This is a genomic window from Mesorhizobium sp. B2-4-14 (genome assembly GCF_006442155.1).
Taxonomy (GTDB): domain Bacteria; phylum Pseudomonadota; class Alphaproteobacteria; order Rhizobiales; family Rhizobiaceae; genus Mesorhizobium.
Window position 1 is genome coordinate 230686 of sequence record NZ_VFVA01000002.1, and the last position, 56386, is coordinate 287071.

Sequence of the window (56386 nt, forward strand, 5' to 3'; positions counted from 1 at the left end):
GTTCGGCCAACGGTCCCGACAATGCCTTGTCCTCGACCATGCGCGCCGCCGCCTTGAGGCCGCGCGCGCAGGCGTCCATGCCGCCAATATGAGCGATCAGCAGGTCCTGCGGCTCGAGCGACTGGCGACGCAGCTTGGCGTCGAAATTGGTGCCGCCGGTCTTGAAGCCGCCGCCTTGCAGAACCTGGTAGTAGGCAAGCGCCATCTCCGGCACGTTGTTGGGGAACTGGTCGGTGTCCCAGCCGGACTGGTAGTCGTTGCGGTTCATGTCGATCGAGCCGAAAATGCCGAGCGCGTTGGCCAGCGCCAGTTCGTGCTCGAAGGAATGGCCGGCAAGGATGGCATGGCCTTGCTCGATATTGACCTTGACCTCCTTCTCCAGGCCGAAGCGCTTGAGGAAGCCATAGACGGTCGCGACATCGTAATCATACTGATGTTTTGTCGGCTCCTGCGGCTTCGGCTCGATCAGGATGGTGCCCTTGAAGCCGATCTTGTGCTTGTAGTCGACAACGAGGTTGAGGAAGCGGCCGGCCTGTTCCTGCTCGCGGGCAAGGTCGGTGTTGAGCAGCGTCTCATAGCCTTCGCGGCCGCCCCACAGCACATAATTCTCGCCCTTCAGCCGCTTGGTGATGTCGATGCAGCTTTTCACCGTCGCGGCCGCATAGGCAAACACATCCGGATCGGGATTGGTGGCGGCACCAGACATGAAGCGGCGGTTGGAAAACAGGTTCGCCGTACCCCACAAGAGCTTGACGCCAGTCTGCTTCATCTTGGTGGCGAAATAATCGGCGATCTCATCCAGGCGGGCGGCGCTCTCGGAAAAATCCTTGCCCTCCGGCCGCACATCGGCGTCGTGGAAGCAGAAATAGGGGGTGCCGAGCAGCGAGAACATCTCGAAGGCGACGTCCGCCTTCAGTTTTGCCAATTCCATCGTGTCGATGCCGCCGGCCTTGGGGAACCAGGGGCGATCGAAGGTCTGGCCGCCGAACGGATCGCCGCCCGGCCAGGCGAAGGAATGCCAATAGGCGACGGCAAAGCGCAGATGATCCTCCAGCCGCTTGCCGGCCACCATTTCGTCCGGGTTGTAGAACCGGTAGGCCAGCGGATTGGTCGAATCCGGTCCCTCATATTTGATCTTCTGGATGTTGCCGAAAAATCCGCTGCTCATAATTCCTGTCCTCTCTCGAATAGTTCGCCCTGATTACCTCAGGCGTAATTGGTTTCGGTCCTGGGCTGGTCGAAAGGGCTGGTGTCAAAACCGTCAGACAAAGGAGACAGACCATGACCGACCTCAACAGAATAGCCGAGGGCTACATCACCGCCTGGAATGAAAGCGACGCCGGCCGCCGCGCCGAATTGCTCAAGGCGACCTTCACCGAAGATGTCAGCTATCGCGATCCGATCATGCAGGGCGACGGCCATGACGGCGTCGCGGCCCTGATCGACGGGGTGCAGCATCGTTTTGCCGGCTTCCGGTTCTCGCTGAAGGGCATGCCGGACGGCTATGCCGACAAGATCCGCTTCTCCTGGAACCTTGGCCCCGAAGGCACGGACTCCGTCGTCGAGGGTACCGATATCGGCGTCATCGAGAACGGTCGGCTGAGGAGCGTTACCGGCTTCCTCGACAAGGTGCCGGCGCAGTGAGGAAAGTCCGCGAATGTGCGGTGGAACGCACCAATCGCCAAGATGGGCGCTGCCCCTCATCGCCCTGCCGGGCACTTCTCCCCGTATAGTGACGGGGAGAAGGGGACTGTCCCCAACTCCGGCACCCTTCTTGAAACAATGGCGATTGGCGAAATCGGCGATGCTAGCGCCCCTCTCCCCGTCTCTATACGGGGAGAGGATGCCGGCAGGCAGGTGAGGGGCAGCGCCAGCGTGCGGAAAAGAATGGTTGGGTGGGCGCCAGCTCACGCGGTTACGGCCTTGATTGCCGGATAGAGCGCGCGGTAGCGGTGATAGGCATCCGCGTAAGCGCCGCCGAGAGCGGCATCCGGCTCGATCGTGGCATCTGTCCTCGGCGCGGAGCAAACGGCCAGCGGATCGGCGCCGGTCGCGGCGATCAATCCAAGCCTGGCGGCGCCGAAGGCGGCGCCGAAATCACCGTCAGCGGGGATATCGACCGGCATCTGCAGCGCGGTGGCAATCGCCTTCAGCCAGTAGCGCGAGCGCGACCCGCCGCCGATCGCCGTCACCCGCGTCAGCGTGGTGCCAGCTTTCTTCAGGGCTTCGAGGCTGTCGCGGAAGGCAAAGGTGACGCCTTCGAGCACCGCCTGCGTCAGTACGGCGCGGCTGGATTCATGGGCCAGCCCGGTGAAGGAACCACGAATGGCGGAATCATTGTGCGGCGTGCGCTCGCCCGAGAGATAGGGCAGGAAGGACACGCCGCTCGGCGCCTTCAGGGCATCGCCGAGTTCCGATGTCAACTCGCCCGCCCCTTTGCCGGTAATTTCCGACAACCAGTTGAGTGAATCGGTCGCTGACAGGATGACGCCCATCTGATGCCAGGTGTTTGGCAGGGCATGGCAGAAGGTATGGACCGCGCTTGCCGGGTTCGGCAGATAGGATGCGTTGGCGGCGAACAGCACGCCCGACGTGCCGAGCGAGACGAAAGCATGGCCGGCACCGACCGTGCCCATGCCGCAAGCGGAAGCAGCATTGTCGCCGGCGCCTCCGGCAATGGGGATGCCAGCCTCCACGCCCCATTTCGATGCGAGTTCGGCGCGCAACGCGCCGGCCTTTCCGGTGCCCTCGACAAGAGACGGCATGTGCTTCTCGTCAAGAGAGGTGGCCGCGAGCAGGTCCGCGGACCAGCGGCGCTTGCCGACATCGAGCCAGGAGGTACCGGCAGAATCCGACATTTCCGAAATATGTTCGCCAGTGAGCCAAAGCCGCAGGAAATCCTTTGGCAGCAACACCTTCGCCACCTTGGCAAAGACGGCGGGCTCGTTGTTTTTCACCCAGGCGAGTTTCGGCGCGGTGAAGCCAGGGAAAACGATGTTGCCGGTGAGCTGGCGGAAGCGCGGATCGGCGTCGAGCGCTGCCGCCTCGACATGGCTGCGCGTGTCATTCCACAGGATGCAGGGGCGCAGCACCTTGTCGGCCGCATCGAGCAAGGTCGCGCCATGCATCTGGCCCGACAGGCCGATGCCCTTCGCCGCCGCCAATTGCTTAGGGTGGGATGCCTTGAGTTCGGCAATCGCGTTTTCGCAGGCGCGTATCCAGTGCGACGGGTCCTGCTCGGACCAGCCGGGATGCGGCCGCGAGACGTCAAGTGAACCATGGCCGGAGCCGATGACGGTCTGTCCGGCATCGATCAGCAGCGCCTTGACGCCCGACGTGCCCAGATCGATGCCGAGAAACATGTTTTCCTCCCACCATTATTTTTTTCGGAACTCGAAAAAACCCCGGCCGAGCCAGTTTCTAAGGCAAGATCCGCTCCGGGTCAATTCTCTGACAAATCGGCCGCGCGCCGCGAAAACAACGCCGCCAGCGGACTGTCCGGCCGCGCCATCGAACGCTCGGCCGTGAGCGCCGTGGCGAGCGCGCCGTCACCGGCCCTTAGCGCCGCTTCGATCAGCGTCAGGTCGATGACGTCGCGCTGCGCATGGCTGCCGCCGAAACGGTCGGCGATCGCCCGGATCGGCCGGATCAGGCCTATGGCCTCAGGGTAATTGCCTTCGCCGAACGCCTTGATTCCCAGCGTAAAGGGGTGGCCGACATCCCGGGTGAACGTGGCATTGTCGTCATTACCGGCCATGGCCTCGCGCTGCGCCTCGAGCAGGGTCCGGGCCGGCGCGTCGAGCCCGGCGCCTACAAAGGCCATCATCGCATGCGCGTCGTTGAAGGCGTAGTTGGCGGCGCCGGCCTTGGGAGCCCAATTGGCGGCCAGCGCTGCCCAGCGGTCACCGACATCGGCGCCGCCGAGATAAAGCCGCCACAGGATCGCCGAGGCATCGACCATGTTGAGCGCCAGCATCGATCGCGCGCCGTAGATAGGACCGTCATAGAGCGCCAGCACCTCATCGGTATCGCCGAGGTCATAGTGGAACAGCGCCAGGTGCCACCAATTGTGCACCTTGAGGAAGCTCTCCCTTGTCCATGCTTCCGGATTGGCGCGCATCCAGGCGATGCCATCCCTTTGCCGGCTTTGCATTTCCATGACATGCGCCACGGCGTGCTGCGCCCAGCCGTCGCGCGGCTCGATCTCGACCGCCGTGCGGCCGAGCTTTTCGGCCCGTATGTACTCGCCCATCTCCTCCAGCCCGAAGGCCTGCATGCCGAGAATGGCATGGTAACCCGGCATGTCGCTTTGCCATGACGGCAAGGCGCGCGCGATGCGATCACGCAGCATACGGGCGTTGCCGGTGAAGAAGTCGATCTGGTGCCCGACCTGCAGCGCCACCGCGTCGAGCGGGAAGTCGATGGCGATGTCATCAAGAATGCCCGCGGCCTCGTGCCAGCGCCCGTTGGCGAGGCGGCCGAGGGCCGAGACATGCGCCTGCTCGCGCTTTGTCGCGGCAAGTGGCAGCGCCGCCTCATGGCAGGCCCTTGCCACCGCCATCGCCTCGCGCTCGAGGCCAAAGAGATAGCCCTTGAAGACATGCGCCATCACAAAACCGGGATCCTGCGCGATGGCGCGGTCGACGGCAGCCACCGGATCGCCGATAAAGCATTGCAATTGGCGCACCGCCTGGCTGTAGAGCGTGAACCCCGCTTCCGTCGCGCCTGAAAATGCCAGGCCGAATGCATCCTTGACTGGCATGCCTCGTCTTCCAAGAGCCGTATAAGGTCCGATCCTAGAGCATGATCAGCGGCCACGCCAAGCCCAGCGTCGCGGCAGGCGGTCACCCGGTTGCTCGAACCTCTAATTGCCCGAACGCATCGCCATCGTGGCGATGCCGGCGCCGACCAGCAGCGTGCCGCCGGTGCGGTTGAAGATGCGGATCGCCTTGGGATTGCGCACAACGGCACGTGCCCGCGAAGCGACCAGCGCGTAGCCGAACGCATTGGTGAAGGCCAGCGCCAGGAAGGTCGTCTCGAAGGTCAGCATCTGAGGCCAGAAGTCGGCATGCCGGTCGAGGAACTGCGGCAGGAAGGCGACGAAAAAGGTGATGCTTTTCGGATTGAGCGCGGTGACTAGCCAGGCATGCGCCATCATCCTCGCGGAGGAAACCGCATCGCTTCGAGGCTCGGCCTTGAGCGCGCCGCCGGCGCGGAACAGTTTCACGCCGAGATAGATCAGATAGCCGGCGCCGATCAGCTTCAGGATGGTGAAGACACCAGCCGAAGCGGCCAGCAGGGCGCCAATGCCCAGCATCGACAAGGTCATGGCGGTGAAGTCACCCAGCGCCACGCCAACGGCCATCGGCAGGGCGGTGCGCCAACCCTGGCCCAGCGCATAGGACACGACCAGCAGGATGGTCGGGCCCGGAATGATGAGAAGGATCGTCGACGCGGCGGCGAAAGCGGCCCAGTTTTCGAAGGACATGTCTGTCTCCCTTGGGTTAAGGAAAAGGATAAATCCTGAGCCCTGGGAGAATGTAAAGAGGCCTGGTTTTTGTTTTACGCAAAATACGGGCGCAAAAGACCGCCATGCAGTTTTCCTGGAAATTGCCACACCATCAATTGCGCCAACGGCAGGTCGGCGTCAGCTCGCGACGCCCAGCCTGCTCACCATGTCGGCCAGGCTGACATTGGCACCGAGAACCATAGCCGCGACAATGGCAGCGGCAAAAAGCTTGATGTCGGTTTTTAACGTCTTGCACATGGAGGTCCCTCGCCGATCGTCCGATGCTTAGGAAAGGCCGGCGCCGGCATTATGACCTCGCCTGGGTGTTTTTATGCAGGAACGCCCGGTCGGCCGCCGCCGGGTGTGGCCGGACGCCGCCAGGCGGCGCGCAAATGCAGGCGGTGCAAGGCATTCACGCTTTATCAACCATGAATGACGAAAATGCCTGACATTGGCCGGACCGTGCTTCCCGCCGACAGCGTAGGGTTGGGTATATGCGTGAGTTGCCGCAAGGTCCGACGCCATCACAAAACGGCGACGCGATCGAAACCGATATTCTTCTCTCCCGCCGCGCCATTTTGTCTGGCGCAGGCGCATTGGCTTTGCTCGGCGTCGCCGGATGCTCGACGTCGGGCGGCGATCTGCCGGCACTTCAACTCGACGACACGGTCACCGGCTCGGTGCGGCCGATCCGCCCCGCGATCAGCGTCGACAAGAACATCACCAGCCCCGACGTCATGTATGCCGGTTTGACCGATGGCGGCTTCAACGTGCCTGAGGTGCCTTACCTGAAGGTCGAGCCGGAATTCCGCCGCCAGATCGTCGTCGATCCTACCGGCGAGGCACCCGGCACCATCGTCGTGCGCCTGCAGGAGCGCAAGCTCTATCTCGTCCAGACTGGCGGCGACGCCATCCGCTACGGCGTCGGCATCGGCAAGGACGGTTTTCGCTGGTCGGGCCGCGCCAACATCCAGTACGGCCGGGAATGGCCGACCTGGACGCCGCCGCCCGAAATGATCGCCCGCAAGCCTGAACTGGTGAAATGGCAGGGCGGCCAGCCCGGCGGCCTCACCAATCCGCTCGGCGCCCGCGCGCTCTACATCTACCAGAACGGCAAGGATACGGGCTACCGCATCCACGGCTCGCCCGAGTGGTGGAGCATCGGCCAGGCGATGTCGTCGGGCTGCGTGCGCCTGATCAACCAGGACATCATCGACCTCTACAGCCGCGTTTCGAAGAAGAACCCGGTCGTCGTCGTCTGATCGTTTCAGGCGGCCGGCGGCGGCCTTCTGTTCTGGTTTGAGCATGATCTTTTCCGAAAACCGATCCCTATTTTTCGGGATCATGCTCCGGACTCTGCCGTTGCGCGACGCCGCAAGACAGGCGAAGGTGGCCTGAAAACCATCGCCTGGAGCCGGGTGATTTCAGGTCCATTCGACCTGGAATCTGAATCTGTCTCCAAATTCAGAAAATAGAACATGATGTCGTCCGAAAACTGCTTCACACTTTTCGGCATCGTGCTCTAGGCTCTAGGGAGAGATCAAGCATGGCCGGAACCTTCGTCATCGCGCAGGGCGGCGGCCCGACCGCCGTCATCAACCAGACGGTTGTGGGCGCCACGCTGGAGATCCGCAAAAGGCACCCCGGCGCCAAGGTGCTGGGCTCCATCCACGGTGTGCGCGGCATCCGAGACGGCAATTATGTCGACCTCTCCGCCATCCCGGAGGACCGGCTGCGGCTGATTGCCGGAACGCCAAGCGCGGCGCTGGGCTCGACGCGCGACAAGCCGGATGCCGCCTATTGCGAGGTCATCCTCAAGGGCCTGCAGAAGGCCGGCGCCGACGCCTTCATCTATATCGGCGGCAACGACACGTCGGGCACGCAACAGATCCTGACCGACGCCGGCGGCGGCAAGATCGCCTTTGTCCATGCGCCCAAGACCATCGACAATGATCTCGAGGCGAACGACCATACGCCGGGCTTCATCTCGGCGGCCGAATTCGTTGCCGGCGCCTTCCTGTCCGTGGACCTCGATTTTCGCGCCCTGCCCGGCATCTATGTCGGCATCGTCATGGGCCGGCATGCCGGTTTCCTGACCGCGGCGGCCGCGGCCTGGCAGCTTGATCCCGACAGCGGCCCGCACCTTGTCTACGTGCCGGAGCGGGCGTTCTCGGCGGCCGGCTTCATCGACGATGTGCGCGCCACGCTCGACCGCCACAAGCGCTGCATCGTCGCCGTGTCGGAAGGCGTCAGCACCGCCGACGGCAAGGCATTGGTCGAAAGCCTGGTGCCCCCGGAGAAACTGGAACGGGACCAGCATGGCAACGTCAAGCTGTCGGGCAGCGACCTGCCGGCGGCGCTTGAAAGGGCCCTGGCCGACGGACTGCCAGGCAAGCGTGCCCGCGTCGATGCCCTTGGCTACATGCCGCGCGGCTATGTCGGCGCTATCAGCGCGGTCGATGCGCAGGAGGCTTTCGATGCCGGAGCCTTCGCCGTCTCTGTCGCCGAACAGGGCGGCGGCTCCGTGGCGCTGCAATATGACGGCACCAAAACGGTGTTGAAGAAGGTGCCGCTGAAGAATGTCGCCGGCAAGACCCGCCACATGCCGGATAATTTCATGAAAGCCGACGTCAACCAGCTGTCCGATGCCGGCATGGCCTACCTCAAGCGGCTGGTGCCGGAAAAATACAAGGTCGGGAAACCGTTCGTCTAATGCCCGGCTCACACTTGATGTCCGGCTCACACATGATGCCGGCAATGCCGGACTGGTTCAGCAAGAGTATCGTCGACGAGAAGACGACGATGCTGACCGAACCATTCGTGCATGGCTATGTGCGCGCCAATATCTGGCATCTGCACGGCCGCGACGCCGACCTTCTGGTCGACACCGGCATGGGCATCTGTCCGCTGGCGCCGGAGATCGAGACGCCAAATGGCAAGCCGCTTCTGGTGGTCGCGACGCACATCCATCTCGACCATATCGGCTCGCTGCACGAATTTCCGCTGCGGGCCGGGCCAAGGATGAGTGCGGCGCAGTTCGAAACCATGGATGACGCGGCGACCTACGCCTACATGTTCCACAACCTCGAAGGCGCCGTCTCGAAACTGCCGGCGCCAGGCTGGAGGTCGGCTGATTACAAGATACCGCCGGCGCCATTGACGCGGACGCTTGGCGAAGGCGACGTCGTCGATCTCGGCGACCGGCACTTCCGCGTCCTGCATCTGCCTGGACATTCGCCGGATTCGATCGCGCTGTTCGACGAGGCCGACGGCCTGTTCTTCAGCGGCGATGCCATCTACGACGACACGCTGATCGACGATCTGCCGGATTCCGACCGCGCCGCCTATATCAGCACGATGCGGCGCCTGCTCGACCTGCCGATCCGTATCGGCCATGGCGGCCATGGCCCGAGCTTCGACGGCAAGCGCATGCGCGAGATCGCGTCGGCCTATCTTAATCGCCATGACGATCCGTGAGCCCGTGCTGAATTAAATCTTCGTAAGGTCGGCCCAAAACCCTAAATCAGGCCGATCCACGCCCTAGATAACTGGTTGTCGATCCGGCGGGCCGCCATGTACGGCGAGGCAGGCGATCCCGGTGGTCGACACGCCGACAGGCGCGGCTCCCAAGTGCGCCTGCGGCGCCGGTTCAACGCTCGCCCGGACAGAACGACCATGTCACCCATGAGCATTCTTCGCAGACATCGCGTCGCGGCCCTGCTGGGCGCTGCGCTGATCATCTCCCCCGTCGTCGTCTCATTCGCCCAGAACACCGGCAACACCGGCTTGAGCACCGTCGCTGCGACGACCCAGACCCCCGTCGTGGGGACCAAGGCCCCTAATGGTTCGCTGGCGCCGGTCGTGGCCACCACCAAGCCGGCCGTCGTGACGGTCACAACGGTCATGAAGGCACAGGCACAAACCATGGGCGAACCCTCGCCCTTCGGCGGCAATTCGCCTTTCGATGACTATTTCCGCCAGTTTTTCGGTGATCAGGGCGCTCCGATGCCCAGAACGCCGCCCCAGCAGGTACCGCGCCAGGAAGCCCTCGGATCCGGCTTCATCGTGGGCGCGGATGGCACCATCGTGACCAACAACCACGTCGTCGACGGCGCCACTTCGATCAAGGTCACGCTCGACGACGGCACCGAGCTTCCCGCCACGCTGGTCGGGCACGATGCCAAGAACGATCTGGCGGTGCTCAAGATCAAGACCGACAAGCCGCTGCCCACCATAAAATGGGGCGATTCCGACAAGCTGATGACCGGCGACCAGGTGCTGGCGATCGGCAATCCGTTCGGCATCGGCACCACCGTCACCTCCGGCATCGTCTCGGCGCGAGGCCGCGACCTGCACAGCGGACCGTTCGACGATTTCATCCAGATCGATGCTCCGATCAACCACGGCAATTCCGGTGGCCCGCTGGTCGACGTGAACGGCAATGTCGTCGGCATCAACACGGCGATCTACTCACCCAACGGCGGCAGCGTCGGCGTCGGTTTCGCCATTCCGTCCGACCAGGCCCAGAAGGTGGTCGCCAAGCTGATGAAGGGCGGCAACATCGAATACGGCTATCTTGGCGTCGAGATCCAGCCTGTGACCCCGGATGTAGCCAGCGCCATCGGGCTCGATCATCCCGGCGGCGCACTGGTCTCTCAGGTCAATGATGGCTCGCCCGCGGCCAAGGCAGGCGTCGAGAGTGGCGATGTCATCACCGGCTTCGCCGGACAGGACGTGAAAGACCCCAAGGACCTGTCGCGGGCCGTCGCCGACGTCGCGCCGGGCGTCAAGGAAACGCTTCAGGTCTGGCGCAAGGGCAAGGCCATGCAGATTTCCGTCGATGTCGGGCGCAACCAGGACGAGGTGAAGACGGCATCGACTGGCAATTCCGGCGCGCCGAGCGCCGAGCAGGGTACGCGCGCGCCGGCGATCGGCCTTGGCCTGATGGACATCACACCCGATATCCGCCAGCAGATGAACCTCGCCGAGAATGAGCATGGGGCGGTGGTTGCGAGCGTCAATCCCGACAAGCCGGCGGCCGCCGCCGGCATCCAGCCTGGCGATATCATCGTCGCCGTCAATCAGGCGCCGGTGAAGAGCGTCAGACAAGTGACACAGGCGATCGCCCAGGCAAGCAAATCAGGCCGCAAATCGGTGTTGCTGCTGGTGGAACGCGACGGTGGCCAGATCTACGTCGCCGTGCCATTCGCCAATGGCTGAGTCGTGGCGCTGATTTGAACAGCGGCGTGGCGGGCTCGTCGGCGACGAGCCCGCCGTTACAGTTTGCGCAGCGCCACTTCCTCGACCAGATGGTCGGCGCCCTTGCGCAGGATCAGGTCGGCGCGGGCGCGCGTCGGCAGGATGTTCTCGCGCAGGTTCTTCAGATTGATGTTGGTCCACAGGCCCTCCGCGATCGCGCGGGCCGAATCCTCCGACAGCTGCGAATAGCGATGGAAGAAGGAGTCCGGATTGCGGAAAGCGGTCTCGCGCAGCCGCATGAAGCGCGAGATATACCACTGATGGATCAGCTTCTCGTCGGCATCGATGTAGATGGCGAAATCGAAGAAGTCCGATAGAAAAGGCACGATCTTGCCGTCCTGCGGCAGCTTGCCCGGTTGCAGGACATTGATACCCTCGAAGATCAGGATATCCGGGCGGTCGATGGTGACGAACTCGCCGGGAATGACGTCGTAGGTGAGATGCGAATAGACCGGCGCCTGGACGCTGCTCTGCGCCGATTTGATGCCCGAGAGGAAACGCAGCAACGCGCCGACATCGTAGCTGTCGGGGAAACCCTTGCGTTCCATCAGGTTTTCGCGGCGCAGCACCTCATTGGGCTGCAGGAAGCCGTCGGTGGTGATGAGATCGACCTTGGGACTCGACGGCCAGCGGGCCAGCAGTTCCTTCAGCACGCGCGCCGTGGTCGATTTGCCGACCGCAACGGAACCGGCGACGCCAATGATGAACGGCGTCTTGACCACGTCGACGGCGTTGAAGAAGGCCTGGCGCTGCCGGAACAGAAGCTGGCTCGCCTCGACATGGGCGGACAGAAGCCGCGACAGCGACAGATAGATGCGCTTGACCTCTTCGAGGTCGACCGGATCGTTGAGCGAACGCAGGCGGCGGAACTCGTCCTCGCTCAGCGTCAGCGGCGTGTCGGCGCGGAATTGCGACCATTGCTCGGCCGAGAAGAAACGAAAGGGGGAATATTTCTCGGTTTGCGCGAGCTGATCCATCGAGTTTCCTGTCCCTTCCTCGCGATCAGCCCTTGGGCCGCGACGCCTTCTCGGCGATGCCCGAGCGCCCGGTGCGACTCTCAAGCTCCTTGAGCACGTCGCCCAACGGCACACCCGAAATGCCGAGAACGACAAGCCAATGATATATGAGATCGGCACTTTCCGAAACGAGAGCCGGCTTGTCGCCGTGAACAGCGGCGATCACCGCCTCGACCGCCTCCTCGCCGAGCTTCTGCGCCGCCTTGTCGATGCCGCGCGCGAACAGTTTTGCCGTCCACGAGTCGGGATCGCCGGACTCGGCGCGCTCCCGGACGATTTTTTCCAGATCGGACAGAGAAAACTCGGCCATGGCTGCCTATCTTCTTGTTTAGGCCTGATCTTTCCCGAAAGCCGGCTTCGGGATCATGCTCTAGGACCTGTTGCCGAGGGAGTCCAGCCGCATCGGCAGGCCGGCCTCAGCCATATGCGCCTTGGCTTCGGCGATCGTATAGGTGCCGAAATGGAAGATGGATGCGGCGAGCACGGCACCGGCATGACCATCGCGAATGCCTTCGACCATGTGATCGAGCGTGCCGACACCGCCGGACGCGATGACCGGCGCGCGCACCGCGTCCGCAATCGCGCGGGTGAGCGCAATATCATAGCCGGCCTTGGTGCCGTCGCGGTCCATGGAGGTCAGCAGGATCTCGCCGGCGCCGCGATCGACCATTTGCCGGGCGAATTCCACCGCGTCGATGCCGGTCTTCTCACGCCCGCCATGGGTGAATATCTCCCAGCGGTCGATCTCGCCGGGGCCGGACACTTTCTTGGCGTCGATGGCGACGACGATGCACTGGTTGCCGAACTTGTCGGCGGCCTCGGCGACGAAATCCGGATTTTTCACTGCGGCCGTGTTGATCGACACCTTGTCGGCGCCGGCCAGAAGCAGTTTCCTGATATCGGCGACCTGGCGCACGCCCCCGCCGACGGTCAGCGGCATGAAGCATTGCTCGGCGGTGCGGGCAACGACATCGAAGATGGTCTCGCGATTGTCCGACGACGCCGTGATGTCGAGAAAGCACAGCTCGTCGGCGCCGGCGGCGTCATAGGCCTTGGCCGCCTCGACCGGATCGCCGGCGTCGACGAGATCGACGAAGTTGACGCCCTTGACGACACGGCCGTCCTTGACGTCGAGGCAAGGGATGACGCGGGCTTTCAGCATCAGCGGCCCTCTATGGTGGCGATGAGATCGTTGAGCAACTGGCCGACCATCGGCGGCACATCGCCCTGGGCATCGAAGGCCGGATCGTAAGCGGAAACGGTGATGCCAACGACTGGCACCGAAAGCGCCATGGCACAGGCCGCGTCGCGCAACTGTTCCGGGTTCGGACCGCCGGGGGTGACGTAGCGGTTTACCTGCAGATCATTCGGGTCATGCACGTCGAGATCGATATGCATGTGCACCCTTTCGGCGCCGGCGGCCTTCAGCTTTTCCGTCGCCTGCGCCCAGCCAGGACATTCCGTCTGGATGACGGGCAAAGTCTCGAGAAGTTTTTTCTCCGCCGGATCGAGATCGCGCGCGTTGACGAGCACGCAACGCTGGGGATCGATCGGCTTGAAGCCTGGGATGGACCCCGCCATCGGGCGCCAGCACAGGCCAAGCACGGTCGCCAGCGCCATGCCGTCGAGAAAGCCGTACATGGAGGTTTCGGGCGTGTTGAGGTCGCCATGCTGGTCGGCCCAGATGATCGCATCGGCGCCTTCGCCGGCTACGGCACCGGCTGATGTCAGGCAGTTTCCGGCGAGCACGATGGGAAACCGTCCCCTGTCGATGGCAATGCGGACCTCGCCGGAGACGGCGTTGCAGACGGCAAAGCCGGTGGCGATCTCGCGTTCCTGGTCATCGCCGACCTTGCCGATATCCTCGACGACGACGTCGTGGCCGGCCATGGTCAGCGCGTCGACGAGCCCGCCCGATATCAGCGCATCCGGCCCTTGGCCCATGCCGCCGTGATAGTGCCCGCTATCATAAGAGGCGAGAATGATGGAGATTTTCACAACCGCGTCTCCACCGCCGCCTTGCCCTGCAGGATCGCCAGCGCCTCGGCCGGATCGATACGGCCGTCATAGAGCGCGCGCCCGGAAATGGCGCCCTCGAGCTTCTGTGCATCGGGCATGGTCATGCGCACGATGTCGGCGATCGAGGCCAGCCCGCCCGAGGCGATGACCGGGATCGATACGGCATCGGCGAGGTCGATGGTGGCGTTCCAGTTGATGCCGGTGAGCACGCCGTCGCGGTCGATATCGGTGTAGATGATGGCGGCCACACCCACACCCTCGAATTTCCTGGCGAGTTCGATGACGCCGAGGCTGGAGGCTTCCGCCCAGCCCTCGACCGCAACCTTGCCGCCCTTGGCGTCGATGCCGACGGCGATCTTGCCCGGAAAGGCTTTGCAGGCCTGCTTGACCAGATCGGGATCGCGCACGGCGACCGTGCCAAGGATGACGCGGGCAAGGCCACGATCGAGCCAGTCCTCGATCTGGTCCAGCGTGCGGATGCCGCCGCCAAGCTGCACCGGGTTCTTCGTCGCCTTGAGAATGGCGCCGACAGCGGCGCTGTTGACGCTCTGGCCCTTGAAAGCGCCGTTGAGGTCGACGACGTGCAGCCATTCGAAGCCCTGTTCCTCGAAGGCTCTCGCCTGCGCGGCAGGATCATCGTTGTAGATGGTCGCGGTCGCCATGTCGCCGTGCTTGAGGCGCACGCATTGGCCGTCCTTGAGGTCGATGGCTGGAAACAGGATCATCCGTTCAAGCGCCTTCAACGATGACGAAATGACCGGTCGAGGCGGCAAGCCGGAACTTCGAAGCATGCTGATATTCGGGCGAATGATAGCATTCGACCGCCTTGTCGAAGGAATCGAACTCGACCAGTACATGGCGGTTGCCGGTCGGCCCTTCCGGATTTTCATGGCGGCCGGCCCGCACGGCGAATTTCGCGCCATATTTCGCAAAGGCCGCGGCATTGGCCTCGATGTACTGTTTGTACAATTCGGGATCGCGAACATCGATCATCGCCATCCAATAGCCCTTCTTGCTCATGGTCTAGGGCCTCCAGCGCAGGAAATTGGCGATCAGCGCCAGGCCGAGCGCCTGGCTCTTTTCAGGATGGAACTGCGTGCCGACGAGATTGTCGCGGGCGACTGTCGCTGTCACCGGGCCACCATAGTCGGCCACAGCCAGCACTTCGTCCGGCTTTTGTGCATCGAGATGATAGGAATGGACGAAATAGGCATGCAGCCCGTGCGGCCCTGTTGGAATGCCGGCAAACAGCGGATGCTGGCGCGTGAGTTCGATCGTGTTCCAGCCGATCTGCGGGATCTTCAGCGCCGGATCGGCCGGCGTGATTTCCTTGACATCGCCCGATATCCAGCCAAAGCCGTTCGTCACGGTCTTTTCCAGGCCGCGCTCCGACATCAGTTGCATGCCGACGCAGATGCCAAGGAACGGCCGCCCCTTGGCAATCGCCACCTCTTCCACCGCTTCCCACATGCCGGGGACAGCACGCAAGCCAGCCGCGCAGTCGGCATAGGCGCCGACGCCGGGCAGGACGATGCGGTCGGCGCTGCGCACCCGTTCGGCATCGGCCGTCAGGCCGATCTCAGTCGCAATGCCAGCTTCACGCGCGGCACGCTCGAAGGCCTTGGTGGCCGAGCGCAGATTGCCCGAACCGTAATCGATGATCGCAACCCGCATGTCAGCGCCGTCCCGGAATGTGGGTCAGCCCCAGTGCCATCCCGGGCTGCGCCGGGCGCGCCAGGGCGGCATCCGGAATCATTCGCGGTGCTGGTGGTGCTTCCTCCGGATGCTTCTCGACCTCCAGCGCATAACGCGTGTCGGCGTCGTCCAACCAGCCGGCCTCAACGACGCCCCATTCGTGCCAGCCGCGCCGGCGGAGTGCCGCAATGCGCAGTTCCTGCCCCTCCAGGCCGACATAGAGGGAGACGAGCAGCGACAGCAGCGAGCCGGCCAGTCCAAGGCCAAGTCCTTGGCCAAGCATCGAAAGCACAGCCATGACGACGAAAGTGAGCGTCGCTTCGATCCACAGCCGGTTCCAGGCAAACCACAGCGGTGGCACCAGGAGACCGAGCCAGGTGAAGCCATCGCGGATGAAGGCCGTTGTGTCGACCTTTTCGCCGCGGCTGGGCGGTTCCATCACGACATAGGTGGCCATGAGGCTATCCCTTCAAAGATCCCTTGGTGGAGGGAACCGCGTCCGGCTGGCGCGGGTCGCGCTCCAGTGCCGCGCGCAACGCACGCGCCACCGCCTTGAAACAGGTCTCGGCGATATGGTGGTTGTTGGCGCCATAATGATTGGTGACATGCAGCGTGATGCCTGCATTCTGCGCCAGCGCCTGGAAGAATTCCCGCACCAGTTCGGTGTCGAAGGTGCCGATCTTCGGCGACGAGAACGACACATTCCAGACCAGGAACGGACGGCCGGACACGTCGATCGCCGCGCGCGTCAGCGTTTCGTCCATGGCAAGGTCGATCGAGGCATAGCGCATGATGCCGCGCCGTTCGCCCAGCGCCTTGGTCAAGGCCTGGCCGAGCGCGATGCCGGTATCCTCGACCGTGTGGTGATCGTCGATGTGCAGGTCGCCCTTCGCCCTGACAGTCATGTCGATCAGGGAATGGCGCGAGAGCTGGTCCAGCATATGGTCGAAGAAGCCGACGCCCGTCGCAATGTCCGCCTTGCCCGAACCGTCGACATGGACCGACACGGAGATGTCGGTTTCCCTGGTCTTGCGGCTTGCTTCGGCGGATCGGGGTGCCATCACTCTATCCTTGTCCCAGCGGTGCACATCGTGACCGGTTCACGGGCCTCAAGCGCTCGCGGGCTTGAAAACGAATGCCTTCTACCAGCATGATCCGGCGATTGCCAGTTGCCTTGCGTAGAGGTATCGGCCCTGCCGGAGAGGCGATTTGCAATCGTTCGCCCTATGCATACATATGGCCGATCAAAGTTACTCGTACCGCGCCAATCGCCTTTTTGGGATCGCGCGAATCGGAGCCAGGATATGTCTGATAATCTGACCATGCACGCCACGACCATCGTGACGGTGCGCAAGGGCAACAAGGTGGTGATCGCCGGCGACGGCCAGGTCAGCCTCGGCCAAACCATCATGAAGGGCAATGCCCGCAAGGTGCGCCGCATTGGCAAGGGCGGCAATGTGATTGCCGGTTTCGCAGGCGCCACGGCCGATGCCTTCACGCTTCTGGAACGGCTGGAAGCCAAACTTGAACAATGTCCCGACCAGCTGACGCGCGCCTGCGTCGAGCTCGCCAAGGACTGGCGCACTGACCGCTATCTGCGCCGGCTGGAGGCGATGATGCTGGTGGCCGACAAGTCGGTCTCGCTGGCGCTGACCGGCACGGGCGACGTGCTGGAGCCCGAATTTGGCGTCATGGCAATCGGTTCGGGCGGCAACTACGCGTTGGCGGCTGCACGCGCCCTGATGGACACCGACAAGGACGCCGAGGAGATCGCCCGCAAGGCGATGCAGATCGCCTCCGACATCTGCGTCTACACCAACAACAATTTCGTTGTCGAAACGCTCGACGCCGCCTAAGAAGGCGGGCCATGATCCCCGAACCGCAGGACCACGTAAGCGAAAAGTGGCAACCGGTTTTCGGACAAGATCATGATCAAACAAGACCATAGCTATGATTTTCGGCCGGTGACCAAGAAGGACCTGCCGATGATCGCCGGCTGGCTGGCCGAACCGCATGTCGCGGAGTGGTGGGACGATCCGGAGACCGAACTCGCCGAGATCCGCGATCATATCGATTCGATTTCCGTCGAACCGCTGATCGTCGAGCTCGACGGCAAGCCGATCGCCTATCTGCAGAGCTACGATCCGCATATGGAAGACGACCATCCCTATGCCGACCAGCCGTTCGGCACGCTGGGCATCGACCTTTCGATCGGCCCGCCGGAACTGGTCGGCATCGGCCACGGCTCGGCCATCGTGCGTCAGTTCATCGAGGCGTTGTTCGAGGAAGGCGTGCCGCGCGTCATCATCGACCCCGATCCGGCCAATATCCGGGCCATCCGCGCCTATGAAAAGGCCGGATTCAGGCCTATCGACCGCAGGCGATCCGAATATGGCGACGTCGTGCTGATGGCGATCGACGCTGAAGAGGGGCAGTAGGGCATGATCATTTCCGACGAGGACAAGAGTCTTTCGGCCTATGAAAACAGCTGGCGGATGGGCCTGCTGATCGTCGCCGGCCTGATTGCCGTCCAGGCCGTCACGCTCTACCTGATGGGCCATCCGCCGATCTGCACCTGCGGCTATGTGAAACTATGGCATGGCGTGGTGAACAGTTCCGAGAATTCCCAGCATATTTCGGACTGGTACACCTTCTCGCATATCATCCACGGCTTCCTGTTCTACGCGCTGGCACGGCTCCTGTTCCCGGGCTCGCCGATCGGCTTGCGGCTGGCATTCGCCGTCCTGATCGAAGGCGGCTGGGAGTTGCTGGAGAACAGCCCTTTCATCATCGAGCGCTACCGCGCCGGCACCATATCGCTCGACTATTACGGCGACAGCATCATCAATTCGCTGTCCGACACACTGGCCATGGTGCTGGGATTTGTCATGGCGCGAAGGCTACCTATATGGGTGATCGTCAGCCTCGCCGTCCTCTTTGAATTAAGTACCGGCTACCTTATCCGCGACAACCTGACACTCAACGTGATCATGCTGCTGCATCCGTTCGAGGCCATCAAGCAGTGGCAAAGTGGAATTTAGTGATATGAGCACATTTTCTCCCCGCGAAATCGTTTCGGAACTCGACCGCTTCATCATCGGCCAGAAGGACGCTAAGCGCGCCGTGGCCATTGCGCTCCGCAACCGCTGGCGCCGCCAGCAGTTGGAAGGGCAGATGCGCGAAGAGGTGATGCCCAAGAACATCCTGATGATCGGGCCGACCGGCGTCGGCAAGACCGAAATCTCGCGCCGCCTGGCGCGGTTGGCCGGGGCGCCCTTCGTCAAGGTCGAGGCGACCAAGTTCACCGAGGTCGGCTATGTCGGCCGGGATGTCGAGCAGATCGTGCGCGACCTTGTCGAGATCGCCATCGGCCTGGTGCGCGAGAAGATGCGCGAGGACGTCAAGGCGCGCGCCCACATCAACGCCGAGGAACGGGTGCTGGAGGCGCTGGTCGGCAAGACGGCAAGCCCGGCGACGCGTGACTCCTTCCGCAAGAAGCTGCGCGAAGGCGAGCTCGACGACAAGGAAATCGAGATCGAAGTGGCGGACACCGGCAATGGCGGCATGCCCGGCTTCGAGATCCCCGGCATGCCGGGCGCCAATATCGGCGTGCTCAACATCAACGACATGCTGTCGAAGGCGATGGGCGGCAAGAAGACCAAGCTGCGCAAGACGACGGTTAAGGAATCCTACGACCTGCTGGTCAGTGACGAGTCCGACAAGCTGCTCGACCAGGACGAGGTGGTGCGCCGGGCGCTCGATGCGACGGAAAACGATGGCATCGTCTTCCTCGACGAGATCGACAAGATCGCGGCGAGATCCGAGATTTCCGGTGGCCCTTCCCGCGAAGGCGTGCAACGTGATCTGCTGCCGCTGGTCGAAGGCACGACGGTGGCGACCAAGTATGGACCGGTGAAGACTGATCATATCCTGTTCATCGCTTCCGGCGCGTTCCACGTCTCGAAGCCGTCCGACCTTTTGCCGGAACTGCAGGGCCGCCTGCCGATCCGCGTCGAATTGCGCGCGCTGGAGAAGGAGGATTTCGTCCGCATCCTGACCGAGACCGAGGCCAGCCTGATCAAGCAGTATATCGCGCTGATGAAGACCGAGGGTGTCGACCTGACCTTCACCGACGACGCCATCGATTCGCTTGCCGGTGTGGCTGTCGACCTCAACGCCAGCATCGAGAATATCGGTGCCAGGCGGCTGCAGACGGTGATGGAGCGGGTGCTGGACGACATTTCCTACGACGCGCCGGACCGCCACGGCACGGCCGTCACCATCGATGCCGCCTACGTCGAGAAGCATGTGGGCGACCTGTCGCGAAACACAGATTTGTCGCGATTCATCCTTTAAACGCCGGCGCCGGAATGTTCTGGCGCCGGGATTGGAGCGCCGCGCGTCCTCTGGACGCGCAAAGGGCGCTCCAACAACTTTGACCGATGCTTCGGCACCGTTTCCGGCAAGAATCAATGTGTGGCCAGATGGTACCATCTGGCCACCTTTCGTCTCGCCGACCGAAGGGGCGCTCTCGACTCGACCAAGAGCGATACCCTAGTTTGCGCGGGAATACCTGTAGGCGGCGGCGCATGAAAAAATTGATCCTGTTCATTCTCGGCTTGACGCTGGCGGCGACGCTTTTCGCCGCCGACGCGGCGACGCTGGTGCCGCCGGGAAACCGAAATGCCGAGCAGCCCGATATTCCCGGCGCCTCCAGCCGGCGCACGCAAGCGACCAACACCACCTTCCAGGCGAAGTATCGCAAGGTCTATGCGCTGCTGCAGAACGACGCCGATCTGCGCGGCAAGATCAAGAAGGCAGCAAGCGCCTATGGCATCGATCCTATGCATATTGTCGGCGCCATCGTCGGCGAGCACACCTATAATGTCGACGCCTACGACCGGCTGCAGACCTACTACGTCAAGGCGATCTCCTATCTCTCCAGCAAACTGTCCTTCGCCTATGACGGCGAGGATGTCAGCGATTTCGTACAGCGGCCGGAATTCAAAAAATGCGGTGCAATCTCGGACAGCTACGATCTGTGGGAATGCCGTGAACAGGTCTGGAACCATTCGTTTCGCGGCAAGACCGTCGGCGGCGAGGATTTCCCCGACAACCGCTTCGGCGCCACTTTCTTCCAGCCCTACTATGCGGGCCAGACCTTCGGCCTCGGCCAGCTCAATCCGCTGACCGCCTTGCAGATGAGCGATCTCGTGCACAAGGTGTCGGGCCTGCCGAAGCTGGACGTCGGCGATCCCAACTCGGTCTACAAGACTATCATGGATCCGGACCTGACGCTGCCTTATGTCGCCGCGACGATCAAGAAATCGATCGATGCCTACAAGAGCATTGCCGGCTTCGACATTTCGGGCAATCCGGGGCTGACCGCCACGCTCTACAATGTCGGCAATCCGGAGCAGCGCGCCTATGCGCTGAAGGCGGAAAACGACAAGCGCCGCGCCGCGGGCGAGCCGGAAAAGCTGCCGGAAGAGAATTATTATGGCTGGCTGGTCAACGACAAATTGGACGAGCTGAAGGCGCTGTTTTAGAGTCCAGTGAAGTTCAGTGCTGCGGGGGATCGGTGTCGCGCGGCTTCCAGCGTTTACGCCGCCCCTCATCTGCCTGCCGGCATCTTCTCCCCGTATAGTGACGGGGAGAAGGGCACTGTCATTGCCGGTTTCGCCAATCATCAGCGTTGCAAGAGGCGCCGAGAGGTTGCGGCCAGCTACTTTCTCCCCGTCACTATACGGGGAGTTGAGAAGTGGTCCGCGCAGCGGACGAAAAGCCAATTGCTTGGCTTTTCGAACGACGAACGCCCGGCAGGGCAATGAGGGGCGGCGCCGACTTCCACAATTTGCCTGCGCCCCCTACGCCGCCAACAACGACTTCAGCTTGACGGCCTGCGATCCCAATGACTCCGGCGCGGGCTTGGCCTGCTTGCCGATCAGCATTTCGGCCAGCCTGATGTCGCGGGCGACCGCATTGCCGGGGCCGATGCCGCTGGCCGCCACCAGCCTGCCGTCCTGCGCCAAATGGAAGAGGATGAAGGCGCCGTCGCCGAGATCGCGGCGGACGACAGAACAGCCTTCGTCCGCTAGACCAGCGATCTGCAGGGACAGGCCATACTGATCCGACCAGAACCACGGCACCGCCGCATGCGCCTCGCCGGCACCCAGCATGTTTCTTGCAGCAAGCGCGCCCTGTTCCTGTGCATTGCGCCAGGCTTCCAGCCGCACGCGCCGACCGCCATAGACGGCGAGCGGGAATGAACAGCAGTCGCCGGCGGCGAAGATGTCGGGGTCGCTCGTGCGCAATTCAGCGTCGACGGCAATGCCGTTGTCTATGGTGAGGCCTGCTTCGGCCGCGAGCCCGGTCACCGGCACGGCGCCGATGCCGATGATGGCGAGATCGGCTGCGATTTCCCGTCCGCCCGCAAGCGACACGCGCACTTCCTTGCCGTCATCGGCGATGGCCGCAATGCCGTCACCGCACAGGATTTTGACGTCCTCGGCAATGTGCGCCTGGTGAATGATTTCGGCAATCTCGGTCGGCACGCCGCGCATCAGAATGCGCGGCTGTGCCTCGATGACAGTGACCGAGGCGCCGAGCTTGCGGGCGGCAGCGGCGAGTTCAAGGCCGATGAAGCCGCCGCCGACGATGGCGATGCGGTTGCCGGCACTGAGATGGGCGCGAATGGCCAGCGCGTCGGCGAAGGTCCTGAGATAGACGCAGCGCGCGCCGAGACCGGGCATCGGCAGTTTGCGCGGGGTCGAGCCGGTAGCCAGCAGCAGCTTGTCGTAAGGCAGGACCGAACCGTCCGACAGACGCACCGTATGCGCCGCGCGATCGATCGCCACCGCCTGGACGGAATGGATATGTCGGATCGACTTTTCGGCCAGCATCCCATCGCCGGCGATCGCCTTGACGGCAGGCGCGTCGCTGGCCATCGCATCCTTGGACAGAGGCGGACGCTCGTAGGGCAGATGCGGTTCGTCGCCGACCAGCGTCACCGGCCCGTCATAGCCGAGATCGCGCAATCCAAGGGCGGCCCGCCCGCCGCATTCGCCGGCACCGATGATGACCATTCCCCGCGCCATGTCCGTCACCCGATCTGAACGAGGACTTTGCCGGCGTCGACCTTGACCGGGTAGGTCCTGAGGTTGACGCAGACCGGCGCGCCCCTGGCCGCACCCGTCTTGTAGTTGAAGCGGCCATTGTGCTTGGGACATTCGATGATGTCGTCCATCACCAGGCCGTCGGCCAGATGCACCTTCTCATGCGTGCAGAGGCCGTCGGTGGCGAAATATTCGTCGTCCGGGCTGCGATAGATGGCGAAGGTACGTCCGCCGTGATCGAAGCGCATCACGTCCTCTTCATCGATATCATCAGCAGCACAGGCCTCGACCCAGTCGCTCATTCAGTCCTCCCGGCAAATTTCGATCGCACCATCACTCCGCCGCGACGGCGACGGCATCGTTGTGGAATTCCTCGCGGTACGGCCTTGCGGTCGGCGGCAATTCGCGCTTCAGGAAATAATCCTCATTGCGCAACTGGCGTAGGAAGACCGGGATCATCTCGCGATAGCCCGCCAGGATCGACGGGGTCGGCGCCGGCAGGTCGTGCTTGATCAGCGCATGCAGCTTCGGCAGCGCATGGTAAGGCACCATCGGGAACATGTGATGCTCCACATGATAGTTCATGTTCCAGTAGATGAAGCGGCTGATCGGGTTCATGTAGACGGTGCGGCTGTTCAGCCGATGGTCGGTGACGTTGTCGGCAAGGCCGCCATGCTGCAGCAGGCCGACCATGACGTGATGCCAGGCGCCATAGAGCCTCGGCAGGCCGACCAGCATCAAAGGCAGGAACGAGCCGAAATACAGCGCCAGCGCGATGGTCGCGGCATAGATCGCGGTCCAGATGCGGGCAATGCGGATCGCCTTCTTCTGCTCCTGTTCCGGAATGAAGGTCTTTTCGGCCGCGCTGATGTTGCCTGCGGCGTTGCGCAGCATGTCGCTCATCGCATGCCAGGCATCGAGCACGCCAACGAAGCCGAGAATGGCGCGCACCAGGTCCGGCGGCCGCATGACCGAGATTTCCGGGTCGCGGCCGACGATGATGGTGTCGGTGTGATGACGCGTGTGGCTCCAGCGCCAGGTCACCGGATTGCGCATGATCATGAAGCAGGCGATCTGATAGACCGCATCATTCATCCATTGCGTCCGGAACGCCGTGCCGTGGCCGCATTCGTGCCAGCGTGAATCGGTGGACGAACCATAGAGGACGCCATAGACGAAGAAGAACGGCACGCACCACCAGGTGCCCCAGAACCAGGCGCCGCCGGCGCCGCTGACGACCAGCGCGGCAATCCAGATCGCTGTGTCGCGGATGGCCGGGCCGTCGGAGCGCTGCATCAGCTCCTTCATCTGCTTGCGGGGAATATCGGTGTGATACCATTCGGCCGCCGACAGGCCGTTTTCCACGGCGAGCTTGGCGTCGCGGCCGATCAGGCTGTAGTCACGCCGGGATGGCGTTGCGGTCATCACTGCCTCCTTGGGCAAGGGCACTCGCCCGAACGAGTGCCAACCTTTTGGCACCCCATCTGGCTTCGAGCCTGAAAAATACCGCTGACCCGTGATAGACTCAATGTCACAAAGATAGTTTCTATCATTTCCTATCAAAATAATGTATCGATGTTGGAAATCGAACGAGGGCGATCATGGCGAAACGACCGACCATATCAGATCTGGCGCGCGTCTCGGGCGTCAGCGTCGCCACGGTGGACCGCGTGCTCAACAACCGCCTGCCGGTGCGCGAGGAAACCGCGCGCCGCGTCTATGAGACCGCGACCGAGATCGGCTACCACGCGGCCGGCCTGATCAAGCAGCGGATGCGCCACGAACTGCCGGAGTACCGGCTCGGCTTCCTGCTTTTGAGGGGCAATGATGTCTTCTACACGGAGTTCGCGCGGCAGCTCGAACTCGCGGTGTCGCAATCGCAGTGCTTCCGCGGCGTCGCGATCATCGATTTCGCCAATTCGCTGACGCCGGACGAGATCGTCGAGCGCACCCGCAAGCTGGCGGCCAAATGCAGGGCCGTCGCACTGGTCGGGCCTGATCACCCGACACTGACGGTAACGGTCGAGGAGATGGAAGCCAGGGGACTGCCGGTCTTTTCATTGCTGTCCGACTTCGCAGCCGGTATCCGCGAGGGCTATGTCGGCCTCGACAACCGCAAGGTTGGCCGTACTGCGGCCTGGATGATCTCGAAGGCGGCGAAGCGGCCGGGCAAGGTCGCGCTGTTCGTCGGCAGCCACCGTTTCCACGGGCATGAGCTGCGCGAGATCGGCTTTCGCTCTTTCTTCCGCGAACAGGCGCCGGACTTCACCCTGCTGGAAACGCTGGTCAATCTCGAGGCCAACCAGATCACACAGGACACGCTGCTCGAGCTTCTTGGCCGCCACCCCGATCTGGTCGGATGCTACGTCGCCGGCGGCGGCATGGAAGGCGCGGTCGCGGCACTGAGACAGGCAAAGCCGGCCGAGATGCCGGCGGTCGTCTGCAACGAGATCACGGCGGTCTCGCGTTCGGCCCTGGCCGACGGGATCCTGACGATGGTTATCTCCACGCCGCTGGCCGCACTTTGCCGCGAATTGCTCGACCTCATGGCGCATGCCATCGAAACCGGCGCGGCGAACGCGCCAGGACAGACATTCCTGCCGTTCGATATCTATCTGCCCGAGAATATCTAGCGATTACCTCGACACCCGGCGCATCCCGCCGGCAGGATGAAAGAATCCATCACGGCTGATAGGAGCCGCATCGTCGCGCGGCCGACCGCTTGCCAGATGGCTTTCCCGCATCGACATCAAAATCCCGCGTCCGGATTTGGAATCGCCCTTGACGCCTCGATACGAAATGGAATAAATATTTCACCAACTGCGCATTTTGGTTCTTTCGTTCCGGAACATCTGTTTCAAACGGAGGTTTGGCGTTCCAGCCCGTGCAGGGGAACGCCCTGCGGAACGAAACGATATCAGGGAGAGATTCCCCGGGGAGATCGGGGATTCCGGATAGATCGGTGCAACCGGACACCAAAAGTGGAGGAGAAACACAATGAAGAAACTGCTTTTGGGCGTCGCCTTCGCGGCGCTGATGAGTTCATCCGCCATGGCCGCCAAGATCGGCGTATCGATGGCCAAGTTCGACGACAATTTCCTGACCGTGTTGCGCAACGGCATGATCGCGCAGGCCAAGGGCATGAGCGGTGTCGAACTGCAGGTCGAGGACGCGCAGAACGACGTCGCCAAGCAGCTCGACCAGATCAAGAACTTCGCCGCCTCGGGCGTCGACGCCATCATCGTCAACCCGGTCGACACCTCGGCCACCCAGGCGATGTCGGACGCCGCGGCGGCCGCCAAGGTCCCGCTGGTCTATGTCAATCGCGAGCCGGTCAATGTGAACACGCTGCCGGACAACCAGGCCTTCGTCGCTTCGAACGAAGCCGATTCCGGCACGCTGGAAACCAAGGAAGTCTGCCGCCTGTTCAAGGCAGCCGGCAAGAAGGAAGCCAATGTCTATGTGATCATGGGCGAGCTTTCCAACCAGGCCGCCGTGCAGCGTACCAAGGACATCGAGGAAGTCATCGCCACGCCGGAGTGCAACTTCATCAAGATCATCGACAAGCAGACGTCGAACTGGGATCGCGACCAGGCCCAGAACCTGATGACCAACTGGCTGTCGACCGGCAAGAAGTTCGATGGCGTCATCGCCAACAACGACGAAAGCGCCATCGGTGCCATCCAGGCGATGAAGGCCGGCAACATCGACATGAAAACCGTGATCGTCGGCGGCGTCGACGCCACCCAGGACGCGCTTGTGGCGATGCAGGCGGGCGACCTTGCCGTGACCGTGTTCCAGGACGCTGCCGGCCAGGGCGCTGGCGCGCTGGACGCGGCGCTGAAGCTCGCCAAGGGCGAGAAGGTGGAGCACAAGGTCTACGTCCCGTTCCAGCTGGTTACACCGGCCAACATCGACAAGTTCCTGAAGAAGAACTGAGCGGCGGACATACGGAGCGGCGCTCCCACGCTAAAGGTAGCGCCGCTCTCTTTCTCAGCGTCTGAAAGACGCGAGGACGGCCGTGGCTGACGGAGGATAGAGGATTGGCACAGACATCTCATGGCGTCGGCGGGCTCAGCTATGACGCGAAGAAGCGCACATGGCCGGCCGAATTCAACGTTTTCCTGGCGCTCGTCATTCTCGTCGTCATCTTCGAGGCGATCGGCCGGATCTTTCTCGGCGACAGCTTCCTGTTCAACACGCGCAGCGACGTCAGCGGCATCTTCAACGAGGCGCGCCTGCAGATCATCATCCTGCAAGTGTCGATCGTCGGCATCATCGCCATCGGCGTCACGCAGGTGATCATAACAGGCGGCATCGACCTGTCCTCGGGCTCGATCGTCGGCGCCACCGCAATGATCGCCATGAGCTTCGCCCAGGTGGCGACCGTCAACGGCAACCCCAATCCCAAGGCGATGTTCCTCGCGGAGGGCTGGACCGACCTGCCGGTCATCGTGCCGGTGCTGGTGGCGATCGGCTGCGGCCTGCTTGCCGGCCTGGTCAACGGCGCCTTGATCGCCTACACGCGCATTCCGCCCTTCATCGCCACGCTCGGCATGATGGTGACGGCGCGCGGCATTGCCAAATGGTGGTCCAAGGGCCAGCCGATCTCGTTTCCGACCGACAGTTTCGCGGCAATCGGCAAGGGCTTGATGCCGGTCATCATCTTCATCTCGCTGGCGATCCTGTTCCAGCTCATCTTGACCTACACGAGATACGGCAAGCATTGTTACGCCATCGGCTCCAACGAGGACGCCGCGCGCATGTCCGGCATCAAGATCGCCAATCACAAGATCCTGGTCTATGTCATTGCCGGGATCCTGGCCTCGCTCGCCGCCGTGGTGCTCTCCTCCAAGAACCTCACCGCCCAGTCCGGCATGGGCGTGATGTATGAACTCGACGCCATCGCCATGGCGGTCATCGGCGGCGTTTCGCTGTCGGGCGGGCGCGGTTCCATCGTCGGCACGGTGATCGGATCGCTGATCTTCGGCGTCATCATCTCCGGCTTCACCTTCCTGCGCCTCGACGCCTACTATCAGGAGATGGTCAAGGGCGTGATCATCGTCGGAGCGGTCGTTCTCGACCAGTGGCGCCAACGTATGCGTGCATTGAGGGCTTGACCATGTCAGACATCGTCCTGAAGACCGAAAACCTGACCAAGCGCTATGGCGGCGTGCATGCGCTCGAGGGCGCGAACTTCGAGCTGCGCAAGGGCGAACATGTCGCCATCATGGGCGACAATGGCGCCGGCAAGTCGACCTTCGTGCGCCAGATCACGGCGGTCGAACAGCGCACCAGCGGCAAGATCTGGTTCGACGGCAAGGAAGTGAATTTTACGGGTCCCATCGCGGCACGCGAGGCGGGCATCGAGACCGTATTCCAGAACCTGGCGCTGGCCGACGACCTCGACGTGCCATCGAACCTGTTCCTCGGCCGCGAGAGGGTGCTGTTCAACCTCGGGCCATTCTCGATCCTCGACCGCAAATATATGCGCAAGGCGACCGAGGCGGCTCTGGTTCGCACCGCGGTGAAAATACCCAACCTCTCCAACACCATCCGCCACATGTCGGGCGGCCAGCGCCAGTGCGTGGCGATCGCCAGGACAGCGACTTTCGCTTCCAAGCTGATCATCATGGACGAGCCGACGGCGGCCCTTGGCGTGCAGGAGACGGCGCAGGTCGAAAACATCATCCGGACGCTGAAGGACAATGGCGAGCCGCTGATCCTGATCAGCCACAATATGCGCCAGGTGTTCGACCTTTGCGACCGCATCGTCGTGTTCCGGCGCGGCCGCATCGTGGCCAATCTGCGCAAGGAGAACACCGACGGCCAGGACATCGTGTCCTACATCACCGGCGCCAAGACCGGGGAAGCCGAACTCGCGGCCTAGGGCCGGGCGCGGAGGCGGCGGTCATCGCCTCCCTGTCGATATATCCGGACCGCAAAAATCACCCTGCGCCCGTGACAGGCGCCCCTGCTTCGAACCATCCCCAGAGGAAATATCCATGACTCTCCGCTTCGCCCTCCTCGGTGCCGGCCGCATCGGCAAGGTCCACGCCCGCGCGGTCGGCTCCAATCCACAGGCCAAACTGGTTGCCGTCGCCGATGCCTTCGAGAAGGCGGCGACGGAATTGGCGACCGCCTATGGCGCGGAGGTGCGCACCATCGATGCCATCGAAAAATCCGGCGATATCGACGCCATCGTCATCTGCACGCCGACCGACACCCATGCCGACCTGATCGAGCGCTTCGCCAAGGCCGGCAAGGCGATCTTCTGCGAGAAGCCGATCGATCTGGACGCCAAACGGGTGGAGAAGTGCCTGGCCGTGGTGGACAAGGCCAAGGCGACGCTGATGGTCGGCTTCAACAGGCGGTTCGATCCTCACTTCGCCGCCGTGCGCAAGGCGATCGACGACGGCGCCATCGGCACCGTCGAGATGGTCACGATCACCTCGCGTGACCCCGGTGCACCGCCCATCGATTACATCAAGCGCTCGGGCGGCATTTTCCGCGACATGACCATCCACGATTTCGACATGGCGCGCTTCCTGCTCGGCGAGGAGCCTGTTGCGGTCAGCGCCCACGCCTCGGTGCTCGTGGACAAGAAAATCGGCGAGGCCGGCGATTTCGACTCGGTCAGCGTCATCCTCGAGACGGCTTCCGGCAAGCAGGCCATCATCTCCAACTCGCGCCGCGCCACCTATGGCTACGACCAGCGCATCGAGGTGCATGGTTCGAAGGGCATGGTCGCGGCCGAGAACCAGCGGCCGGTGTCGATCGAACTGGCCAACGACAAGGGCTATACCCGCCCGCCGCTGCACGACTTCTTCATGACGCGCTATCTCGACGCCTATGCCAATGAGATTGCAGCCTTCATCACCGCTGCGACATCGGGCAAGAAAGCGGCTCCGAGCGGAGCGGATGGGCTTGTGGCCTTGAGGCTCGCCGATGCGGCGCTGAAATCGGCGACGTCAGGCAAGACCGTCCGTCTCGACAAGTAACGGAAATCGACCCAAGAAAACAGGAGCAGAGCGATGAGCGCATTCGCCGATCGCAATTCAGAAACACGCGCCATCGTCACCGGCGGCGCGCAAGGCATTGGCTTCGCTGTCGCGGAGGCGCTTGCCGATGAGGGCTGCCGGGCGCTGGCACTCATCGGCCGCTCGCAGGAGAAGGGGGACAAGGCCGTCGCCAGCCTCAAGAAATCCGGCGTCGACGCCATCTTCATCAGCGCCGACGTTGCGAAAGTGGCGGACTGCAAGCGCGCGGTGGCGACCGCGATTTCGCATTTCGGCACAATCAACGCGCTGGTCAACGCCGCCGCCACATCGGCGCGCGGTTCGCTGGTCGAGACTTCAGAGGAGCTTTTCGACCAGATATTCGACACCAACGTGCGGGGACCCTTCTTCCTCATGCAGGGGCTGGTCGCACATCTGCTGGAACGCAAGGCGCCGGGCTCGATCGTCAACGTGCTGTCGATGTCGGCGCATGCCGGCCAGTCGTTCCTGACGCCCTATTCGACCAGCAAGGGCGCGCTGATGACGCTGACCAAGAATGTCGCCAGCTCCTACCGGAAGAACCGCATCCGCTGCAACGCCGTGCTGCCCGGCTGGATGGACACCGAAGGTGAGGCGATCGTGCAGAAAAAATGGCACGACGCGCCGGACGACTGGCTGGAGAAGGCCGAGGCCGCGCAGCCGATGGGCCAGTTGGTGAAGCCGGCCCAGCTTGCCCGGCTGATCACCTATATGCTGAGCCCGCAGGCCGGCGTCATGACCGGCTCGCTGGTCGACTACGACCAGAACATAGCCGGCGTTGTTGGGGAGTAACGGCACCACTACGTCCAGCAGAGCTCGGCCGTTTGTCCGGGCCATCATGGCCGCGTCTCAAAAGCCCTGTTGCCGGAGCATAGGCATTCCCATATAGTCAACATAGTCAGACTAGTCATGGGATTAAAATGCCAGAACCCAAGAAAGACACGAACTGGACGGTCGCCGGGGCAAAAGCCCGGCTATCGGAAGTTATCGAGCGCGCGCAATCTTCGCCGCAGACGATCACCAGAAACGGCAAACCAAGCGTGGTTGTCGTCTCGGCCGAGGAATGGCGGCGCAAGACGGCGCGTAAGGGTACGCTTGCGGAGTTCCTGCTGGACTCGCCGCTGCGCGGCGCCGATCTCGACCTTGAACGTCAACGCGACGAACCGCGTGATCTGCCGCTGTGAAGCTGCTGCTTGATACGAATGTCCTGTCCGAGGTGACGAGGCCGTCGCCGGACGCATCCGTTCTGGAGTGGCTGGACGGGCTGGACGAGGACCGTTCATTCATCAGCGTGGTTTCGATCGCCGAAATCCGGCGCGGCGTCGCCCTTATGGATGAGGGCCGCAAGCGCGAGGTCTTGGCCGAATGGCTCGCTCGGGACCTGCCGCAGCGCTTCGAGCAGAGGGTTTTGCCGGTGCACGAACCGGTCGCCTTGGCCTGGGGCGATCTGATGGGCCTTGCCAAGCGCCGCGGTCGCGGTTTGTCGTCAATGGACGGCCTGATCGCAGCCACCGCGATCGCGCAGAAGCTCGCTTTGGCAACACGCAATGTCAAGGACTTCGAAGGCTTCGGGATCGAACTATTCGATCCCTGGACTCCATGAACCGCTCGTGACGAGAAAAGGTCCCGATGCATCCATACTGGATCACGATAGACGGTCATCTTGGTGTCGGCGTCACCGCGCGATCGGAAGCCGATGCGCTCCAACTCTTCGCGCTCGCCTTTCCGTCCAAACAGGTCATTGGCATCGACATCGTCAAGGACATGGACGATCTCGACCAGAATCACGTCGTGCCCAATATGGTGGCCAACTGGCTTCGGCGTGGCATCTGGTTTCCCCAGGGCCAAGAGCACATTACAGACTGAGACAATTCATCAGTCTCAGCGGTACGTGACAAACAGCCCAGCATCGACTATATGACCCGCATGATCAACCTGACCGCCACGTATTGGTACTTTAGCAGCTCGCTGGCGGCGGGAGGATTGCGCTCGATCTGAAGATTGCAGATCAAAATCCGAACAGCCGCCAGACCTGGCGGCTTTTTTGTTTCAGCCGGCAGGTCTCCCAACCAGGAGCAGAAAGCCGTGTTGACCACCACAGATGACCTTCGGGTCACCGAAATCAGGACACTGAGCACGCCGGACGAGGTGATGCGCGAAATACCGCGCACGCTGACGGCGACGCGCACCGTTGCCACCGCGCGCAATTCCATCCATTCCATCCTCACAGGGGCCGACGATCGACTTGTTGTCATCGTCGGCCCTTGTTCCATCCACGATCCGGTCGCCGCCGTTGACTATGCCAGCCGTCTGGCGGCGCTGCGCGAAGCCCTGGCCGACCGGCTCGAGATCGTCATGCGCGTCTATTTCGAGAAGCCGCGCACGACCGTCGGCTGGAAGGGGCTGATCAACGATCCGGACCTCGACGGCAGCTTCAACATCGAAAAGGGGTTGCGCATGGCGCGCAACGTGCTGTCGGCCGTCAACAATCTCGGCCTGCCGGCGGCGACCGAATTCCTCGACATGACCATACCGCAATACATCGCCGACCTCGTCGCCTGGGGCGCGATCGGCGCGCGCACGACCGAGAGCCAGATCCATCGCGAGCTGGCATCGGGCCTCTCCTGCCCGGTCGGCTTCAAGAACGGCACCGACGGCAATCTCAAGATCGCCGGCGAGGCGGTGAAATCGGCCGCGCAGCCGCATCATTTCATGGCCGTGACCAAGGGTGGACGCAGCGCCATAGCGGCGACCACCGGCAATGAGGACTGCCATGTCATCCTGCGTGGCGGCGTTCAGCCCAATTATGACGCGGCGAGCGTCGCGGCCGCCGCCGCGGAACTCGCCCGCATTGGTGTCGCGCCGCGGCTGATGATCGATGTCAGCCACGCCAACTCAGCCAAGAAGCCCGAGAACCAGCCCAAAGTGGCGGCTGACGTGGCGGGCCAGGTGGCGGCAGGCGACGAGCGCATCATCGGCGTCATGATCGAGAGCAATCTCGTCGCCGGTCGGCAGGATGTGGTGGCCGGCAAGCCGCTCGTCTATGGCCAGAGCATCACCGATGGCTGCATCGACTGGGCGACCACCGAGACCGTGCTGCACGGCCTTGCCGGCGCCGTCGAGTGGCGCCGATCGGCACGGCGCGCGATGATGGAGAGGCAAGGAGCCGCCTGATCTGGCAGGCCATGTCTGTATGGAAGGGCGGCGGTCTCCGGATTCGGACCGGGCTCACGCCGCCTTCAGCCTTGCAATGCCTGGGTTTCGCGGCACCTCGGCCGGAGCGACCGACCTGGCGCCGGTGCGCCGCGCAATCCTCAACGAGCAGAAGCTCGGCCGACAAGCCTGACCGCGCCTGCAGGCGCCTGATCCGCCCGACCCCGCTCAACTCCTACGCTGAAACCGCCAACATCGTCGCCTGGTGTGAACTCCGCCAGGCGATCTGCAATTCCGCAACGATCGCATCGAGGATGCCCCGACCGAGCCGTGGTTCAAAGGCAAAGGCGACGGCTTGCGGCAGGTCTGGGTGAACGGGTGGGAGACGAATACCACCGCTGGTAACTGAGACGTTTGCCGCCGTTCGCGAGTAGCACCGACCGGTGTGCCCCGCGATCAGCACCAACTGATTGATTTGAAATGTCGGCGCTGCCCCTCATCTGCCTGCCGGCATCTTCTCCCCCTGTAGTGACGGGGAGAAGGGAGCGGTTTCGGCCTTGGCGCTTGCCCTGCGGTGCGGGAAACTGGCGAAATCCGTGGCGAAGGCCCGGCAGGGCAATGAGGGACGGCGCCGACGTTAAAGCTAGCAGCGGGCGTGGCATCATATGTGTTCCCCGCTGGATAGCGCTCGATCGGCGGCCAAGCCGCCGCTACCGCACATCGACCCAGCGCTTCTCCTCGAACGAGCGCGCCATGGCGTGCACGGTGCGCTCGATCTCCAGGCCTTCGGCGAACTCGATGAGCCGCGCCGGCTTGCCGGCGAGCCGCGTCAGCAATTCGCGGCACTCGATGATCTTGAGATCGTTGAAGCCGAGGCCATGACCGGGCGCCGGCACAAAGGCGTCGTACGGCTTGTGGTGCGGCGCCACCAGGATGGTGCGATAACCCTGTTCGGTCGGGCGGTCCGATGTGAGGTAAAGCTGGAATTCGTTCATCCGCTCCTGATCGAAGAGTATCGAGCCCCTGGAGCCAAAAATCTGGACGGCGATGCGGCCCTTGCGGCCCCAGGCCGAGCGGTTGACCTGGAGCGTGCCGGCAATGCCGTTTTCCAGATGCATCAGCACGCTGGCGATGTCGTAGGTTTCGACCGCGCGGCGCCCGCCGGCCGCCAGCTTGCGGTCGGCATAGGGCTTGGCCATGTCGCAGATGACGCTGGTGACGCGTCCGAACAGCACAGAGACCAGCGACAGCGGATGCACGGCGAAATCGTCGAGCGCGCCATAGCCCGAAGCGGCCTCGTGCTTCCAGAAGAACAGCGCCTCGGGATCGGCCATGAAATCCTCATCCATCTCGATGCGCAGATGGTTGACCTCGCCGATGATTTTCTCGTCGAGCAGCGCGCCGATGTGGCGGATGGCCGGGCTCTGGATGTAGTTGTAGCCAAGGGCCGCGACCTTGCCTGATTTCTTGGCCGCGGCGGCCATCGCCTCGGCTTCGGCAAAGCTCGGCGCCATCGGCTTTTCGCACCACAGATGCTTGCCGGCTTCAAGGATGGCGATGGCCATCTCCGGATGGAACTGGTTGGGCGTGGTCAGCGAGACGATATCGACCTCCGGGTCGTTGACGACGGCGCGCCAGTCGCCGGACGCCCTGGCGAAGCCGAATTCGCCGGCCTTGCGCCTGGCGAGATCCTCATTGACCTCGCCGAGGTGGACCAGCCGCGGCTTGGCCACGTCGGAGAAGACGGCGCCGACAGCGCTCCACGCGATGGCATGGCATTTGCCCATGAAGCCCGTGCCGATAAGACCTACGCCGACCATCCGCGATTTCTCCACTGCTTGAAGCGCCGATTGGATGAATTAATCCATTTTCTTGGGGAATGGAATGTCTGCCTCATTTTTTATGGCGTTCTTGCGCAAGCTCGCTATGATGAGGCAGAGAGGACGCTTCACGGATGAGCTTGAACGGGCCGACGATGGACGAACTGGTACCTCGCGACTTCGAGACGCTGCGCGCCACTATCCTGGATCGGCGCGAGAACCTGCCCAAGCGCATCGCCCAGATCGCCGCCTATGCGCTCGACAATCCGGACGACATCGCCTTCGGCACCGCTGCAAGCATCGCCGCCTCGGCCGGCGTGCAGCCTTCGACCCTGATCCGTTTCGCCCAGCAGCTCGGCTTCGACGGCTTCACCAGCCTGCAGCAGGTGTTTCGCGAGCGGCTGCGCGAGCGCAATTCTTCCTATGACGAGCGGTTGCAGGCGCTGCGGGCCAAGGCTGACGCCGGCGCCGGCCACCGGGCGATCTTCGACGGCTTCGTCGCCGCCGCGAGCACCTCGCTCAACGACATTTCGCGCACGCTGGACGACGCGCATCTGGAAGACGCGATTTCCCTGCTGGCGAAGGCGCAGACCATCTATGTGCTGGCCAAGCGGCGCTCCTACCCGGTGGCGACCTACATCGCCTACGCGCTGGGCAAGCTGAAGATCCGCAACCAGCTGATCGAATCGGCCGCCGGCCTGAATGCCGAGATAGTCGGCTTTGCGACGCCGGCGGACGCCGTCATCGCCATCAGCTTCTCGCCCTATGCACCGGCCACAATCGAGGAAGCACGCAGCATTTCGGAACAGGGCGTGCCGATCGTCGCCATCACGGACAGCTCGTTTTCGCCGCTTGCCCAGTTCGCCAGGGTCTGGTTCGAGGTTGCCGAGGCGGACTTCGCCGGTTTCCGCTCGCTGTCAGCGACGATGGCGCTGGCCATGGCGCTGACCGTCGGCGTCGGCGAAAAGCGGCGCGATGTAGGCCGCAAGCGCAAGGCCTGAACCTGCACGCTAAAACGATTGGCGAGGCCGGAAACCCGACAATGCCTGTTGCTTCCCCCGCCTTCGGGCCGGGATCATGGTCCCGCACTTTTCAGCCCGGGAATGCTCATTCCATATTGACTATGGTTTGGAATTATTATTTCATATTACCGGCGCCACGCTGCCGCTCGCGCGTGTTACCCAAACAATGTTGTCCATGACAACAAGCCCTACGGGAGGTTCCAATGAGCGAAGCCGTGGACGCGAAACAGGCGCCGCTCGACGTCATCACCATCGGTCGTGCTTCCGTCGACCTCTATGGCCAGCAGATCGGCTCGCGACTGGAGGACATCACCTCATTCGCCAAGTCGGTCGGCGGCTGCCCGGCCAACATCTCGGTAGGCACAGCGCGGCTCGGCCTGCGTTCGGCGCTGCTGACGCGCGTCGGCGACGAGCAGATGGGCCGCTTCATCCGCGAACAGCTGAAGCGCGAAGGCGTCAACGTCGACGGGCTGAAGACCGACAAGGAACGGCTGACCGCGCTGGTGCTGCTATCGGTCGAGAGCGAAGGCGTTTCGCCGATGATCTTCTACCGCACCGACTGCGCCGACATGGCGTTGGCGCCGGAAGACATCGACGAGGCTTTCATCGCCTCGGCGCGCTCGATAGTGGTCACCGGCACGCATTTTTCGCGCCCCAACAGCGACGCCGCCCAGCGCAAGGCGATCCGCATCATGAAGGCCAAGGGCGGCAAGGTTGTCTTCGACATCGACTATCGCCCTAACCTGTGGGGGCTCGCCGGCCATGCCGAGGGCTTCGAGCGCTATGTGAAGTCGGACCGGGTCTCGGCCCAGTTGAAAACAGTGCTGCCCGATTGCGACCTCATCGTCGGCACCGAGGAAGAGATCATGATCGCCTCTGGCGCCGACGACTGCCTGAGCGCGCTGAAGACGATCCGCTCGCTATCGTCGGCCACCATCGTGCTGAAGCGCGGCGCCATGGGCTGCATCGTCTATGACGGGCCGATCAGCGACGATCTCGAGGACGGCGTCGTCGGCAAGGGTTTTCCGATCGAGATCTACAATGTGCTGGGCGCAGGCGACGCCTTCATGTCCGGCTTGCTGCGCGGCTGGCTCGGCGGCGAAAACCTGGAAACAGCGGCGACCTGGGCCAATGCCTGCGGCGCCTTCGCCGTTTCGCGGCTGCTTTGCGCACCGGAATATCCAACCTTCGAAGAGCTGCAGTTCTTTCTGAAGAACGGCAGCAGGCACCGGGCTCTGCGCAAGGACGAGGCGATCAACCACATCCATTGGGCGACCACGCGCCGGCGCGAGATCCCTTCGCTGATGGCGCTCGCCTGCGACCATCGCGTGCAGCTCGAGGACGTCGCGGCCAAGGCCGGCGCCGATCCTGCGCGCATCCGCGATTTCAAGGTGCTGGCCGTCAAGGCGGCGGCGAAGGTTGCCGCCGGCCGCGACGGCTACGGCATGCTGATCGACGAGAAACATGGCCGCGAGGCGATGTTCGAATTCGCCCGCCATCCCTTCGCCTGGCTTGGACGCCCGGTGGAACTGCCGGGATCGCGGCCGCTGCGCTTCGAGTTCTCGCAGGACATCGGCTCGCAGCTTGCCGAATGGCCTGTCGATCACTGCATCAAGTGCCTGTGCTTCTACCATCCCGACGATCCGGCGGCCTTGAAGGAAGAACAACAGCAGAAGCTGCGCGCGCTATTCGAAGCCGCGCGCAAGGTGGGCCGGGAACTTCTCATCGAGATCATCGCCGGCAAGCACGGCAAGCTCGACGACACGACAATCCCACGCGCGTTGGAAGAGCTTTACGCGCTTGGCATCAAGCCTGACTGGTGGAAGCTCGAGCCGCAGGCGTCGAGCGGCGCCTGGGCCAGAATCGAGGCGGTCATCCTGAAACATGATCCCTGGTGCCGTGGCATCGTGCTGCTTGGGCTCGAGGCGCCGCAGGACGAGCTGGAAGCCGCTTTCGCCGCCACCGCCAAGGCGCCCATCGTCAAGGGCTTTGCCGTCGGCCGCACCATCTTCGTCCACGCCGCCGAAGAGTGGCTCGCCGGCAGGATGTCGGATGACGAGGCCGTCGCCGACATGGCGTCACGCTTCGAGCAACTGACCGAAGCGTGGCTTGCCGCGCGTGGCCGCAAGGCAGCATAAGAAAGCGCGGCACAAGGACTGCGGAGGAAACCATCATGAGCAAAACAATCCGCCTGACGATGGCGCAGGCGCTGACCCGCTTCCTGTCCCGCCAGATGACCGAGATCGACGGAAAAAAAATGCCGATCTTCGGCGGTGTCTGGGCGATCTTCGGCCATGGCAATGTCGCCGGCATCGGCGAGGCGCTCTATCAGGTGCGCGACGACTTGCCGACCTTCCGCGCCCACAACGAACAGGCGATGGCGCATGCGGCGATCGCTTACGCCAAGGCCAATTTCCGCCGCCGCTTCATGGCCGCAACAAGCTCGATCGGTCCGGGCGCGCTCAACATGGTGACCGCGGCGGCACTCGCCCACGTCAACCGCTTGCCGGTTCTGTTCCTGCCTGGCGATGTCTTCGCCAACCGCATCCCCGATCCGGTGCTGCAGCAGGCCGAGGATTTTTCCGACGGAACCGCGACCGTCAACGACTGTTTCCGTCCGGTCTCGCGCTATTTCGACCGCATCACGCGGCCCGAGCAGATCATCCCGGCGTTGAGCCGCGCGATGCAGGTGCTGACCGATCCGGCCGATTGCGGGCCGGTGACTTTGTCGCTCTGTCAGGATGTGCAGGCCGAGGCCTATGATTATCCGGAGAGCTTCTTTGCCGAGCAGGTCTGGCATCAGCGCCGGCCGCGTCCGGACCGCGGCGAGCTTGCCGCCGCTGTCGCAGCACTCAAGGCCGCCAAGAAGCCGCTGATCATCACCGGTGGCGGCGTCCTCTATTCGCAGGCCTCGGATGAGTTGGCGACATTCGCGGGAGGTGCCGGCATTCCGGTCTGCGAGACGCAAGGCGGCAAATCCTCGCTGCCGGACAGTCATCCGCTCAATATGGCGGCGGTCGGCGTCACCGGCACTTCGGCCGCCAATCGGCTGGCTGAGGAAGCCGATGTGGTGCTGGCCATCGGCACGCGGCTGCAGGATTTCACCACCGGCTCTTGGGCGCTGTTCAAGAACTCCGGCAAGACCATCATCGGGCTCAACGTGCAGCCTTTCGATGCCGGCAAGCACCGCGCGCTGCCGCTGGTCGCCGATGCGGCAGAGGGGCTCGCCGAACTCGGTGCCGCGCTGAAAGGCTGGAAGGCGCCCGCCGCATGGACCGACAATGCGGCCGAGGGCAAGAGGGCCTGGCAGGCCGATGCCGCCAAGGTGACGGCGCCGACCAATGCCGCCTACCCGTCCGACGCGCAGGTGATCGGCGCCGTGCAGCGGGCCATGGGCTCCGACGTGACCTTGCTGCATGCGGCCGGCGGCCTGCCGGGAGAACTGCACAAGCTCTGGCAGGCCGGCACGCCCGGCTCCTACCATGCCGAATACGGCTTCTCGACCATGGGCTACGAGATAGCCGGCGGGCTTGGGGCCAAGATGGCGAAGCCGGACGAAGAGGTCGTCGTCATGATCGGCGACGGCTCCTACCTGATGCTCAATTCCGAGATCGCCACCTCGGTGATGCTCGGTTTGAAGCTGACCATCGTGCTGCTCGACAACAGGGGTTTCGGCTGCATCAACCGGCTGCAGATGGCAACCGGCGGCGCCAACTTCAACAATCTGCTGAAAGACTCGCGCCACGAAATCCTGCCCGATGTCGACTTTGCCGTGCATGCCGCGAGCATGGGAGCGATCGCCGATAAGGTGCCGTCGATCGCCGAGCTGGAAAACGCGCTGTGGAAGGCGAAGACAAACGACCGCACCACCGTGCTGGTCATCGACACCGACCCGCTGGTCTCGACTGATGCCGGCGGCCACTGGTGGGACGTGGCGGTGCCGGAAGTCTCCGCGCGGCCACAAGTGAACGCGGCACGCAAGACCTATGACGAGAAGCGGCAGATGCAGAGTGTTGGTGACTAATGTCGGCGCCGCCCCTCACCTTTACCCTCTCCCCGTAAGAACGGGGAGAGGGGTCGCCAGCGTCGCGATCAGCCCTTCTCCCCATCCCTGTACGGGGAGAAGGTGCCGGCAGGCGGATGAGGGGCGGCACTGACGGCCGAAGAATGAGCTGTTTTGAAACTGGAGTGATGACTTGAAAGCCAAACTGGGCATGTCCCCCATTGCGTGGTGGAACGACGATCTTGCCGAACTCAGCGATGATGTGTCGCTGGAGGAGTGCCTGCGCCAGTCGCGCTCGGCCGGCTTCACCGGCATGGAGATGGGCCGGCGTTTTCCCAACGATCCCGCTGTCATGCTGCCGATCCTGAAGGCAGCCGACGTGACGCTGTGCGGCGGCTGGTTCTCGGGAACGCTGGTCGATGAGGACATGGCCAAGAACAAGGATCGCATCCAGCCGATGATCGACCTGTTCAAGGCGGTCAATGCGCCCTGTATCGTCTATGGCGAGGTCGGCCGCTCGATCCAGGGCGACCGTTCCAAGCCGCTTGCCACCAAGCCGAAACTCACCAGCGACGAGATGAAGGCGTATGGCCGGCGCCTGACCGAGTTCGGCGAATGGTGTGCCGAACAAGGCATGCCGCTGTCCTACCACCATCATATGGCGGCGGTGGTCGAGACCGAGCCGGAACTCGATGCCTTCATGCGCCATTCCGGCGAAGGCATTCCGCTGCTGCTCGATGCCGGCCACCTGGCCTTCGCCGGCGGCGATGTGCTGCGCGCCATCGACAACCACCACAGGCGCATTAACCATGTCCACGTGAAGGATGTGCGCATGGGCGTGATCGACAAGCTCGACCGCACGAAGCAATCCTTCCTCGACGCGGTGGCGCTCGGCGCCTTCACGGTGCCGGGCGACGGCTCGCTGGATTTCGGCGCCATCGTGCAGCGCTTCGCCGATCATGGTTATGAGGGCTGGTTCGTGGTGGAGGCCGAGCAGGATCCGAAGAAGAACCCGCCGCGCAGGATGGCGCAGGTGGGCCACAATGAACTGATGCGGGTGATGACGGCGGCCGGTTACACGGTCGAAACGCAAGGTTTTCCGAATGCGTGAGTGCAGCGGTTCTCGGTGATGATACCTTGCTGTAGGCTGGCCGGATGAAAGATTCCGAACATCCCTTCTTCCGACCGCTGTGGCGGCGCGTCGCCGTCGTCGCGGTCTGCGTCCTCTGGTCAGTCATCGAATTCGCCACCGGCACGCCGTTCTGGGGCGTCATCGCGCTCGGCTTTGCCGGCTATGGCGTCTGGCAGTTTTTTTACCTCTACAAGCCGGCCGACGAGAGCAAGGCAACGGCCGAGCCCGAAGCGAAGGAGTGACTGATCCTATGCGTTGGCGATTAGCTTGGCCTCCGCAAATCTTCGGCCGGCGCCCTTCCAACTTCGTCATCCTAGGGCGAAGCAGGAGCGAAGCTCCGTCGCGGAGACCCTGGGATCCATGCCGTTACCTCGGCCGAAGGGCACAGCGGAGCGGAATTCTGCACCGTCACACCAGCTTCAAAGTCTTGGCATGGATCCTAGGGTCTGCGCTGCGTCGCTACGCTCCTTGCTGCGCCCTAGGATGACGAAGTTAGAAGCACTGCACCCTTTCAAACAGGCGGCTTGGCTTCAGGGAATCCTTCAAGCCAACGGAATAGGAGACAAAAATGTCGAAACTGCTGGTGAAGGCCGACAAGGGCCATGGCCGCGTTGCCCATGTGACGCCGAAAAGCGCCGGCTGGACGTATGTCGGTTTCGACCTGCATCGGCTGAAGCCGGGCGAAAGTGCCTCGGGCCAAACGGCCGATCGCGAGGTCTGCCTGGTGTTCGTGACCGGCAAGGGCACCGCCACCACCGGAGGCAAGTATCTTGGGGTGCTCGGCGAGCGAATGTCGCCCTTCGATGGCAAGCCGTGGTCGGTCTATGTTCCCGAGGGATCGGACTGGTCGGTAACGGCCGATACCGAGCTGGAACTGGCGGTCTGCTCGGCGCCGGGCCTGGGCGGCCGGTTGCCGGTTCGGGTGATCGGGCCGGACGATCTCGGCCAGGAGGTGCGCGGCAAGGGCACCAATACGCGCTACGTCACCAACATCCTGCCGGAAGGCAAGCCAGCGGACTCACTCCTGGTGGTCGAGGTCATCACGCCGGGCGGCCATACGTCGAGCTACCCGCCGCACAAGCATGACCAGGACAATCTGCCCGCCGAATCCTATCTCGAGGAAACCTACTATCACCGCCTCAACCCGCCGCAGGGCTTTGCCTTCCAGCGCGTCTATACCGACGCCGACAAGAATGGGCATCGCGCACTGGACGAGGCCATGGCGATCGAGGATGGCGACGTGGTGCTGGTGCCCAAGGGCTATCACCCCTGCGCCGCCTGCCACGGCTACGACCTCTACTATCTCAACGTCATGGCCGGACCAAAGCGGACGTGGAAATTCCACAATGCCCCCGAGCACGAATGGTTGATGAAGGCCTGAGAATCGGGGCGGGACCGGTGAAGCTATTGGTCCAGCTCGGAAAAATCGTCGGCTAAGGAACTGAAGGAGCGATTTGCCTTCGAAAACCCTTCAAAGCTTCGTCAATCCGTCATGGAAATCACCTATGGCAACGGATCTGATGAGGACTTGCCATGCGTTATGCCATCTATTTCGCCCCCCGGCAGGACGAACCGCTGGCGCGGATCGCCGCCAACTGGCTGGGCCGCGACCCGTTCGGCGCGGCGACAAAGCCGGTTGAGGCCGTGGCCGACCTTGCGGCGGCGGAAGTTGCTTTCCACACCGCTTCGGCGCGTCGCTATGGCTTCCACGCGACGCTGAAAGCCCCGTTCCGTCTTGCGGTGAACGAGACAGAGAGTTCGCTGCGCGCGGCACTCGACCAATTCGCCGAGGCGACGCCGGTGGTGACGATCCCGCGTCTCGTTGTCAGCCAGATCGACAGCTTTTTCGCGCTGGTGCCGGACGGTCCGCTGCCGCCGCTCAACCGCTTCGCCGACGACGTCGTGCGCGATTTCGACCGGTTCCGTGCGCCCCTGACCGAAGCCGAGATCGAACGGCGCAGTCCGGATTCGCTGAAGCCGGCCGAGTTCCGCAATCTCTGCCAGTGGGGTTACCCCTATGTCTTCGAGACGTTCCGCTTTCATATGACGCTGTCCGGGCGGGCAGGGCCACAGGAAAGCCCTCGTCTGCGCGCGGCAATCGACAGCCTGTTCGCGGATGTGCTTCGGCAGCCGGTGCTGGTGGATGGACTGACGCTGTTCGTCGAACCCGAACCAGGCGCGCCATTCCTGGTGCTTTCGCAGCACGCGCTGGGACGGCGCCCGACCAGAAAAACCGCCTGACCGCCTGCCGGAATAGCTCCGGCCGGAGATAACCGAGGACTGCCCGAAATGACCGCCGAGACTGTTCTTTCCAACGCCCGCATCGTGCTTGCCGACGAGATCGTCGAGGGTTCGCTGGTGCTGCGTGACGGCTTAATCACCGGCATCGATCCAGGTGCTGCCCGAACCGGCGACGACATGGGCGGCGACTATATAATTCCGGGACTGGTCGAACTGCACACAGATCATCTCGAGGGCCATTACGCGCCGCGGCCGAAGGTGCGCTGGAACCCTATCGCGGCCGTGCTCGCCCATGACGCGCAGGTCGCGACCGCCGGCATCACCACCGTGCTCGACGCCTTGCGGGTCGGCATGGATGAAGACGCCGACCTGACCTCGGACGACATCCGCAAGCTCGCCGATGCGATCGAGGACAGCGTGCGGGAAGACCGGCTGCGCGCCGACCACTTTATCCATCTGCGTTGCGAAGTTTCGGCGCCGGACTGCCTGCGGGCCTTTGCCAATTTCGAGACTGACGACCGGGTGAAATTGGCGTCGCTGATGGACCATGCGCCGGGCCAGCGCCAGTTCGTCAATCTCGAGACCTATGCCTATTATTACCAGCGCAAGCTGAAGCTGAGCGACCAGGACTTCCAGAAATTCTGCGAGAAGCGGATGGGCGAATCGGCAAGCAATTCCGGCCCAAACCGGGTCTTCATCGCGGCGGCCTGCCATGAGCGCGGCATCGTTCTGGCGAGCCATGACGATGCGACGACAAGCCATGTCGAGGAGGCGATCGAGCAAGGCGTCCGGGTCGCCGAGTTTCCGACCACCGAGGAAGCGGCGCGGGCTTCGAAAGCCGCCGGACTCGGCGTGCTGATGGGCGCGCCCAACGTCATGCGCGGAGGCTCGCATTCGGGCAATGTCTCGGCACGCACGCTGGCCGGCAACGGCCTGCTCGACATCCTGTCATCCGACTATATCCCCTTCAGCCTGATCCAGTCCGCCTTCTTCCTCGGCGACATGGTCGAAGGCATTTCGCTGCCGCAGGCGGTCGCCATGGTTTCGAAAAACCCGGCCGAAGCGATCGGTCTGACCGACCGCGGCATCATCGAACAGGGCCGCCGCGCCGATCTGGTGCGCGTGCGCGTCGACGATCATGTTCCGGTCGTGCGCACCGTATGGCGGCAGGGGCGCCGGGTCGCATGATGGTGTCCGCCTTGATCGAGCGTGAGTTGTCCGCCGAAACGTTCCCGATCCGCCATGGCGTGTTTGTAGCGGTCGTAGGCCCAAGCGGTGCCGGCAAGGACACGGTGATCGGCTACGCCCGCGCGCTTTTTGCCGACGAGAGCCGGCTGGAATTCGTGCGCCGCGTCATCACCAGGCCGAGCGATGCGGCGAGCGAGGATCACGACACGCTGGCCGATGCCGCCTTTGTCGAGGCCGAGGCCGACGGCGCCTTCGCCATCTCCTGGGAGGCGCATGGGTTGCGCTATGGCCTGCCCGCCGATGTCGACTGGTCGGTCGCCAATGGCCATGTTGCGGTGGCGAACGTGTCGCGCGCGATCATACCCTCCTTGCGCGAGCGCTACGCCAATCTGGCCATTGTCGAGATCACTGCTTCGCCTGACGTGCTGGCCGAGCGACTGGCGATGCGCGGCCGCGAATCGCGCGGCGAAGTGCTGGCCCGGCTGGCGCGCAGCGCCAATGTGACCTTGTCCGGTCCCGGCGTCACCACGATCGACAACAGCGGTCCGCGCGAGGCGGCTGGCGAGCGCTTCGCCGAACTGCTGCGCAAGGCAATGGCCTTTTCCGACATGTCGGGCATGATCTAGGCCCTCCGCCCTACAGCTCAATTTTCGCACCTCACGAGGCAACGGCCGCCGCTTCCGGCGGTTTGCGGCCGCTCGTCTTTCGGTAGGCAGACATGTTCGCCTGGGCCGACCGCCATTGTCACATCCTTGTAATAGACATTTCGGATGGTGGCGCCCGTTGCAATTGCTACAGCCAGAAAAATGACCGCCCGACATGACATATGATGCCTCGAAAGATCGGAAGGCGACGGTCGATGCCCGGGTCCAGGCGGCGCTAGAAAATCTGCCGCCCGCCGAGCAGCGCATGGCGCGGTTCTTCGTCGACCAGAAGCAGTCCGTCCTGCTGGGATCGGCCGCCGAGATCGCCGAATTGGCCGGCACCAGCGACGCCACCGTCGTTAGGACGGCGCGCTCGCTTGGCTTCGAAAGCCTCTCGGCGCTTCGCCAGATGCTGCTGTCGGACCTGACCGGCACGCCATCCCCCGGCAAGCGCCTGGCGCGCACCTTGCAGGAGACTGGCGACGACAGCGCCGGCGCGTTGCGACATGTGATCGACATCCACGAGAGCGTGCTCGACGTGCTGAAGCGTCCGGAGATGGCGGCCGCGTTCGAGCGCAGCATCGACATTCTGGCGCAGGCCAATCGCCGCCATGTCTTCGGCATCGGTCCATCGGGCGCCATGGCCGACTATGCCAGTTTGCAATTCAACCGGATTGGCCTGCCGACCAGCGCGCTGTCGGTATCGGGAATTGCGCTCGCCGACCGCCTGCTGTGGCTCGCCAAGGGCGACGCCGTGCTGATGATGGCCTATGCGCCGCTCTACCGCGAGGTCGAGATCATTCTCGAACAAGCCAGGCAGGTCGATGTCCCGGTCGTGCTCATCAGCGACAATCTGGCTCCACTGGTGTCCGGCAAGGTGGCCGAGACGCTGCCAATACCGCGCGGCAAGGCCGATCACCTGGCCATGCATGGCGGCACGATCGTGCTCATCGAAGCGATGATCATCGGGCTGGCGAAACGAAACAGCGAAGCCGCCTTTGATGCCCTCGAGCGGCTGAGCACGGTTCGTGGGGCGATCGACAAGGCATGGACAAAGCGCGGCGTCCGCAAGAATAATAACAATAAAAGCTAGAAACTCCTGCGCGTGACACAAAACATTCAATTTGTTCGTACATGATACAATGGGGCTTACTATGCCCATGGGAAATCCACTGGAGAACAAGATGAACGCCCGTACCATTTTCTGCTTCGCAATTGGCTTGAGCGCGCTGACCGCCGCAGCACCTGCTTCGGCATCAGACCTCGTGCTTTATGATGCGCTCGATTTCGCTGGCCCGGTGGCCAAGGCCTTCCAGGCCAAGACCGGTCTCACGGTCGACGTCGTCGAGCCTGGCAGCACCGGCGAGACGCTGGGCAAGATCGCTGCCGAAGGCAGCAACCCGCAGTTCGATATCGTCTGGCTCGACGGCTCCGCCGTCATGGAGCGCATGGCGGCCGACCACGTGCTGCAGGCGATTCCCGCTGCCGCCTACGATAAGGTGGCATTCACCGATCTCGGCAAGTCGCTGATCCCGCAGAGCCACGCTTTCCTGCCGACCGGCACCAGCACCACGGCCATCGAGGTCAACACCAAGAAAGTACCCGCCGACAAGCTGCCCAAGTCGTGGGCCGATCTTCAGTCCTTCGCAGGCAAGGTCGCGGCCAAGGATCCCAATCTGTCGGGCCCTGCCTATCAATGGCTGGCCGGCTTCTTTCAGACCAACGGCCTCGACGCCGGCAAGGCCCTGTTGACCAAGACGCTGACCAACAAGTCCCTGTCGGGCCTGTCGAGCGGCGGCAAGGTGAACAAGGCGGTGCTGACCGGCGATGCCTCGGTCGGCATCAATCAAGACAGCGCCATCTTCTCGAAGATCGCCGCCGGCGAACCCGTCGTCGCGGTCTATCCAAGCGAAGGTTCGGTGTCGCTGCCGCAGGGCCTCGGCATCAGCGCCAAGACCCAGCACATGGATGCGGCGCGGAAATTCATCGACTTCGTCACCAGCGCCGAAGGCCAGGCCGCCATGCAGAATGGCGACGATACCGACTTCTTCTACATCCCGATCATCAAGGGCATCAACGCCAAGCCGGGCCGTGAAACGAACATCACCTACACGCATCTCGACGATGCCGTGGCCTCCGCTCACGAGACCGAGTGGAAGCAGTGGTATAAGGCCAATTTCGTCCAGTGACCCGGCTGTTCGGGAAATGACGATCGTCCAGCATTCCGGCGCCGCGGCTTTTGCCCGCGGCGCCGGCGCCAGAAAACCGCCGCTGGGCCGTCTGTCGTCGCTCGCCCGCTATGGCGGTCCACTTGCGGTTTACGCCGTGTTTGGCCTGCTGATCGGATTGCCGCTTGCCCTGGTGCTGGTTCAGGCGGTCATGCCCGGCCTGTTTGCCGCGCAAGATGCCAGCAGCGGCCTGAGTTTCGAGCCGCTGGCCCGCGTCTTCAACTCGCCCTATGTCGCGGGCTCTGTCCTGCATTCGCTTGAACTCGGCATGCTCGTCGCCTGCACCACGACGGCGCTGGGTGGCGCCTTCGCGGTCCTGGTCCAGCGCTGCGACATTCCGGGGCGGACAGCGATTTCAATCGTGCCGTGGCTGGTTTTCCTGACGCCGTCCTATCTCAAGGCGCTCGCCTGGGTGCTGCTGATGTCCTCCGGCGGTTACCTGGCGCAGTTCGGGCTGCTGCCTGCCGCGCTGGGCTCGGCTTTTTTCGGCCTGGCCGGCCTGGTGTTTGTCCACACGCTCAGCCTGTTTCCGCTGGCCGCCTTCATCATCGGCAGCGCGCTCGCCGGCCTGGGCAGCGAACTGGAGGATGCCGCGCGGCTCTCCGGTGCCACGCCACTCAGGATCTGGCTCCGCATCAACGGCCCCTTGCTGGCGCCGGCCATCGCCTTGAGCTTCATCGCCACCTTCGCCGAGGTGCTGTCCGACTTCGGCCTGGCCTCGACCATCGCCAGAATGTCGAATTTCGGCGTGCTGACCTACGGCATCTACGCCGCCGCCAGCGACTACCCCGTCGACTTTCCCGCCGCCGGCGCCCAGGCGCTCATCCTGCTCAGCCTTGTGCTGCTCGTCGTGGTGGCGGACAGGCTGCTGCGCCGCCGCGCCGACCCGCGCCTGATCTCCGGCCGCGCAAGGCCCGCCCGGCTTTACAATCTCGGGGCGTGGCGCTGGCTTGCCATGGCGGCGGCCCTGGCCATCGCTTTCCTCGCACTGGCATTGCCGCTTGCCGCGATCGCGGCACGCGCCCTGACGCAGACGCTGGGTCACGGGCTCATCTGGAGCAACTTCACCAGTGCCAATGTGGTGGCGGCGCTCAGCCTGAACACCGCGGCCAATGACGGCCTGTTGCGCAGCCTCTTTTACGCCGGGCTGACGGCGCTTATCGCCAGTTCGCTTGCCCTACTCCTGTCGGCGCAACTCGATCGCGCGGGCCCGGTGCTGCGCAGCGCCGTCGTCGGCCTGTCGCTGGGATCGGTGGCGATACCGGGCATCGTGCTCGGCTTCGGCTATATCCTGGTCTGGAATCGCCTGCCGGGGTTCCGCGACTGGCCGTTTCCCCACTATGGCGACGGCTCGCTGCTGGTTATGGGCTATGTCGCGGCAGCACTTCCCTACTGTCTGGTGGTGATCCTTTCAGCCATCGGCCAGTTGGCACCGAGCCTGACGGACGCGGCGCGCCTGCATGGCGTCGGGACAATCCGGCGACTGCTGGCGATCACCTTGCCGCTGGTGCTGCTGAGCGTGGTGACGGCCTTTCTGCTGACGTTCATCCGCACCGTATTCGAGTTGCCCATCTCGCAGATGCTCATTCCGCAGAGCGGGCCGCCGGCGCCGACGCTCATCCTGAAACTGTTCAGCCACGATCGTGATGGGCTGGCATCGGCGATCGCGCTGGTCGCCATGGCGGCCGCCGGCATCGGTGCCGCGCTGGTCTGGTACCCGCTTCGGCGGTTCGTCAAACCGCGTCGAAGTGTGGGCTATACCGGCGTGGGCAGCGGTCAAGCCGCGAGAACGGGAACCTTGTCATGACCGCCTCCCTGCATTGTGCCGGCATCTGCAAATCGCTCGGTGGACGTCCGGTCCTGAGCGACCTCAATCTCAAGATCGATGCCGGCGAAGTGGTGTCGCTTCTTGGCGCCAGCGGCTCCGGCAAGACCACGCTCCTGCGCATCATCGCTGGGCTGGTCGAACCCGAAAGCGGATCGATCACGCTGGACGGGCGTGTCGTGTGGAGCGAAACGTCGGTCATCCCCGCCGAGAAGCGGCGGATCGGCATGGTTTTCCAGGACTATGCGCTGTGGCCGCACATGACGGTCGCCAACAATCTGGCCTTCGGGCTGCGCTCACAGCGGCTTTCGGATCGCGACATCGCCCAGCGGCTCGCCCACGCGCTCGACGTCACCCGCCTTGCTCCCTACAGGGATCGTTACCCGACCGAACTGTCCGGCGGCCAGCAGCAGCGGGTCGCCATCGCGCGTTGCCTTGCGGCGCGTCCAGCGCTGATGCTGTTCGATGAGCCGCTGAGCAATCTCGACGCGGCCCTGCGCGAGGATATGCGCATCGAGATGATGGAACTGGTGCGCCGCGAGGCCATCACCGTCGTCTATGTGACGCATGACCAGGCGGAGGCGATGGCGGTCTCCGACCGCATCGCCATCATGCGGGCAGGCGAGATCGTCCAGTTCGATACACCACGTGCGATCTACGAGGCGCCCGCCGATTCCTTCGTGGCCAGCTTCATCGGCGGCTTTTCGATCGTTCACGGACAGGTCCGTGACGAACGCTTCACAATCGCCGAGAGCGACGCCGAAACCGTGCGCACGCCGGGCGCACGCCCTGGCGCCGGCATGCTCGTCATCCGTCCCGAAGACGCACGCCCGGCCAACGCCTATCCGGACAACCGTCTGCAGGGCAAGGTTCTGTCGAGCGCCTTCCAGGGCCGATGCTGGCGGCTGGCGGTCGACCTCGGCCCCCACCGCGTGCGGCTCGATTGGCCCGAAGCGCCGCCGGTTGGCGCTTCGCTTGCTTTTTCGCTGCCGCCGGAGCGCTGTGTGGTGCTGACCGCATAGTGATGCTAACCACGATGCCGAATGTGGAAACGGCCTTTCAAAAGTTCATGATCAAACGAAGACACAGGGCGCCTTCATGCAGACACTGACACCCATTCTCTCGACGGTCACGGCGGCATTTCTCGCCTCCTTGGTCGAGGTCGTCGAGGCCTTCACCATCGTGCTCGCGGTCGGGGTGACACGCAGCTGGCGCCCGGCCCTGACCGGCGCCGCCCTGGCGCTGGCGGTGCTGGCGGCCCTGGTACTGGCGTTCGGCCCGCTGCTGGCGCTGGTGCCGATCTCCACGCTGCAGTTCGTTGTTGGGGTGCTGCTGATCCTGTTCGGCATGCGCTGGCTGCGAAAGGCCATCCTGCGCAGTGTCGGCGTGATCGCCCTGCATGACGAGGAGGCGGCCTTTGCCAAGGAAACCGCCGCCCTGAACCGGCAGGCCAATGACCGCCGCGCCGACTATCTTGCCGGTCTGGCGTCGTTCAAGGCGGTGCTGCTCGAAGGCGTCGAGGTGGTGTTCATCGTCATTGCCGTCGGTGCCGCGCACGGGCAGACGCTCTACGCCAGCCTGGGTGCGCTGGCGGCCTTCGTCCTGGTGATGCTTGTCGGCCTTGCCGTGCACCGGCCGCTGGCGCGCGTTCCGGAGAATGCACTCAAATTCGTGGTCGGTCTGATGCTGACCAGCTTCGGCATCTTCTGGACCGGCGAAGGCATCGGCGCCGACTGGCCAGGCGCCGATCTCGCCCTGCTCGCCATCTTCGCCATCATCGCGGTGGCGTCCTTCGCCATGGTGCGCTGGTTGCGCATTACCCACCCCGCAGCCGCTGGAGGGCTCGTCCGATGAACGTCATTCGTCTTATCGCCAAGGAATTCTTCGGCATGTTCGTCGATGACGGCAATCTGGCGCTGCTGGCGCTGGTGCTGGTGGCCGCCGTGCTTGCGGCGGTGAAGCTGCTGGCACTGCCGCCGTTGCTCGGCGGCGCGTTGCTGCTGGTCGGCTGTCTCGCCATCCTGTTGCAAAGCGTTCGCCGCGCCGCAAGCGCGACCAACCGGTAGCTCCGACAGGCACGCGGCTGAAGCCTGACGGGCTCAGCCGCGCAAGGTGCGGGCAAGCGCGGCGCAGAGTGGCAGGGATGTTACTCAGCGGCCGCGCCAGCTATGGTCTTGCGGCTGGCGTCGATCATGCGCCGCCGGGCCCGGAACACGCCCCATTGCTGGTCGACGAGCACGCCGATGAGGATAACGCCACCCATCACCGCGAAGTTGAGGGAGGACGGAATGCCGAGCAGGTTGACGAGGTTCTGCAACTCCTGCAGCAGCACGGTGCCGAGGAGGACGCCGATCAGCGAGCCCTCGCCGCCACGCAACGAGAAGCCGCCAAGCACCGCCGCGGCGATGGCGTAAAGCTCGTAGAACTGGCCGTGGCTGGCCGGCGAGATCGAGCGCGTGTACATGGCGAAATAGATCGCCGACAGCGCCGTCAGCACGCCGCAGATGACATAGGCCGCCATGACGATGCGCCCGGTGCGGATGCCCGAATATTTCGCCGCCTCCTCGTTCTTGCCGATGGCGTAGAGATAACGGCCGAACACCGAGCGGTGCAGCACCACCCACATGACGATGGCGATGACGATCAAGGCGAAGAAGGAGTTCGGCACGCCCCAGGAGCGGCCGGCAGAGAGGAATTCGAGCTCCGGAAAGTTCTGGCCGAAGGCGAAGCCGGCGGTGCCGTCGGCGGTGTAGAAGCGGGCGACGCCGCGATATATCAACAGGCCGCACAGCGTGACGACGAAGGGCTGCAGCTTGAGCCGCGTGATCAGCCAGCCATGCACCAGGCCGATAATGGCCCCCAATGCGATGATCAGCACGAAGGCCAGCGGCCAGTCGAGTTCGCGCACGGCGATGAAGTCGATGAACAGCGTGCCCAGCAACGCCACCAGCGAACCGACCGACAGCTCGATGCCGCCGGTGATGATGACAAAGGCCTGGCCGATGGAAAGGATGCCGAACAGGCCGATCAGGTTCGAGGTGTTGGCAAGGTTGATCGGCAACAGGAAGCGCGGGTTGATGATGGCAACGATGGCCCCGACCACCAGGATCAGGATCAGCAGGCCGAGATCTTTCTTGCTCATCGTCTTCTCCCCAATGCTTGCCCGAGCAGCTCGCGCTTCCGCGACCCCGAGGCAAAAACTATTTCGGCTGCTTGCCCACCGCCAGCAGCAGCACGTTTTCCTGGCTGAACCGGTCCTTGTCGAGAATGCCCGAGATCTGGCCCTCATGCATGACGGCGATGCGGTCGGACACGCCGATCACCTCTTCCATGTCGCTGGAGATCATCAGCACGGCGACCCCGGCATCGGCGAGCGCGCGCATCAGCCCGTAAATCTCCGCCTTGGCGCCGATGTCGATACCACGCGTCGGCTCGTCGAGGATCATCACCTTCGGGTTCATAGCCAGCCATTTGCCGAGGACGACCTTCTGCTGGTTGCCGCCCGACAGCGTGCCGGTGCGGGTCTGCACCGAGGGCGCCTTGATGCCGAGATTCTTCTTCTGCTTTTCGGCGGTTGCCGTTTCGGCGCCTGCGGACACGAGCGATCGCTTCGCATGGGCCGGCAGATTGGGCAGCGAAATATTCTGCGCGATCGACAAATCGAGCAGGATGCCGGTGAGCTTGCGGTCTTCCGGCACCAGGAAGATGCCATGCGCGACGGCGTCGGCGGCCGAGCGCAGGACAAGCGGCGTGCCGTTGAGTTCGAGCGTGCCGCCGAGGCAGCCGTCGATGCCGAAGAACACGCGTGCCAGTTCGGTGCGGCCGGAGCCGACAAGGCCGGCAAGGCCGAGGATTTCGCCGCGCCTGACGTCGAGTTCGACCGGCCGGCCGGGATAGGTGGGGGTGCGGACGGCCTTGGCCGACAGGGCGACGGCGCCCGGCGCACGCGCGGCCTCGGAAGCCTTCTCGCGCTCCTTCAGCATGCGGCCGATCATCAGCTTGACCATCTGGTCATGGTTTATATCGCGCTTGCCCAGCGTGCCGGCCAGCATGCCGTCGCGCAGCACGACGACGCGATCGGCGACACGCTCGACCTCGTGCAGGCGGTGCGAAATGAAGATGACGCTGATGCCGTCGGCCTTCAGCCCCTTGATGACGTCGAGCAGCTTGTCGGTCTCGGCGATCGGCAGGCTCGAGGTCGGCTCGTCGAGGATGACCAGCCTTGCCTTGATCGACAGCGCCTTGGCGATCTCGACCATCTGCTGCTGGGCGAGCGACAGGTCGGCGACCTGCGTGTCGGCGGAGAAATTGGCGCCGACGCGCTTGAGCAACGGCGCCACCATCTCGCGCAGCCTGGCGCGGTCGACGAGCCTGAGCGGCCCGGCGCGCAGCGGCTCGCGGCCGAAGAAGATGTTGGCGGCGACGTCGAGGTTCTCGAACAGGTTGAGCTCCTGGTGGACGAAGGCAATGCCCGAGCCAAAGCTGCCTTCGACGCTCAGGCCCTTGTGGGCGGTGCCGTCGACGGTGATGGTGCCGGTGTCCGGCGTGGTGACGCCGCCGAGGATCTTCATCAGGGTCGACTTGCCGGCGCCGTTCTCGCCGACGAGGCCGATGACCTCGCCAGGCCTCACCTCCATCGAAAAGCCATCGAGCGCGACGACGCCCGGATAGGTCTTGCGCACGTTCTCGAGGCTGAGGAACGGGGTGATTGCCGAGATGGATGTGTCGGAATAATTCATCATGCCTGACAGCAGCCGGTGGGCCATTTTGGTCCATCTTCAGACTGACGATCCTCGCGGTGTTCGTCAATGCGAGCAGCCGGCTCAAGGCTAGCTTGAGCCGGCTGAACTGCCTGTGGCCTTATTTTCCAGCCATCGCCTTCAGGTTGGCGGCATATGCGTCGACATCATCCTTGCCGATGATCTTGGTCGGGATGATGATCAGATTGCCGGCCGGGATGCCCGACTTGTCGCCCTTGAGGTAGGCTGCCATCAGCTTCATGCCCTGATAGGCCCATTCGAAGGGCTGCTGCACGACGGTGGCGGCAATGGTGCCTTCCTTGACGCCGCCCAGCGTGATCGGATCATCGTCGAAGCCGACGACGGTGATCGAGCCGAGCTTGCCGGCGTCGCGCAGCGCTTCATAGATGCGCGGCGTGTTGTAGGAATAGAAGCCGACCATGCAGGTGACGTCGGGGCTGGCGACCAGCGCGTCCTCGACATTCTTCTTGGCGCGGGCCTGGTCGATGTCGTCGCCGCGCACGTCGACGAGCTCGATTTTGGTACCGGCGAGACCATCCTTCATGCCCTGGATGCGCTCCTTGGCGTTGTCGGCGCCGAGAAGGCCGACGAAGCCCAGGCATTTGCCGCCGTTCGGCATCGCCTTCTTGGCGATTTCGGCCGCCTGCTTGCCGGCATCGACATTGGAGGAACCGATATAGGCGACACGCTTGGTCTGCGGGGCGTCGCTGTCGGTGGTGAACAACGCGGTTTGCGAGGCGATCTTGTTCAGGCCATCGGTCGAGGTCTTGGGATCGACGGCCGAGACCATGATGCCCTTGACGCCGGCCGTCACCAGATCGTCCATCAGCCGCTGCTGGATGGCGACCGAGGATTGTTCCGGATATTTGAGCTCAAGCGTGTAGTCGGGCAGTTCGCCCTGCGCTTTCTTGACGCCGGCTTCGGCGGCTTTCCAGAAATCGGACGCGCCGTTGACGACGAAGGCCAGCGTCGGCTTGTCGTCGGCGCGCGCGATGGCGGTCGCCGCCAGGCCGACGGCGAGAGCCGCGGCGGCCACGGATGCATTGCGTATCAAAGACTTCATGTTCAACCTCCCGTTTTGGTCCAGCCATCGGCCGACCGGTCTTGCTCACTGAGAATTTGCCTTGCTCACCTGAATTTGCCTTTTGCGGCTTGGATGCCCCTCCTCCTCAGGGGTTCCCGGCACTGAAAGAATGGCGTCGTTCCAGCCACGGCCAGGGACTTTAGAGACTCATCCTTCGTTCGTAAATAGTCCGATTTGTCTGACATATCATATGTCCGAGACAAAGCTCGCGGAGCCCAAGTCCGCTCGCCATCGGGCCAGCCACGCTCGCTTTCCGCCGCCCCCCGGAACCGATGGGCCGGATGCGACGGATTGACGTTACAGCGCATTTTTGTATTAGTAAACAGTATTAGTTCCGAACCTCGACCTGACCCTGCCACTGCGGTCCCGCAGTCGACGCGCCGGCTAGCCAAGACTTTGGTCGCGCGGCGCTTAATGCCGCTTTGCCGTTGCATTTCTGGTGTGCGGAGCCGCATGAGCAATGGACCGCGAGATTGGTAATAGATATAAGTCATGGGGCAGTTTCTATAAATCGATGCCACCGCGCCATCTTGTCGATCCGGCAGGCTGCCGCTAGACAGCACCGGGGATTGGGACAGGAATGCAATGAGCGAAACGACGGATCGGGAGACAGCGAGGCGCCGTAAGGCGCCGGCAAAACCCAAGGGCCGGGTCACCATGACCGACATCGCAAGGGCTGCTGGCTGCTCGCAAGCGACCGTTTCCTTCGTGCTGAACAATTCGCCAGGGATACGGCTGTCGCGGCAGACGCGCGAGCGGGTGATCGAGGCCGCCAGGGCGCTGGGCTACAGCGCGCCGGCCTTCTCCGCGCTGAAGACGCCGGTTGCGGCCTTTGAAGGTCTTGACGGGGTCATCGGCTTTGCCGTCGACCAGCTCGCCACCAGCCCGGAGGCCGTGGTGGCCATCGAGGGCGCGCGCCAGGCCTCGTGGAATGCCGGCAACGTGCTGCTGGTGGCGCAGACCATGGGCGATGCCGTGATGGAGCCCCGCGCCATACAGGCGCTGACCCGGCGGGGCATTTCGGCGCTGATCTACATGACCATCTTCACCCGCGAGATCACGGCGCCCGACTTTCTCTACAGCCTCGACATTCCGGTGATCCTGCTCAACTGCTACACGTCGGACTATGCCTTCCCCGCCGTGGTTCCCTCCGAGATCGCCGGCGGCCAGAGTTCGACCCGGCACCTGATCAGCCACGGCCACCGCCGTATCGCCACCATCACCGGCGAACCCTGGATGCAAGCGGCGCAGGACCGGCTGAAAGGCTACCGCCGCGCGCTCGCCACGGCCGACATCCCCTTCGACCCCGAACTGGTGGTCGAAGGCGACTGGTCGGCCAGCGCGGGCTATGCCGCAACGGTGAAGCTGCTGGCGCTGAAAGACCGCCCGACCGCCATCTTCTGCCAGAACGACCGCACGGCGATCGGCTGCTACGAGGCGCTGAAGGAAGCCGGCCTGCACATCCCGCAGGACATCTCCGTGGTCGGCTACGACGACGAGGAAATCGCCCGTCACCTGTTCCCGCCGCTGACCACCTCGATCCTGCCGCATATGGCGATGGGCCAATGGGCAATCGAACAGCTCGAGGCGCCCTCGCCGCCCGGGCGGGGGCGCTATCCCATCACCAAGCTGGAAT

The 56386-nt window shown here is 63.6% G+C and carries 56 protein-coding genes and 1 pseudogene (2 of these 57 running past the window's edge); 37 read left to right on the plus strand and 20 right to left on the minus strand.

Annotated features, from left to right (window positions below):
* Window positions 1-1168, minus strand: partial view of a xylose isomerase gene (xylA, locus tag FJ938_RS02770; protein ID WP_140606652.1) — the 5' portion only. It extends 158 nt beyond the left edge of the window; the window shows 1168 of its 1326 coding nt (coding positions 1-1168); it begins with the start codon at window positions 1166-1168; its stop codon lies off the left edge, out of view.
* Window positions 1169-1281: 113 nt separating this feature from the next.
* Here xylA and FJ938_RS02775 point away from each other — a divergent pair, with 113 nt between their 5' ends.
* Window positions 1282-1644, plus strand: coding sequence for a nuclear transport factor 2 family protein (locus FJ938_RS02775; RefSeq protein ID WP_140606651.1), 363 nt, complete (start codon window positions 1282-1284; stop codon window positions 1642-1644).
* A gap of 263 nt (window positions 1645-1907) precedes the next feature.
* Here FJ938_RS02775 and xylB read toward each other — a convergent pair whose 3' ends face one another.
* From xylB to FJ938_RS02795, 3 genes are all read right to left on the minus strand, one after another.
* A complete protein-coding gene (gene xylB / locus FJ938_RS02785) occupies window positions 1908-3362 on the minus strand; it encodes a xylulokinase (RefSeq protein WP_140606650.1) in 1455 nt (484 codons plus the stop codon).
* A gap of 80 nt (window positions 3363-3442) precedes the next feature.
* A complete protein-coding gene (locus tag FJ938_RS02790) occupies window positions 3443-4762 on the minus strand; it encodes a tetratricopeptide repeat protein (protein ID WP_140690870.1) in 1320 nt (439 codons plus the stop codon).
* Between the two features lie 102 nt (window positions 4763-4864).
* The gene (locus tag FJ938_RS02795) at window positions 4865-5488 is read right to left on the minus strand and encodes a LysE family translocator (protein WP_140606648.1); all 624 of its coding nucleotides are present in this window, start codon (window positions 5486-5488) and stop codon (window positions 4865-4867) included.
* A 515-nt stretch (window positions 5489-6003) separates the two neighbouring features.
* On the opposite strand from FJ938_RS02795, the gene FJ938_RS02805 reads away from it, so the two are divergent.
* From FJ938_RS02805 to FJ938_RS02820, 4 genes are all read left to right on the plus strand, one after another.
* Window positions 6004-6771, plus strand: a complete 768-nt coding sequence (locus FJ938_RS02805; protein WP_140690874.1) for a L,D-transpeptidase — start codon at window positions 6004-6006, stop codon at window positions 6769-6771.
* A gap of 284 nt (window positions 6772-7055) precedes the next feature.
* Window positions 7056-8222, plus strand: a complete 1167-nt coding sequence (locus FJ938_RS02810) for a diphosphate--fructose-6-phosphate 1-phosphotransferase (protein ID WP_140690876.1) — start codon at window positions 7056-7058, stop codon at window positions 8220-8222.
* 44 nt (window positions 8223-8266) lie between these two features.
* Window positions 8267-8986, plus strand: a complete 720-nt coding sequence (locus FJ938_RS02815) for an MBL fold metallo-hydrolase (protein WP_140691042.1) — start codon at window positions 8267-8269, stop codon at window positions 8984-8986.
* A gap of 207 nt (window positions 8987-9193) precedes the next feature.
* The gene (locus FJ938_RS02820; protein ID WP_140690878.1) at window positions 9194-10729 is read left to right on the plus strand and encodes a DegQ family serine endoprotease; all 1536 of its coding nucleotides are present in this window, start codon (window positions 9194-9196) and stop codon (window positions 10727-10729) included.
* A gap of 56 nt (window positions 10730-10785) precedes the next feature.
* Here FJ938_RS02820 and coaA read toward each other — a convergent pair whose 3' ends face one another.
* Genes coaA through hisB form a run of 9 tightly spaced genes read right to left on the minus strand, consistent with a single transcriptional unit; the run spans window position 10786 to window position 16559 of the window.
* Entirely contained in the window at window positions 10786-11745 is a 960-nt protein-coding gene (gene coaA, locus FJ938_RS02825) for a type I pantothenate kinase (protein WP_140690880.1), read from the minus strand.
* Window positions 11746-11770: 25 nt separating this feature from the next.
* Window positions 11771-12094, minus strand: a complete 324-nt coding sequence (locus tag FJ938_RS02830) for a phosphoribosyl-ATP diphosphatase (RefSeq protein ID WP_140690883.1) — start codon at window positions 12092-12094, stop codon at window positions 11771-11773.
* A 60-nt stretch (window positions 12095-12154) separates the two neighbouring features.
* Complete coding sequence (hisF, locus tag FJ938_RS02835; protein ID WP_181168993.1) at window positions 12155-12949, minus strand: imidazole glycerol phosphate synthase subunit HisF; 795 nt, start codon at window positions 12947-12949, stop codon at window positions 12155-12157.
* The gene (locus FJ938_RS02840) at window positions 12946-13782 is read right to left on the minus strand and encodes an arginase family protein (RefSeq protein WP_140690887.1); all 837 of its coding nucleotides are present in this window, start codon (window positions 13780-13782) and stop codon (window positions 12946-12948) included. Before FJ938_RS02840 ends, hisF begins: the two co-directional genes overlap by 4 nt.
* Complete coding sequence (hisA, locus tag FJ938_RS02845) at window positions 13779-14528, minus strand: 1-(5-phosphoribosyl)-5-[(5-phosphoribosylamino)methylideneamino]imidazole-4-carboxamide isomerase (RefSeq protein ID WP_140690889.1); 750 nt, start codon at window positions 14526-14528, stop codon at window positions 13779-13781. The genes FJ938_RS02840 and hisA overlap by 4 nt, the downstream gene beginning before the upstream one ends.
* Before the next feature lie 4 nt (window positions 14529-14532).
* Window positions 14533-14823 carry a DUF1330 domain-containing protein gene (locus FJ938_RS02850; protein WP_140606638.1) on the minus strand — a complete coding sequence of 97 codons (291 nt, stop codon included), beginning with the start codon at window positions 14821-14823 and terminating at the stop codon, window positions 14533-14535.
* Window positions 14824-14826: 3 nt separating this feature from the next.
* Entirely contained in the window at window positions 14827-15477 is a 651-nt protein-coding gene (hisH, locus tag FJ938_RS02855; protein ID WP_140690891.1) for an imidazole glycerol phosphate synthase subunit HisH, read from the minus strand.
* 1 nt (window position 15478) lies between these two features.
* Complete coding sequence (locus FJ938_RS02860) at window positions 15479-15955, minus strand: DUF2628 domain-containing protein (protein ID WP_140690893.1); 477 nt, start codon at window positions 15953-15955, stop codon at window positions 15479-15481.
* Between the two features lie 4 nt (window positions 15956-15959).
* Window positions 15960-16559 (minus strand): imidazoleglycerol-phosphate dehydratase HisB, encoded by a 600-nt coding sequence (gene hisB, locus FJ938_RS02865; RefSeq protein WP_140690895.1) that lies wholly within the window; start codon window positions 16557-16559, stop codon window positions 15960-15962.
* A 243-nt stretch (window positions 16560-16802) separates the two neighbouring features.
* On the opposite strand from hisB, the gene hslV reads away from it, so the two are divergent.
* From hslV to FJ938_RS02890, 5 genes are all read left to right on the plus strand, one after another.
* Entirely contained in the window at window positions 16803-17354 is a 552-nt protein-coding gene (gene hslV / locus FJ938_RS02870; protein WP_140690898.1) for an ATP-dependent protease subunit HslV, read from the plus strand.
* Window positions 17355-17426: 72 nt separating this feature from the next.
* Window positions 17427-17936, plus strand: coding sequence for a GNAT family N-acetyltransferase (locus FJ938_RS02875; protein ID WP_140690900.1), 510 nt, complete (start codon window positions 17427-17429; stop codon window positions 17934-17936).
* A gap of 3 nt (window positions 17937-17939) precedes the next feature.
* Window positions 17940-18539, plus strand: coding sequence for a DUF2585 domain-containing protein (locus FJ938_RS02880; RefSeq protein ID WP_140690902.1), 600 nt, complete (start codon window positions 17940-17942; stop codon window positions 18537-18539).
* A 4-nt stretch (window positions 18540-18543) separates the two neighbouring features.
* Entirely contained in the window at window positions 18544-19854 is a 1311-nt protein-coding gene (gene hslU / locus FJ938_RS02885; protein WP_140690904.1) for an ATP-dependent protease ATPase subunit HslU, read from the plus strand.
* Between the two features lie 233 nt (window positions 19855-20087).
* On the plus strand, window positions 20088-21047 hold the full coding sequence (locus FJ938_RS02890) for a DUF1402 family protein (RefSeq protein ID WP_140606632.1): 960 nt from the start codon (window positions 20088-20090) through the stop codon (window positions 21045-21047).
* Window positions 21048-21365: 318 nt separating this feature from the next.
* Here the strand turns inward: FJ938_RS02890 and FJ938_RS02895 are convergent, their stop codons facing one another.
* The 3 genes from FJ938_RS02895 to FJ938_RS02905 are packed head-to-tail and all read right to left on the minus strand — an operon-like array spanning window position 21366 to window position 24038.
* Window positions 21366-22595, minus strand: coding sequence for an FAD-dependent oxidoreductase (locus tag FJ938_RS02895; RefSeq protein WP_140690906.1), 1230 nt, complete (start codon window positions 22593-22595; stop codon window positions 21366-21368).
* Window positions 22596-22600: 5 nt separating this feature from the next.
* A complete protein-coding gene (locus tag FJ938_RS02900) occupies window positions 22601-22915 on the minus strand; it encodes a MocE family 2Fe-2S type ferredoxin (RefSeq protein ID WP_140606630.1) in 315 nt (104 codons plus the stop codon).
* 31 nt (window positions 22916-22946) lie between these two features.
* Entirely contained in the window at window positions 22947-24038 is a 1092-nt protein-coding gene (locus FJ938_RS02905; protein WP_140690908.1) for a fatty acid desaturase family protein, read from the minus strand.
* A 176-nt stretch (window positions 24039-24214) separates the two neighbouring features.
* On the opposite strand from FJ938_RS02905, the gene FJ938_RS02910 reads away from it, so the two are divergent.
* From FJ938_RS02910 to FJ938_RS29780, 11 genes and pseudogenes are all read left to right on the plus strand, one after another.
* A complete protein-coding gene (locus tag FJ938_RS02910; protein WP_140690910.1) occupies window positions 24215-25246 on the plus strand; it encodes a LacI family DNA-binding transcriptional regulator in 1032 nt (343 codons plus the stop codon).
* A gap of 364 nt (window positions 25247-25610) precedes the next feature.
* Window positions 25611-26552, plus strand: coding sequence for a sugar ABC transporter substrate-binding protein (locus FJ938_RS02915; RefSeq protein ID WP_140606627.1), 942 nt, complete (start codon window positions 25611-25613; stop codon window positions 26550-26552).
* A gap of 104 nt (window positions 26553-26656) precedes the next feature.
* Window positions 26657-27733 carry an ABC transporter permease gene (locus tag FJ938_RS02920; protein WP_140606626.1) on the plus strand — a complete coding sequence of 359 codons (1077 nt, stop codon included), beginning with the start codon at window positions 26657-26659 and terminating at the stop codon, window positions 27731-27733.
* 2 nt (window positions 27734-27735) lie between these two features.
* Window positions 27736-28503, plus strand: a complete 768-nt coding sequence (locus tag FJ938_RS02925) for an ATP-binding cassette domain-containing protein (protein WP_140606625.1) — start codon at window positions 27736-27738, stop codon at window positions 28501-28503.
* Between the two features lie 115 nt (window positions 28504-28618).
* Window positions 28619-29614 carry an inositol 2-dehydrogenase gene (iolG, locus tag FJ938_RS02930; RefSeq protein ID WP_140606624.1) on the plus strand — a complete coding sequence of 332 codons (996 nt, stop codon included), beginning with the start codon at window positions 28619-28621 and terminating at the stop codon, window positions 29612-29614.
* Window positions 29615-29647: 33 nt separating this feature from the next.
* Window positions 29648-30442: an SDR family oxidoreductase gene (locus tag FJ938_RS02935; RefSeq protein WP_140606623.1), complete on the plus strand. Its 795-nt coding sequence runs from the start codon at window positions 29648-29650 to the stop codon at window positions 30440-30442.
* Window positions 30443-30570: 128 nt separating this feature from the next.
* A complete protein-coding gene (locus FJ938_RS02940) occupies window positions 30571-30834 on the plus strand; it encodes a type II toxin-antitoxin system Phd/YefM family antitoxin (RefSeq protein ID WP_140606622.1) in 264 nt (87 codons plus the stop codon).
* Complete coding sequence (locus FJ938_RS02945) at window positions 30831-31253, plus strand: type II toxin-antitoxin system VapC family toxin (protein WP_140606621.1); 423 nt, start codon at window positions 30831-30833, stop codon at window positions 31251-31253. The genes FJ938_RS02940 and FJ938_RS02945 overlap by 4 nt, the downstream gene beginning before the upstream one ends.
* 26 nt (window positions 31254-31279) lie before the next feature.
* Window positions 31280-31516, plus strand: a complete 237-nt coding sequence (locus tag FJ938_RS02950; protein ID WP_140606620.1) for a hypothetical protein — start codon at window positions 31280-31282, stop codon at window positions 31514-31516.
* Window positions 31517-31735: 219 nt separating this feature from the next.
* A complete protein-coding gene (locus tag FJ938_RS02955; protein WP_140690913.1) occupies window positions 31736-32824 on the plus strand; it encodes a 3-deoxy-7-phosphoheptulonate synthase in 1089 nt (362 codons plus the stop codon).
* A 97-nt stretch (window positions 32825-32921) separates the two neighbouring features.
* Window positions 32922-33212, plus strand: a pseudogene (locus tag FJ938_RS29780) (WYL domain-containing protein); the annotation flags it as partial.
* 301 nt (window positions 33213-33513) lie between these two features.
* On the opposite strand, the gene FJ938_RS02965 reads toward FJ938_RS29780, so the two are convergent.
* Window positions 33514-34623 (minus strand): Gfo/Idh/MocA family oxidoreductase, encoded by a 1110-nt coding sequence (locus FJ938_RS02965; RefSeq protein WP_140690915.1) that lies wholly within the window; start codon window positions 34621-34623, stop codon window positions 33514-33516.
* Between the two features lie 155 nt (window positions 34624-34778).
* Here FJ938_RS02965 and FJ938_RS02970 point away from each other — a divergent pair, with 155 nt between their 5' ends.
* The 15 genes from FJ938_RS02970 to FJ938_RS03040 all read left to right on the plus strand — a co-directional run bounded on the left by FJ938_RS02970 (window position 34779) and on the right by FJ938_RS03040 (window position 50972).
* Complete coding sequence (locus FJ938_RS02970) at window positions 34779-35624, plus strand: MurR/RpiR family transcriptional regulator (protein WP_181168994.1); 846 nt, start codon at window positions 34779-34781, stop codon at window positions 35622-35624.
* Between the two features lie 224 nt (window positions 35625-35848).
* The gene (gene iolC / locus FJ938_RS02975) at window positions 35849-37783 is read left to right on the plus strand and encodes a 5-dehydro-2-deoxygluconokinase (protein ID WP_140690919.1); all 1935 of its coding nucleotides are present in this window, start codon (window positions 35849-35851) and stop codon (window positions 37781-37783) included.
* Between the two features lie 35 nt (window positions 37784-37818).
* Window positions 37819-39669, plus strand: a complete 1851-nt coding sequence (gene iolD, locus FJ938_RS02980) for a 3D-(3,5/4)-trihydroxycyclohexane-1,2-dione acylhydrolase (decyclizing) (protein ID WP_140690921.1) — start codon at window positions 37819-37821, stop codon at window positions 39667-39669.
* Window positions 39670-39841: 172 nt separating this feature from the next.
* Window positions 39842-40759, plus strand: a complete 918-nt coding sequence (iolE, locus tag FJ938_RS02985) for a myo-inosose-2 dehydratase (protein WP_140690923.1) — start codon at window positions 39842-39844, stop codon at window positions 40757-40759.
* Window positions 40760-40803: 44 nt separating this feature from the next.
* Window positions 40804-41022 (plus strand): DUF3329 domain-containing protein, encoded by a 219-nt coding sequence (locus FJ938_RS02990; protein WP_140606613.1) that lies wholly within the window; start codon window positions 40804-40806, stop codon window positions 41020-41022.
* 326 nt (window positions 41023-41348) lie between these two features.
* On the plus strand, window positions 41349-42161 hold the full coding sequence (gene iolB / locus FJ938_RS02995) for a 5-deoxy-glucuronate isomerase (RefSeq protein WP_140690925.1): 813 nt from the start codon (window positions 41349-41351) through the stop codon (window positions 42159-42161).
* Window positions 42162-42313: 152 nt separating this feature from the next.
* Complete coding sequence (locus FJ938_RS03000) at window positions 42314-43021, plus strand: DUF1045 domain-containing protein (protein WP_140612632.1); 708 nt, start codon at window positions 42314-42316, stop codon at window positions 43019-43021.
* A 48-nt stretch (window positions 43022-43069) separates the two neighbouring features.
* On the plus strand, window positions 43070-44209 hold the full coding sequence (locus tag FJ938_RS03005) for an alpha-D-ribose 1-methylphosphonate 5-triphosphate diphosphatase (protein WP_140690928.1): 1140 nt from the start codon (window positions 43070-43072) through the stop codon (window positions 44207-44209).
* The gene (gene phnN, locus FJ938_RS03010) at window positions 44206-44835 is read left to right on the plus strand and encodes a phosphonate metabolism protein/1,5-bisphosphokinase (PRPP-forming) PhnN (protein WP_181168988.1); all 630 of its coding nucleotides are present in this window, start codon (window positions 44206-44208) and stop codon (window positions 44833-44835) included. Before FJ938_RS03005 ends, phnN begins: the two co-directional genes overlap by 4 nt.
* Window positions 44836-45028: 193 nt before the next feature.
* Window positions 45029-45946: a MurR/RpiR family transcriptional regulator gene (locus FJ938_RS03015; RefSeq protein WP_140612636.1), complete on the plus strand. Its 918-nt coding sequence runs from the start codon at window positions 45029-45031 to the stop codon at window positions 45944-45946.
* A gap of 91 nt (window positions 45947-46037) precedes the next feature.
* Window positions 46038-47042 carry an extracellular solute-binding protein gene (locus tag FJ938_RS03020; protein ID WP_181165732.1) on the plus strand — a complete coding sequence of 335 codons (1005 nt, stop codon included), beginning with the start codon at window positions 46038-46040 and terminating at the stop codon, window positions 47040-47042.
* Between the two features lie 16 nt (window positions 47043-47058).
* Window positions 47059-48888 carry an ABC transporter permease subunit gene (locus FJ938_RS03025; RefSeq protein WP_181165733.1) on the plus strand — a complete coding sequence of 610 codons (1830 nt, stop codon included), beginning with the start codon at window positions 47059-47061 and terminating at the stop codon, window positions 48886-48888.
* The gene (locus tag FJ938_RS03030) at window positions 48885-49928 is read left to right on the plus strand and encodes an ABC transporter ATP-binding protein (protein WP_140612642.1); all 1044 of its coding nucleotides are present in this window, start codon (window positions 48885-48887) and stop codon (window positions 49926-49928) included. Before FJ938_RS03025 ends, FJ938_RS03030 begins: the two co-directional genes overlap by 4 nt.
* 76 nt (window positions 49929-50004) lie before the next feature.
* On the plus strand, window positions 50005-50760 hold the full coding sequence (locus FJ938_RS03035) for a COG4280 domain-containing protein (RefSeq protein WP_140612644.1): 756 nt from the start codon (window positions 50005-50007) through the stop codon (window positions 50758-50760).
* Entirely contained in the window at window positions 50757-50972 is a 216-nt protein-coding gene (locus tag FJ938_RS03040; RefSeq protein WP_140612646.1) for a hypothetical protein, read from the plus strand. Before FJ938_RS03035 ends, FJ938_RS03040 begins: the two co-directional genes overlap by 4 nt.
* A gap of 80 nt (window positions 50973-51052) precedes the next feature.
* On the opposite strand, the gene FJ938_RS03045 is transcribed toward FJ938_RS03040, so the two are convergent.
* From FJ938_RS03045 to FJ938_RS03055, 3 genes are all read right to left on the minus strand, one after another.
* Complete coding sequence (locus FJ938_RS03045) at window positions 51053-52048, minus strand: ABC transporter permease (protein WP_140612648.1); 996 nt, start codon at window positions 52046-52048, stop codon at window positions 51053-51055.
* 58 nt (window positions 52049-52106) lie between these two features.
* Window positions 52107-53645, minus strand: a complete 1539-nt coding sequence (locus FJ938_RS03050) for a sugar ABC transporter ATP-binding protein (RefSeq protein WP_140691047.1) — start codon at window positions 53643-53645, stop codon at window positions 52107-52109.
* 121 nt (window positions 53646-53766) lie between these two features.
* The gene (locus tag FJ938_RS03055; RefSeq protein WP_140612650.1) at window positions 53767-54729 is read right to left on the minus strand and encodes a sugar-binding protein; all 963 of its coding nucleotides are present in this window, start codon (window positions 54727-54729) and stop codon (window positions 53767-53769) included.
* 606 nt (window positions 54730-55335) lie between these two features.
* Between FJ938_RS03055 and FJ938_RS03060 the strand changes: the two genes are divergently transcribed.
* Window positions 55336-56386, plus strand: partial view of a LacI family DNA-binding transcriptional regulator gene (locus FJ938_RS03060; protein ID WP_181165734.1) — the 5' portion only. It continues 47 nt past the right edge of the window; the window shows 1051 of its 1098 coding nt (coding positions 1-1051); it begins with the start codon at window positions 55336-55338; its stop codon lies beyond the right edge, outside the window.

Bases quoted from the DNA above. Each gene is read 5' to 3' on its own strand.
- FJ938_RS03005 (WP_140690928.1), top strand. From the start codon at position 43,070: ATGACCGCCGAGACTGTTCTTTCCAACGCCCGCATCGTGCTTGCCGAC.
- hslV (WP_140690898.1), top strand. From the start codon at position 16,803: ATGTCTGATAATCTGACCATGCACGCCACGACCATCGTGACGGTGCGC.
- phnN (WP_181168988.1), top strand. From the start codon at position 44,206: ATGATGGTGTCCGCCTTGATCGAGCGTGAGTTGTCCGCCGAAACGTTC.
- FJ938_RS02915 (WP_140606627.1), top strand. From the start codon at position 25,611: ATGAAGAAACTGCTTTTGGGCGTCGCCTTCGCGGCGCTGATGAGTTCA.
- FJ938_RS03030 (WP_140612642.1), top strand. From the start codon at position 48,885: ATGACCGCCTCCCTGCATTGTGCCGGCATCTGCAAATCGCTCGGTGGA.
- hisA (WP_140690889.1), bottom strand. From the start codon at position 14,528: ATGATCCTGTTTCCAGCCATCGACCTCAAGGACGGCCAATGCGTGCGC.
- FJ938_RS02965 (WP_140690915.1), bottom strand. From the start codon at position 34,623: ATGGTCGGCGTAGGTCTTATCGGCACGGGCTTCATGGGCAAATGCCAT.
- FJ938_RS02790 (WP_140690870.1), bottom strand. From the start codon at position 4,762: ATGCCAGTCAAGGATGCATTCGGCCTGGCATTTTCAGGCGCGACGGAA.
- FJ938_RS02850 (WP_140606638.1), bottom strand. From the start codon at position 14,823: ATGAGCAAGAAGGGCTATTGGATGGCGATGATCGATGTTCGCGATCCC.
- FJ938_RS03050 (WP_140691047.1), bottom strand. From the start codon at position 53,645: ATGAATTATTCCGACACATCCATCTCGGCAATCACCCCGTTCCTCAGC.
- FJ938_RS03020 (WP_181165732.1), top strand. From the start codon at position 46,038: ATGAACGCCCGTACCATTTTCTGCTTCGCAATTGGCTTGAGCGCGCTG.
- FJ938_RS02875 (WP_140690900.1), top strand. From the start codon at position 17,427: ATGATCAAACAAGACCATAGCTATGATTTTCGGCCGGTGACCAAGAAG.
- hisB (WP_140690895.1), bottom strand. From the start codon at position 16,559: ATGGCACCCCGATCCGCCGAAGCAAGCCGCAAGACCAGGGAAACCGAC.
- FJ938_RS02950 (WP_140606620.1), top strand. From the start codon at position 31,280: ATGCATCCATACTGGATCACGATAGACGGTCATCTTGGTGTCGGCGTC.
- FJ938_RS03040 (WP_140612646.1), top strand. From the start codon at position 50,757: ATGAACGTCATTCGTCTTATCGCCAAGGAATTCTTCGGCATGTTCGTC.
- iolD (WP_140690921.1), top strand. From the start codon at position 37,819: ATGAGCAAAACAATCCGCCTGACGATGGCGCAGGCGCTGACCCGCTTC.
- FJ938_RS02925 (WP_140606625.1), top strand. From the start codon at position 27,736: ATGTCAGACATCGTCCTGAAGACCGAAAACCTGACCAAGCGCTATGGC.
- iolC (WP_140690919.1), top strand. From the start codon at position 35,849: ATGAGCGAAGCCGTGGACGCGAAACAGGCGCCGCTCGACGTCATCACC.
- FJ938_RS02860 (WP_140690893.1), bottom strand. From the start codon at position 15,955: ATGGCCACCTATGTCGTGATGGAACCGCCCAGCCGCGGCGAAAAGGTC.
- FJ938_RS02795 (WP_140606648.1), bottom strand. From the start codon at position 5,488: ATGTCCTTCGAAAACTGGGCCGCTTTCGCCGCCGCGTCGACGATCCTT.
- FJ938_RS02990 (WP_140606613.1), top strand. From the start codon at position 40,804: ATGAAAGATTCCGAACATCCCTTCTTCCGACCGCTGTGGCGGCGCGTC.
- FJ938_RS02970 (WP_181168994.1), top strand. From the start codon at position 34,779: ATGGACGAACTGGTACCTCGCGACTTCGAGACGCTGCGCGCCACTATC.
- FJ938_RS03055 (WP_140612650.1), bottom strand. From the start codon at position 54,729: ATGAAGTCTTTGATACGCAATGCATCCGTGGCCGCCGCGGCTCTCGCC.
- FJ938_RS03045 (WP_140612648.1), bottom strand. From the start codon at position 52,048: ATGAGCAAGAAAGATCTCGGCCTGCTGATCCTGATCCTGGTGGTCGGG.
- xylB (WP_140606650.1), bottom strand. From the start codon at position 3,362: ATGTTTCTCGGCATCGATCTGGGCACGTCGGGCGTCAAGGCGCTGCTG.
- FJ938_RS03025 (WP_181165733.1), top strand. From the start codon at position 47,059: ATGACGATCGTCCAGCATTCCGGCGCCGCGGCTTTTGCCCGCGGCGCC.
- FJ938_RS02895 (WP_140690906.1), bottom strand. From the start codon at position 22,595: ATGGCGCGGGGAATGGTCATCATCGGTGCCGGCGAATGCGGCGGGCGG.
- FJ938_RS02890 (WP_140606632.1), top strand. From the start codon at position 20,088: ATGAAAAAATTGATCCTGTTCATTCTCGGCTTGACGCTGGCGGCGACG.
- FJ938_RS02810 (WP_140690876.1), top strand. From the start codon at position 7,056: ATGGCCGGAACCTTCGTCATCGCGCAGGGCGGCGGCCCGACCGCCGTC.
- FJ938_RS02935 (WP_140606623.1), top strand. From the start codon at position 29,648: ATGAGCGCATTCGCCGATCGCAATTCAGAAACACGCGCCATCGTCACC.
- FJ938_RS02940 (WP_140606622.1), top strand. From the start codon at position 30,571: ATGCCAGAACCCAAGAAAGACACGAACTGGACGGTCGCCGGGGCAAAA.
- FJ938_RS03035 (WP_140612644.1), top strand. From the start codon at position 50,005: ATGCAGACACTGACACCCATTCTCTCGACGGTCACGGCGGCATTTCTC.
- FJ938_RS02805 (WP_140690874.1), top strand. From the start codon at position 6,004: ATGCGTGAGTTGCCGCAAGGTCCGACGCCATCACAAAACGGCGACGCG.
- FJ938_RS02905 (WP_140690908.1), bottom strand. From the start codon at position 24,038: ATGACCGCAACGCCATCCCGGCGTGACTACAGCCTGATCGGCCGCGAC.
- FJ938_RS02910 (WP_140690910.1), top strand. From the start codon at position 24,215: ATGGCGAAACGACCGACCATATCAGATCTGGCGCGCGTCTCGGGCGTC.
- FJ938_RS02900 (WP_140606630.1), bottom strand. From the start codon at position 22,915: ATGAGCGACTGGGTCGAGGCCTGTGCTGCTGATGATATCGATGAAGAG.
- FJ938_RS03015 (WP_140612636.1), top strand. From the start codon at position 45,029: ATGACATATGATGCCTCGAAAGATCGGAAGGCGACGGTCGATGCCCGG.
- coaA (WP_140690880.1), bottom strand. From the start codon at position 11,745: ATGGATCAGCTCGCGCAAACCGAGAAATATTCCCCCTTTCGTTTCTTC.
- FJ938_RS02815 (WP_140691042.1), top strand. From the start codon at position 8,267: ATGCCGGACTGGTTCAGCAAGAGTATCGTCGACGAGAAGACGACGATG.
- iolG (WP_140606624.1), top strand. From the start codon at position 28,619: ATGACTCTCCGCTTCGCCCTCCTCGGTGCCGGCCGCATCGGCAAGGTC.
- iolB (WP_140690925.1), top strand. From the start codon at position 41,349: ATGTCGAAACTGCTGGTGAAGGCCGACAAGGGCCATGGCCGCGTTGCC.
- FJ938_RS02820 (WP_140690878.1), top strand. From the start codon at position 9,194: ATGAGCATTCTTCGCAGACATCGCGTCGCGGCCCTGCTGGGCGCTGCG.
- FJ938_RS02880 (WP_140690902.1), top strand. From the start codon at position 17,940: ATGATCATTTCCGACGAGGACAAGAGTCTTTCGGCCTATGAAAACAGC.
- hisH (WP_140690891.1), bottom strand. From the start codon at position 15,477: ATGCGGGTTGCGATCATCGATTACGGTTCGGGCAATCTGCGCTCGGCC.
- FJ938_RS02775 (WP_140606651.1), top strand. From the start codon at position 1,282: ATGACCGACCTCAACAGAATAGCCGAGGGCTACATCACCGCCTGGAAT.
- hslU (WP_140690904.1), top strand. From the start codon at position 18,544: ATGAGCACATTTTCTCCCCGCGAAATCGTTTCGGAACTCGACCGCTTC.
- FJ938_RS02830 (WP_140690883.1), bottom strand. From the start codon at position 12,094: ATGGCCGAGTTTTCTCTGTCCGATCTGGAAAAAATCGTCCGGGAGCGC.
- FJ938_RS03000 (WP_140612632.1), top strand. From the start codon at position 42,314: ATGCGTTATGCCATCTATTTCGCCCCCCGGCAGGACGAACCGCTGGCG.